The following is a 56787-nucleotide window of genomic DNA, read 5'->3' as shown; positions in this document are numbered from 1 at the left end:
CGAGGGCCGTCAACAAATTTTCCAGGCCAGTCACGTAGGCATCGCGATAGCCCTGCTGGTCGTAGCTGGAGGGCGTCAGGCAATAGAGGATGATATCGAGATCAGCAGGAAGTTTGCGGGCCAGGGTCTCAGGCCTGGTCAGATCGGCGCCAATGCCGTGAACGCCCTCGGGAACAAGCCCGGGATTTCGCCGCAGGCCAAACACGGTGGCCGAGGTTGTCAGCCGGCTGGCAATGGCGCCACCGAGTTTGCCGCAACCGGCAACGAGAATTCGGGGCGTCTTACGACGTTCAGTGATTGCCATAGACAATTTCAATCCTTATGCTTTACCTCATAAATTCGTGAAACTTCGACCCGCATCTATCTGACCGGAGCTCACCATGACTCTCACCGAGTTACGATACGTCGTTACGCTGGCCCGCGAAAGGCATTTTGGCCGGGCTGCAGAGCGTTGCCATGTCAGCCAGCCAACGCTCAGTGTTGCTGTGAAAAAGCTGGAAGACGAGCTCGGTATCCCTCTATTCGAGCGAAGCAAAAGCAGCATCCGCGTGACCGAAACCGGTCTGCGCATCATCGAGCAGGCCCAGCGGGTGCTCGATCAGGTCGGCCTAATCAAAGACATGGCTCAGGATGGCAAGAACCAGCTCAATTCGCCTCTGAAGGTCGGTGCGATCTACACCATCGGTCCCTATCTGTTCCCGCACCTGCTCCCCGAATTGAGGCGGGCGGCCCCGGAAATGCCGCTCTATATCGAAGAGAACTATACCGCCAACCTGAGGCAGAAACTCCGGCAGTCTGAGCTGGATGCCATTATTATTGCCCTGCCGTTCGAGGAGCCGGAAGTGGTTACCCTGCCGCTCTATGACGAACCGTTCGTTGTGTTGCTGCCCGCGGGACATCCGCTGGCCAGCAAGGAGCAGTTGACTGCCGACGAGCTGGCCAAGGAGCAATTGCTATTGCTCGGGCCCGGACACTGTTTCCGGGATCAGGTTCTGGAATCCTGCCCCCCCCTGGTAGAAGCCGTAACCCACCGGGCAAACAACGGCTCACCGGCGCTGGTGACCGAAGGCAGTTCTCTGGAAACCATTCGCCATATGGTCGCTTCCGGCCTGGGCATCACAGTTTTACCACTCTCGGCGGCCACCGCCATGCAGTACCACGAGGACATTCTGGCCGTTCGACCGTTTGCGTCCCCGGTGCCGTTCCGCACGGTGGCTCTGGCCTGGCGGGTCACGTTCCCGCGGCCCAAGGCTATTGATGTGCTCTCCCTGGCTGCCAGCCAGTGCCGGGTAATCGAAAAGGCGAAAACAGACACACCGGTTGTGGCCGAAAGCGCCTGAGCCTGACTATGACGTCACTGGATGACATACCGGTCACCCAGCTCAAGGGCGTAGGAAACGCCCTGGCAGAAAAGCTCGCCAAGCTGGGTATTACCTCCCTGCAGGACCTGCTGTTTCACCTGCCTCACCGATACGAAGACAGAACCCGGGTAATACCCATGGGAAGTCTTCGCATCGGTGACGTGGCCGTGGTGGAAGGGGAGGTTATGAAAGCGGACCTGATCATGGGTCGCAGACGCAGTTTGCAAGTAACCCTCCGGGATAACAGCGGGTTTCTGGTGATGCGCTTTTTTCATTTCAACGCGGCCCAGAAAAACCAGTTTAGCGAGGGCGCCAGGGTTCGCTGCTTTGGCGAAGTCCGGCCCGGGCGCGCAGGTTATGAGTTCTACCACCCGGAGTACCAGACCAATCCGCCGCCCATGCCGGCGGAAGGTGATGCGACCCTGACCCCGGTTTACCCGCTGACAGAGGGCATCCAGCAGCCACGCGTTCGCTCGCTCTGCCAGCAGGCTCTGGGCTATCTTGACCGGTTCCCGATCCGTGACTGGTTGCCCGGAAACCTGCTGGCCGAGTATCAGCTGCCTGGAATCACCGAAGCTGTCCAGCTGGTGCATTCCCCGCCAGCCAGCGCGCCGGTCAACCTGCTTATGGAAGGGCGCCATCCGGCGCAACAGCGCCTGGTGATGGAAGAACTGCTGGCCCATCAGCTGAGCTTGCTCCAGGTGCGTGAACAGATTCAGGCCCGTGAAGCGCTCCCGCTCCTGCCCACGGGGGATTTGCCCGAGCGTTTCCTCGGTTCCCTGCCCTTTGCACTCACCGGTGCCCAGCGCCATGTGCTGGCCGACATCCGTCAGGACCTGAGCCAGCCACTGCCGATGCTCCGGCTTGTTCAGGGCGATGTTGGCTCGGGCAAGACCGTCGTCGCGGCATTGGCGGCGTTGCAGGCTATTGGCGCCGGTGCACAAGTAGCCCTGATGGCGCCCACCGAAATCCTTGCCGAACAGCATTTTCAGAATTTCCGGGCATGGCTGGAGCCTCTGGGCATCCGTCTCGCGTGGCTATCCGGGAAGGTAAAAGGAAAGACCCGGACGGAAACGCTGGAAGCGGTCCAGTCAGGGGATGCCGCCGTGGTGATCGGCACCCATGCCCTGTTTCAGGACGACGTCAGGTTCCATCGTCTTGCCCTGGTCATCGTCGATGAACAGCATCGTTTCGGCGTACACCAGAGGCTGGCCTTGCGGGAAAAGGGTGTCGGTGGCTCACTGGCACCTCACCAGTTGATCATGACCGCAACACCCATTCCCCGTACGCTTGCCATGAGCGCCTATGCCGATCTCGATACCTCGGTGATTGATGAACTGCCTCCAGGACGGAAGCCGATCGAAACCATCGTGATTCCCGACAGCCGCAGGGAAGATGTGATTGAACGGGTTCGGGGCGCCTGCAGGGAAGGTCGACAGGCCTATTGGGTGTGCACTCTGATCGAGGAGTCCGAGGCTCTGCAGTGTCAAGCCGCGGAGGTGACTGCCCAGGAGCTTGCCGAGCGATTGCCGGACCTGAAAGTGGGGCTGGTGCATGGCCGGCTAAAGGCTCAGGAAAAGGCGGCGGTGATGGAGCAGTTCAAAGTTGGCGAGCTGGACCTGCTGGTCGCGACCACGGTGATTGAGGTTGGGGTGGACGTCCCCAACGCGTCGCTGATCATCATTGAAAACCCGGAACGCCTGGGGCTGGCCCAGTTGCATCAACTCCGTGGTCGTGTTGGCCGGGGCGAGCAGGCAAGTTTCTGTGTCCTGATGTACCACCCGCCTTTGTCCGCCAATGGCAAGGCCCGGCTGCAGGCGCTCAGGGACAGCCAGGATGGCTTCTTTATTGCCGAGAAAGACCTGGAGATTCGGGGGCCGGGCGAAGTATTGGGTACCCGGCAGACCGGTATGATGCAGTTTCGTCTGGCGGACTTCGAACGCGACAAGGGCTGGATTGAGCCAGTTCGGAAAATGGCGCCGGGATTGATGGTTCATCCGGAGACTGTCCGCGCTCTGGTGCGACGATGGCTCGGTGAGAGAACGCGTTACGGCGATGTGTAAAGGCGTCCGTTTATTCACTGAAAGCGTATGAAAACGCTCTGGAAATAGAGTTCAGTCAACGTCAGAGTCATTTCTTTGCCCTATACTGGGTTTAGTATGATTTTCGGGTTCGGGTTATCCGGCGGGAAACAGCAATATTCGGGAGAAATTTATGGAATTACCTGTCGCAGTTCAGCAGGCTCTGGGTGAGACCGCAGCGGGTGTATCCTTGAGGGATGTCAGCACCGCCAGCCGAAAAGAACTGTTACGCATGGTCTTGCTGACTGATGAGCAAGGTAACCTTCAGGTGATTTGTCGCAAGGACGATCTGATTGATTTAGAACAGATGAACAAGGAACTCGGGCGTGATCTGCGTCTGATGAAGCGCCGCGAGCAAGTGCGGGTGAGAGAGCGGGCTGGCCTTAAAGCGCTTCCAGCACTGCCTTCATTGACCGGCTGGCCGACGCTTGTTGATGAGCGTGTGGATCAACTTTCTGCGGTTGCGTTGGAGCTTGGCGAACAGAATCTCGCGATGGTCATGCCTGCAGAGGACTTTCAGGCTCTGACAGCCAACGCCGATCGACACTCTCTTGCAGTCGCCCTGGAATCCATTTCGGTTAATTATGATGACCACGACAGAGATCGGGATCAATTCCATTCGGCCATCAAAAAATTCACCGGTTTAAGAATACAGCAGAGACTTGAAGATACGCTTGAGTTACCACCACTGCCTGAAACCGCGCAGAGAATCATCCATTTACGAGTAAATCCCAATGCTGTGATGGGGGACCTCGTTGATATCGTCGAGAGCGATCCAAGCTTGGCAGCGCAGGTGGTCAGTTGGGCGTCGTCTTCGTTCTATGCCGCCGCCGGCCGGGTAAAATCAGTCCATGATGCGGTGTCCCGAGTTCTCGGATTCGACCTTGTCATGAACCTGGCCATGGGCCTTTCGTTGGGGCGGGCATTAAAGCAGCCTCAGGATCATCCCGAAGGTTATGTGGATTACTGGCAGCAGGCTATCTGGCAAGCCCAGTCCGCCGGTATTTTGGCCAGCATGATGCCCCGCGGAGAGCGTCCTGTCTTTGGTCTTGCCTATCTGGGAGGCCTTCTCCACAACTTTGGCCACCTGGTTCTGGCGCAAGTGTTTCCGCCACATTTCAAGCTGGTATGCCGTTCGCTGGAAGTGAATCCTGATATTGATTCCTCCGTTACTGAACACTATTTACTTGGCATTACCCGAGAGCAGATTGCAGCCCAGCTCATGGAAAACTGGGGCATGCCCGACGAGGTCACACTGGCAATCCGTTATCAAAAGAATCGCTTCTACAGTGGATCGAACAGCGTTTACGCCCGTTTGCTCTGGCTCGGCCGGCAGTTGCTAACGGCACGAGGTGTAGCTCTCGGCGCCGGTGAAGAGGTTGATCAGGCAGTCTTCGATGAGTTGGGTCTTGATCGAGGGCAGGTTGAGGAACAGTTCGATGAACTGGTTCACAATAAAGATAGCGTTATGGCAATGGCCGGTATGATGAGCCAGTAAGGTCTACATCCCCATATTTTGATTCAAAAAAAGCCGGCTCAGAGGCCGGCAAGCTCACCCGCTTTATTGCAGAGTCGTCCAAACTTATCAGGAGAAAACAACGTTAGGTGGCACCTGCCGCAGATGGTCGGTGCCCCCTTGCTTATAATTTAGACCCTGATGGAAAAAAGAAAAGTCAACAGTTGTAACCTGGAAGGAATGATCGTCGTGTCAGTTTTTCACCGCGTCAGAACCTTTTGATTTGATGAGCTAAATTATTCTTTTTGTCGACCGAATAGTTACAAAATGTTACAAAAATAAGGTCTGACCAGTTCCTGGATGCTTGTATAGCTGACTCTAACCTGAAAAGGAGTGGTGTCGGATAGCGGTTGCGGCCCGGCGAATCGCATCGGCATGCTTCTGTTCCACTTCGAAACGTTCCTTGTCCATCTTGTCCACGAACTTTGTCTCCGTTGCTTGCCGTGCCCGGTGCGTGGGCATGTGCTGCAACTGGTCATGCACTTCCTGGAATACACTGAAAGGTGATTGCTCCAGCAACTCCGGAGCAATGTGATCGAGCAGGCCCTTGAGTCTCAGGCAGGCTTCCGAGTATTCGATCTGATCCTCTTCAACCGCCATCGCAATAACATGAACACTGCGGATCATGTCTTGTCTGCGGTTGGTCTGGAACGCCTCGGCTTTGGCCTGCCGTTTGCGATTTTCCGAAAGCAACCCCATCTGACGCCGGATGAAGACCGCCAGCAGAACGATGGCGATGAGACCAGCAATAATCAGACTCCACTGCAGCCACTGGGGCATTTTCAGCTCCTTTTATGAATCAGGCCCGTTTGCGTTGGCGCTCCGGGCGCCAGACTTTGACAGCAACGGGCTGTCCATTCAATACGGAAGTGCCAGAGAGCGGATCAATTCGACCGTCGCTGAGCAAGTCGTTGATGCTGGCACCGGCATGGGCAGCCGCCACTGACTGGCCAGTGCCGTCGCGGTCATGGCCCCAGCCATGGGGAATGGATACCACGCCGGGCATGACATCCTCGGTAATTTCAACCGGCAAGACTATCTGCCTGGATTCCGAAGATATTTCTGCAGAGTCAGCGGCCTGCAAACCCAGGCGGCTGGCGTCTTTGGGATGAATCATCAGGGTGCACCGGTCCTTGCCCTTAACCAGCCGCTGACTGTTGTGCATCCACGAGTTGTTGCTCCGAACGTGGCGCCGGCCAATCAGTTGCAGAGACTCGCCGGCCGGTGCAGCCAGGGCCTCATGCAGCCTGCCAAGGTCGTCCAGGTAGCGCCTTGGCGCAAGGTTGATCTTGCCATCGCGGGTAAACAGGCGTTCAGGCAGGGACGGCTGGAGAGGGCCCAGATCGACGCCGTTCGGGTTGTCCTTCAGGGCACTCAGGGAAAGCCCTTTCGGTAGCTCCTGCCAGTGGCGGTTCAGGGGGCTGAGCTTGGCCAGTCCACGAAGCGGATGTCGTTTCGGCAGGATATCCATCACCAGATCGACCGCAGGCTGCAGCAAGCCCCGCGCACGCCCGGCATCAGCGCCATAGGGGCCGGATCGCAAGAGCAGATCAAGAATCGGGTCTGGCCCAATCTGCTTGAAGGCGCGCCAGCCGAGTTCCGCCCGCAGGGCCAGTTGCCCACCTTTCCGGAGCTTTTCCAACCGGTGGGCCAGCTCCAGTAGAATCTGCCAGTCATGGCGGGCTCCCGGGCCGGCATCGAACAGTGCTTCGCTGTATTTGGCGAAATTGCGCACCGCAAACATGCTGAAAATCAGATCATAGTGGCTGCGTTCCAGCGCCGCGGTCGGGGGCAGGATGATATCCGCATGCCGGGTTGTTTCGTTGAGGTAATAATCCACCGAGACCATGAAGTCGAGGCCGCCCAGGGCTTCCTCCAGACGTCGGCCGTTGGGGCTGGAGAGAACGGGATTGCCGGCAACGGTGACAAAAGCCCTGATCTGCCCATCGCCAGGGGTTAACATCTCATCGGCCATGGTGCTGGCCGGGTATTCTCCGCCGAATTCAGGCAGCCCCTTCACGCGGCTGTGGCGCTTGCCGAAGTGACCCTTCTGACCGGCCATGGCACCAAGCTCTACCAGATCAATCGCCGGCTGCGAGAACAGAACGCCGCCGGGCAGGTCCAGTTTCCCGGTCAGGATGTTGAGGCAATAGGCCAGCCAGGTTGCCACACCGCCAAAGGTCTGGGTGCTTGTCCCCATGCGCGTGTAAAGAGCCGCCTTTCGCGTGGTGGCGAGCTGTCGGGTGAGGGCGCGAATGTCCTCCGCGGAAATACCGGTGTGTGCGCTGACCACTTCCGGGGTGAAGCTGAGAGCCGCCAGGCGCAGAAGGTCTGCGTCTTTCACCAGCCTTTCCGCCGGACCGGGATCCACCAGCTTTTCTTCAAACAATGTATGCACCATGGCCATCATCAGCAGGGCATCGCTTCCGGGCCGGACGAAGTGGAATTCGTCGGCCAGCTTTGCGGTCTCGGTGCGGCGGGGGTCCACCACAACCATTCTGCCGCCGCGCTGCTTCAGGGCCTTGAGTCGCCCGCGGAAGTCCGGAACCGTCATCAGGCTGCCATTGGACGCCATGGGATTGGCGCCAATGCAGATAAACAGATCCGTGTGATCGATATCGGGAATGGGGAAAAGAACCTGGTGCCCGAACATCTCGAGACTGGCGAGCATGTGAGGCAGCTGATCATTGGACGTTGCTGAAAACCGGTTCTGGGTTCCGATGGCTCGCAGCAATGGCATGGTGGCAACCAGGGAACCATGGTTGTGTACGTTTGGGTTGCCCAGGTAAACGCCGATGCTGTTGTGGCCGTGGTCCTGGCGGGTCTGGTGGAGCTTTTCGGCGACCAGGTCAAACGCCTCCGCCCACTCCATTTCCTGCCAGCCGGTCCCGGTTTTGCGTATCGGCTTTTTCAGGCGGTCCGGATCTTCGTGCAGATCCTGAAGCGCAACCGCCTTCGGACAGATATGCCCCTGGCTGAGCGGATCATTCTCATCGCCCTTTATGGAAGCAATCCGGCCGTCCTTCATTTCGATCGCGACACCGCACATGGCCTCGCAAAGGTGACAGGTACGATAGTGGGTGCCGTTTTCCATGAAGGGGCTCTCCTGAAAGGTTGTTGTCTTGCTATAGAAGTTTCAATCTGCAACCAGATTAGCAGCAAATGGCTTGGATGGGGAAATAACCACCGTTTGTACCCTGTGCAAAAAGGGCCAACCCGAAGGCTGGCCCTTTGCAGTGGTTTCAGAGCTTTTAATACTCTGCCGGGATCTCTTTGACCGGGTTGGAGATGAAGTTGAGGTAAACGCCCTGTTCGGGGATTTGTAGCGGCAGATCAATCGTCACGATTTCGCCGCCAGGCACCCCAAGCGCCCGCGCCCGGACATTAATGTCGACCAGGTTTGAATTGCGTTGCTCAATCTGCATCCGGCCGTCATCGAAGAAGGTAATATTGCCCTCCAGTTCAAGCACAAACTCCCTACCGTACAGGTCGTGGCGGCCCCCCAGCGGGATTTCCATATCGGGCGCATCGAGCATCAATTCGGCCCGGGTCTTGAAGACCGGCTGGCCATTTTCACCCTCTGTTATAACCCCGGGTATCAGGCCAGAGCGGCTGCAGCCCGGGCCGGAACACGCCGGGTCGTCCTTGGCATAGCGCATGCGGAGGACCTGGGTATTGGTAATGGACTCCTCCTGGAGTGGGATAAATCCAAAAACCCTAAGCTCTGTGAACACACTGATCGATGTGGTCGCCAACTGTGTGGGATACAGGTTCACCAGAATCCCCTCATCGCCGGTTGGCTCATAAATGCCAGGGCCAATAACTTCCGTGTTGAGGGCGTAGGTCTGGTAGATGAACTTATCTTTGGGGCAACGCTCGCCGGTCTCGCAGCCAACCCGCGCATCGGCGGTACTGGCCACAATCACGGGCGGAGAGGCTGATGCTTCGTTATTGCGGACCCTCAGTTTCGTTGAATTGGCTGAAGCGGCCCAGCCATCAGCGTCGCTGCCCTGATGGTCAAACGGCTCAAGACAGTCCGGGTTGGTGTTGGAGTCACAGTCCACAATGAAGTTGGCATTGGTGTCGCGAACTGGCAGGTTTCGCAGAGGCGTGAAAACGCTGTCCAGAGGCTCGGTTCCGGTGAAATAGATCACCATGTCGTCCGGTCCGTTGTTGCCACCTCCGTCATCAAGCCCTTCAAGCAGGTCGGTTTTCAGCGCAAGGCCATCGGAATCGCAAATCGAGGTGTAGCTTCCAGTCGAGCAGCTTCCTGCATCCTCCGATGACTTCAGGGTGTACCGATAGTGTGCGTCGGCTTCCCAGGGCTGGTCCGGGTAGAACCGGATCCGCTGGAGATTCTTTTCAAGCCGTCCAGGTACGTTGCTTTCCACAACCGTGACCGAACCATTGGGTTCCTGCCTCACTTTCTCAACGATGAATGTGTCTCCCTGAATAATGGAATTCAGGTCCATGGACTTGGAGAAGACAACGGTAATGGGACGATCTGACGGCATGGTGCTGACCGGTAGAGTGTCACCCACACCTCCATCGGAATAGCACTGTCCCAGTACGCCGGCGGAGAGATCCAGCAGACTATGATCGGTTTCGCACGGGTAGCCTGGATACGTGGTCAGGGCCAGGGCAGGGCGCCGGGTTACAGTGGAGCCGCCAATATCATCCAGTGAAAACTGTAACGGTGCCACGGTGGCTGGGTTGCCGGCCAGATCGGTCAAACCATCGATGACGACTTCGTAGTCAACGCCATGTCGCAGACCATCGCCCGGATTCAGGATAACGGCAGTTCCGTCCAGTTGTGTCTCAAGTGTCTCAACAGGAACACCATCCGCGAACAGTGAAATTCCGGTATCAATGGAGTCCGCGGCAAGCGGCTCATCAAAGAACAGAATGACCGGATCCCCGGGGCGCTGCATGGACTGGCGCGTATCCGGAATGGCGTTGTCCGGTCCGGGCATCCAGCTGACCAGGCTGGGCGAAGTGCTGTCCAGCTCGCGGAGTAGCTCGGCGTCGAGAACCGAATCGGCATCGGTGGCCGCCTGAAGATGGAACGCGATGGTCGAGTCTGTGTACTCCTGGCCGAGAAGGTTTGGTTCCACCATTCCGATGGCATCGATGGTCAATACGCCATCCTGGACCAGCGCGATGCCGCGCAACTCGACCCCCATCAGATCCTGGGAGAGCGCTGCGTTGGGCTGGGCATTTTCGGTGTTCATGGAGACATCCATAAACAGCGTGATATGTCTGGGCGCGTTGATGTTATCGGTGTAGGGGTTGGGGCTCAGGTAGCCGGATGCGTCTGACAACATGGTGACCTTGATGTTGCCGGTGGTCTGAAGTTGGCCGGTAGCGGCGTCCAGCACAGGAACCTCGCCGCCCACCAGAACATCCAGACTGGTACTGTTCAGCACGCTGCCCCGGGCGATACGCAACGGGAGCGCCTCATCAGCCTCGAATGCTGGCGCATAAGCCAGCTCTGCAAACAGATCGCCGGTCTGTTGGGAGGGGCCTGCTTCTCCCTGGAGCACCGAGTTGAGCGTGACGCCGTTAATGACCTGGCCATTCAGGACGGATCGGGTGACGTCCTGTTCCGCAGTATCTGCGGCCAGCCCGGAATCAACAGCAGACTGCTGAAGTACGACCGTCGGGCCTGTCTCGCGGGGCGTGAATGCGATCTCCTCACTGAACCGGCCCGCTTCGGGCGAGGTCAGGCTGGCCAGGTTTTCCAGACGCAGGGTATAGGTCTGGCTGGTGTCCAGGACATCGTCCTTGCTGCCACAGTCCCTGGGATCCTCGACCAGACAAGGGTCCACCGTTATCCGGTTGCCTTTCACCAGAACCATCGCTGGAACAACCTCTCCGCTGCCATCCAGCAGTTGGATGGAACCGCCCAGAGCCTTCCAGTCAGGATGGATCGGGTGGGTCATGGCCAGGCGGAATGTGGAGAAGTTCATGGCCTCGAACGGGCTGTTGTTTGCCGGAACCTGCCAGGCGATATCAAAATCCGCGGCTGAGTTGGTTATGCTTGCGGGTCCGGAGAAACTTCCCCGAGTCTCGAACTGGATGCCGGCATCGCCGACCGCGTTGGGGGTGTCGATCTGGCGACCGCCCTCTGCAGCCAGAGGTTCGCTGAACTTCACCGTGTAGTCGCCGAGCGTGTCGAGTTCCGACGAGGGCGACAGCATGAGGCTTTTACCGCCGTCAATCCGGCTGATAGAAAAGGGCAGTGACTGTTCCTGAGATTGCAGCAGAATTTTGTTTTGGAGATCTGCATCCTCATCGGTCAACGCATGGCTGAAGCGCAGAACAATGTCGGCTTTCGGGCTGACATCTGCCTGCCCATCGGCAGGGTAGGAATACACCACCGAGCCGGGGGAGACTTTCTCATTCATGGTCTGTTCGTCGCCACCACAGGCGGCCAGTAACAGGGCGGGTATCAGTGCCAGTGTGTTGTTGTACTTCATGGCGTGCCCTCCTTAAAACTTCAGGGTGATGGAGCCGCTGACAACGTGAACGTCGCCGTCTGCAGTAACCGGCGTTTCGTTGCCGTCAAAATCCACCAGTGTGAAATCGCGCTCCTGCAGTTGCTGGTACTGGTAACCGATGTCCAGGCGGACGGGGTAGGCCAGCAGACGGGTGCGGTCATACGTGGCGCTCAGGCCGAGGCCCACGACAATCTTGTCGGTATCGAGGTAGTTGATCTCGGGGTTGCGGGTAGACTTGAGCGGTGATTCCTCATAGGCAACGCCGCCCCGCACGGAAAAGTTCTTGTTGAGGGCATACTCGGCGCCGATTCGTGGAACGAGCACGTCGTCGAATTTGATCCGGCTGCCCGGTGCAACGGACTGCTGGTCCTTGATCGTATCGGAGGAAAATTCGTTTTCCAGCTCGGACCAGTTTTGCTGCTCGACGCTGCCACCAATCCGCCAGTTTTCGCCCTTGTATTGAGCGCCAAAGCCGAAAGTTTCCGGCTGGAAGGAATCAATGGTCGATACCGCCAGGCTGAGGCCGGGATCAGGAATGGTCTGGGTAACAATGATGTTGGAGTCCACCGACGTGGAGGCTGCTGATTTGGTGCGATAGGTGAACGCGGTTTCCCAACCATTCAGGAAACAGTCGCTTTCAGGGCAAAAGGTGCTTCCAAGATCGATGTTGGTGCCAAGAATCGTTTTGAGCGAAGGTTCGGCATTGACTGCAAGGCGCTCGCGGCTGGTTTCACCACCGAGAGTAGAGACCGCATCAAGGTTCGCTTGGGCATCCAGGGTGACGCGCACCGACGCCCCGGCCGAGATTCCGCGCCAGAGTGGCGTTGCACCACCAATGTTCAGGAACAATGGCTCCTTGCCATACTTGAGAAACTGCCCGTTCTCCGAGGTCTGGGAATCGAACGCCAGCATTTCCTTGCCATATTTCTCGACCCCGGCAATGAAACCCAGATAGATCGGGTGCTTGAAACGAGTCAACGAACCCAGATTGGTTTTCATGCCGATCAGCACGTGCTGGCTGGGAGAGTTGGCAAGGATGTCGCCGTTGGCATTCGGATTCGCAGACCGCAGCTCCTGCTCGGAGTGCAGAATGCCCGCAGTCAGTTCCCCCCGCTCGTCTTTCGTGAGGTAGGCAGGGTTGTAATAGGTGGCTGACACCTGGTCATTGAACATGGACAGTGACTGGGCAGTAGCAACATCCACGGGCATTACGCCATAGGTGGTGCCGATGTTGCCCATGCTGGCATGAACGGAAACGGAGAAACCGACAGAGGCGGTGGCGATCGCAAGAGAAAGTGCCCTTGACCGGGAACGGGAGGAAAAAGCCATTGATACACTCCATTACTTCGTTGTTTTTATACTCGGGCCGCGAAAGGACGGCTGGTATTTTTGTTCAGGAGGTAGTGTATTCGGCTTGTCTTTTGTGGGCGTTGGCTTTTTTGACAAGAATTGATGTCGGTAAAACCACGTATGCTTTGGGCCGTACTCAATCGAACATTTCAATTGTTCGCTGGGCAGATAGATGAGGATTTTGTTAGAAGCGGCGATTTTATCAAGAAATAAAAAAGCTCCTCATGGAGGAGCTCAAGATAAACTGTAAAGAAATCTGACGAGTTTCTAAGCAGCTTTCTTTTTTCTACGTGCAATTGTCAAGCCCACGAGGCCAAGACCGAGCAAAGCGACTGCACCCGGTTCGGGCACTGTAAAGTCCCCTTTCTTCCCATATAAGTTCATATGGGATAAGCCACCACCTGTAGGTCTGATATCAGAACCAGTGATAAAGCTCCATTGGCCAGAACTAACGAGCGATTGAAGGGAGAAGACGAACCATTCATCCGGCTGGTTGCCAGTCCCAAACTTAAATCCAAGCGCTGCTTCAGAATAATCGTTCCAGAAGTTGGAGTCGAATTCCCAAGTATTAGGATCACTACCATAGGATAGGTTGTATGGATTACTGCTATCTGATTTGCTTGCAAGCTCGTAGTCGCTACCAGCTCCAGTCAGGAAAAGGTCGCTAGCGGGATTCCCGTTTAGGTTGCCAACCCCTGATGCAAGACATGCTGATGCCTGTGTGTCGGAAATCTGCATGTAATTGATTGTTGGATCGGTGTTACAGGAAATCAAGGCGCTATGTGCACTGACGCTGAACATCAGGCCAGCCATCGTGCTCACCGCAGCAATTTTCATTTTACTTAACTTCATAGCTTTTCACTCCCGATGCTTTCCTTGCGTTATGCTCCTTAACGTGAAAGCACTTTTTGGGCCAGCATAAGAAAAGCTTTTATTTTTAGCTGGTTGGCTTTGTGGATAGGTCCCGCTTTTATTTTTGTGTAAATAAAGTTGACGGATAGATCTGTTTTTTCGTTTGAGCAGAGGTGTAGTCGAAACCGGTAAGATATGGTGGGCCCAGCTGGACTCGAACCAGCGACCAAGGGATTATGAGTCCCCTGCTCTAACCAACTGAGCTATAGGCCCGTTCAGCGAATGCTGTTTTGAAAGGTGTTTCCTGGGGGGGAAACAAAGCGGGCGCCATTATACCGGTGAGGTGTGGCGCCCGCTACTGTTTGGGAAATTATCCCTGATTGCCCTGATCGTCGATGAAGCCACGCAGGTGATCGGAGCGTGAAGGATGGCGCAGTTTGCGCAGGGCCTTGGCTTCGATCTGACGAATCCGCTCCCGGGTTACGTCGAACTGTTTGCCGACTTCTTCCAGGGTGTGGTCGGTGTTCATCTCGATACCGAAGCGCATCCGCAGAACCTTGGACTCGCGGGCGGTGAGGCCGGCCAGTACCGAGCGGGTGGCTTCGCGCAGGCCTTCAGCGGTGGCGGAATCCACCGGAGAGAGGGCCTGGATATCTTCGATGAAGTCGCCCAGATGGCTGTCTTCGTCGTCGCCGATCGGTGTTTCCATGGAGATCGGCTCTTTGGCGATCTTCAGTACCTTGCGGATCTTGTCCTCGGGCATCTCCATGCGTTCGCCCAGCTCTTCCGGAGTGGGTTCGCGGCCCATCTCCTGCAGCATCTGGCGGGAGATGCGGTTGAGCTTGTTGATGGTCTCGATCATGTGCACCGGAATACGGATGGTGCGGGCCTGGTCCGCGATAGAGCGGGTGATGGCCTGACGAATCCACCAGGTGGCGTAGGTCGAGAACTTGTAGCCCCGACGGTACTCGAACTTGTCGACGGCCTTCATCAGGCCGATATTGCCCTCCTGGATCAGGTCCAGGAACTGCAGGCCCCGATTGGTATATTTCTTGGCAATGGAAATAACCAGACGCAGGTTGGCCTCAACCATCTCTTTCTTGGCGCGGCGGGCCTTGGCTTCACCGATGGAAACCCGACGGTTGATTTCCTTGATGTCGGCAACGTCCAGATCCACTTCAGTCTGCACGTTCTGGATGCGCTTCTGCAGGCGAACGACTTCGTCTATACGCTCGGCCAAGGGCGCTGCGTAAGGCTTCTTGCTCTTGGCAATTTTGTCGGCCCAATCCAGGTTGGTCTCGTTGCCCGGGAACGACTTGATGAAGTCCTTGCGGGGCATTTTGCACTCGCGAACACAGATCTGCATGATCGCGCGCTCGTTTTCGCGAACCAGGTCGTTGGTGGAGCGAACCACGTTCACCAGCTCGTCAAAGGCCTTGTTGGCGAGTTTGAACGGTGCGAAAACCTGACCCAGCTCGTTCAGGGCTTCCTGGGTCTTCTTGTCGGACCGACCGTGCTTGGCCAGGGCCTTGTTGGCGGCCTCCAGCTTTTCGTTGAGCAGTTCGAACCGGAGTCGGGTCTCTTCCGGATCCGGGCCGTTATCGGTTTCTTCTTCCGAGGAATCGTCGTCATCGTCTGAATCCGAGTCGGAATCATCAGAGCTTTCGGGTGTGGTGTCCTCACCCATGAACGGCTCGGCGTCGTCCGGATCCAGGAAGCCGGTTACGATGTCGCTGATACGGCCTTCGTTTTCGAGAATGCGGTCGTAGGCCTGGATAACGGTGCCAGCGGTGCCCGGGAAGTGGGCAACGGCGGCCATCACATCGCGAATGCCTTCCTCGATGCGCTTGGCAATGACGATTTCGCCCTCGCGAGTCAGCAGCTCTACGGTGCCCATTTCGCGCATGTACATGCGAACAGGATCCGTAGTGCGGCCGGCGTCGGTCTCAACAGCTGCCAGAGCGGCAGCGGCTTCAGCGGCGGCGGCTTCGTCAGCGGTGGAGTCGCCCTCGGTCATCAGCAGGGTATCGGCGTCCGGTGTTTCTTCGCACACCTGAATACCCATGTCGTTAATCATGCGAATGATGTCTTCGACCTGATCCGGATCGGCGATGTCTTCCGGGAGGTGGTCGTTTACCTCGGCGTAAGTCAGGTAACCTTGTTCCTTGCCTCGTGCAATGAGGTCTTTCAAACGTGATTTTTGCGAATTGCCTGACATAGACACCCTGTAAACTCGCTTTTAGAAGGAAAAAAGTTAAACAGCCATTATAGCTGTCGCTTAGTTGCTCTGCCACCAAGGAGCCTAGGCTCAAAGGTTAGATGGTGATCAGTGCCTCAAGTTTCAAGTGCTGCTAGTCCCCGGTGCCGCTGCTCAGGGCCCTCAGCTCCTGTCGTTCCTCGCTTGTGAGGTTCGACAGATTTCTCAATAGTGTGGCAAGCCGCTGCTGGCGGGATGCCTCTTCGTTCGGGCTCAGAAGCTCACGGGCGGCGGCCAGTGTGCTTTCCCGCGCAGGAATATGCTCGATCCCGTCAAACAGGTGGTAGAAGCGCTCACGAGCGTCCCTGTCCAGTGCCAGCGTACGCACCAGGGTTTTCCTGTCCCGGATGTCGTTTGCCAGAATCCACTCGGCAAAATTCCGGGCCTGATTGAATTGTCGGGAGCTGCGGGCCAGCTCGGTGACCTCGGTAGCCAGGTCCGGTGCTTCCAGTAGGGCAAGGCACAGAATGCTGTCCTTGCTGAGTTTCACATCAATTCGATCCTCGGACACCCGATCCCGTCGCTCGCCGTTCCAGCGCCCTTTCTGCCCCTGCTGGCGGCTCTGCCACTGGTTCCGGCCACCACAAAGGCGGAGCATTTCGTGCCACATGGCATCCCGGAGGGTGCTTCTGGGCATCTTGTTGAGCAGCGGTTCGACCCTGGCTCGCAATTCGCCCCGATGCTCTGGCAGTTGCAGGTCCAGCCCTTCACTCTGCCGATCAAACAGATAGCGGGACAGAGGCGTTGCCCCTTCAATGCGCTTCTGGAACGCTTCCGGCCCCTCCTTGCGCACGAGGGTGTCCGGGTCCTCGCCCTGGGGCAGCATCAGGAACTGGAGGTGAAGGCCATCGGCCATAAGTTCCAGTGCGTTTTCCATGGCCTTGTCCGCGGCCCGGAAGCCCGCCTGGTCGCCGTCAAAGCAGAACACGATGTGTCTGACCTGCTTCAATAACGCTGTGAGACTGTCCTGGTTCGTTGCTGTGCCCAGCGTCGCAACCGCATAGTGAATGCCGTGCTGGGCGAGGGCGATCACATCCATGTAGCCTTCAACCACCAGCAGCTTGTCCAGCTGCCGGATGGCCTGTTTGGCCTCGAAAAGCCCGTAAATCTCGCGGCTCTTGTGAAACACATCCGACTCCGGGGAGTTGATGTATTTCGCCTTGTCGTCGCCCAGGGTGCGGCCGCCGAATGCCACGGTTCTGCCCCGGCTATTGCGAATCGGGAACATCACCCGGTTGCGGAACAGGTCCCTGGGTTTGCCGTACTTGTCGGAAACCGTGCCGGTTTCAATCAGCGGACCCTGCAGGTCCTTGCTGGCAACATCAAACAGCGCCGTGCTGGTGGAGGGCGCATAGCCCACCTGGTACTGCTCGATGATGGCGTTATCCAGACCCCTTTGTTGCAGGTAGTCCCGTGCGTAGGCACCTTGCTGACCTTTGAGCGCTGATTGATAGAAGCGACTGGCAAAGTCCAGTGCATCGGTCAGCGTTCGCGCCTGCTGGATTTCCTGTTTTGCCGCCCGGTCGTAGGGCACTTCGAGACCAACCCGCTTGGCCAGTTCCTCTACCGCCTCGGTAAAACCCAGGCCTTCAAACTCCCTGACAAAGCTGATGGCATCGCCATGGGCGCCGCACCCGAAGCAATGGTAAAAGCCCTTGTCTGGCCGAACGTTGAACGAGGGTGTTTTCTCGTCGTGGAACGGGCAGCAGGCCTTGTAGTTAGCGCCGGCCTTCTTGAGCGTGATGCGTGAACCGATCAGTTCCGCCAGGTCGATACGATCCAGCAGGTTTTCAACAAACTGTTGAGGGATCAGTCCGCTCATGGGGGCTCCACATCAGGCCTTCATCGGAGTTGGCCAATAGCCAAAAATGCCGCCGAAGCCAGGCCTCGGCGGCATTTTTGAGTCGCTCTGTGCAGCCTGCGGCTGTACAGGCAATCAGTGCTTTGCAGTCAAGCGGCGTCAGATAAAACTTAGTACAGACGCTCGAACTTGCGCTGTTCCCGCTGAAGCTTCTTGAGATGACGCTTAACGGCAGCGGCTGCTTTGCGCTTACGAACAGCGGTCGGCTTCTCGTAGTGCTCACGACGACGTACTTCGGAAAGTACACCCGCTTTCTCGCAGGAACGCTTGAAGCGACGCAGTGCTACGTCAAACGGTTCATTCTCTTTCACTTTAACAGCTGGCATTCGAAAATCACCTACCTGATAGATTCGGTTTCAATTTTGTCCGTCTGGCGAGGCCAGACCGGTTCTCGATTCCTGGTCAGATTGGCTAAAACTCGACCAGTGCATATTTTAGGGCGGCAATGATAGCGCCTGCGTTATGGCAAGGTCAATGTTTGTTCGATGAATCTGCCAGTGGGTTTCGGGTTTCTGCTAAAATGCGCGTCGTTTTCATTTCTGCCAACCAATGTGGCCCGAAATTATGCTGATTCTAGGTATCGAAACCTCTTGCGACGAGACTGGTGTAGCGCTTTACGACACGGAAGCGGCCCTTCTGGGGCACGCCCTGTTCAGCCAGATCGACATGCATGCTGATTACGGGGGTGTCGTCCCTGAACTGGCGTCCCGTGACCACGTTCGCAAGCTCCTGCCCCTCTGCGATCAGGTGCTTTCGGATGCCGGTAAAGGCCGTGCCGATATAGAGGGAATTGCCTACACCGCGGGTCCGGGCCTGGTCGGCGCGCTCATGGTTGGGGGCGCGGTTGCCCATTCGCTGGGGTTTGCCCTTGGAGTGCCGGTGCTCGGTGTGCATCACATGGAGGGCCACCTTCTGGCGCCCATGCTGGAGGATAATCCACCCGCGTTTCCCTTCGTTGCACTGCTTGTTTCGGGTGGCCATACCCAGTTGGTAAGGGTTGATGGTATTGGCGAATACGAAATGCTGGGAGAATCAGTAGACGACGCCGCGGGTGAGGCCTTTGACAAGACCGCCAAGATGCTCGGTCTGGACTACCCGGGTGGCCCGCGGGTGGCAGCGCTGGCGGAAAAAGGCACAGAGGGCCGTTATCGGTTCCCGAGGCCGATGACCGACCGTCCCGGCCTGGATTTCAGCTTCAGCGGCCTGAAAACCTTCACGCTCAATACCGTGAATGCTGCTCGTGAGGCGGAGGGGCTGACGGACCAGACCCGGGCGGATATTGCCCTGGCGTTCGAGGCTGCCGTGGTCGATACGCTCACTATCAAATGCCGCCGGGCCCTGGAGCAGACAGGCTGCAAGCGGCTGGTCATAGCCGGAGGGGTGAGCGCCAATAAACGGTTACGGGCGGGCCTGGAAAAAATGGCCGACAAACTCAAAGCCCACGTTTTCTACGCCCGGCCGGAATTCTGTACGGATAACGGTGCAATGATCGCCTACGCCGGTGCCCAGCGCATGAAGGCCGGCCAGCAGGACGGCGAGCGGATTGTAGCAGTGCCCCGGTGGCCAATGAACACGCTGCCGCCCATTAACGAACCTCGTTCAACCGGTCTGGTGGACTGATCGTTAAAGTCCGGCTTCCCGTCCCTGGGCGAGCCGGATGAGGTTGTTGCGGTGGCGAACCACAATCAAAAGTGCGAGCAGGCCGAACAGTGGCAGGGTTTCCGGTTCAAGGAAGGCGCTGATCAGCGGGCCGCAGACAATGGCTATCAGTGAGGCGAGGGCGGATATTCGCCAGCGCCAGATTACCAGCATCCAGATAGCGGCCATCAGCAGCGTTGTGACCGGCGCCAGCGCAAGACCGGCCCCGAGCGCCGTCGCGACCCCTTTTCCACCCTTGAATCGATAGAAGATCGGGATCATGTGGCCGGTGACGGCGAACAGGGCAACGACAGCCTGAACCATTACGGAAAGACCGGCGGCATGGGCCAGCCAAACGGGTAACCAGCCTTTCGCGGCATCCAGCGCAAGCGTGAGTAGCGCTGGCGGCCATCCGCCGGTTCGGTAGACATTCGTGGCGCCGGGATTGCCTGAACCCTGCGCCCGTGGGTCCGGGAGTTTCCAGAGTTGGCAGACCGGCAGGGCAAACAGCACTGAACCTGCCAGGTAAGCGGCGGCGCAGAGTAAAACCGTTAAAACCGGGTCACTGGGAAACATGCTGTGGGCTCGGAAGCAAAGACGTATACAACCAATATGTGCGAAAATGCCCGCCCTGAAAACGCGGGCCATGCTCTTCACAGTATCCCCTGGTTGTGCGTTATTCAATCACCAAAGAGTGGAAGAACTCCGGAGTACCCTTGGCAGACACTGTATTGATCGAAGGCCTCGTTGTGGAAACTGTGGTCGGCGTTTATGACTGGGAGCGGGAAGTCACCCAGAACCTGGTGGTCGATCTGGAAATGGCCTGGGATAACCGGGTGCCGGGTCGAACAGACGATGTCGCCGATGCCCTGGATTATGCGGCCGTCAGTGCTCGGGTGGAGACCTGTCTGCAGGCACTCAGGCCGCAACTGCTTGAGCACGGCGCTGAGGTGCTCGCCAGAGCCTTGCAGGATGAATTTGGCATCACGTGGCTTCGGTTGGCGATACGCAAGCCGGGGGCCGTACCTACGGCACAGGCGGTGGGTGTGCAAATCGAGAGGGGAGTCCGGTGATGGCAGCGGCCGTTCGGGTTTACATCAGTATTGGCAGCAATGTCGACAGGGAACGCTACGTCAGGGCAGCGCTCGATGCGCTCTCGGCATGGTTTGGCGAGCTGATTATCTCCCCGGTCTACGACAGCGAAGCGGTCGGGTTTGATGGCTCGCCCTTCCTGAACCTCGTAGTGGGCGTGGATACGTCCCTGTCGGTTGCCGAGCTTTCGAAGCGTTTCAAACAGTTGGAGGCGGACAACGGCCGGCGTCGGGATGTGCCTAAATTCAGTGCGCGAACGCTGGACCTCGATATTCTCACCTATGGCAGTGCCGTCGGGCGCATCGATGGCGTTGAACTGCCAAGGGGTGAAATCCTGAAAAACGCTTTCGTGCTTCGGCCACTGGCCGACATAGCGCCTGAAGCAGAGCACCCGGTGTGCGGCAAAACCTATGGCCAGCTATGGCGGGAGTACGACACTGGCCAGAAGCTCTGGCCGGTGGGCTTCAGCTGGCAGGGTCGGCAGATTTCACACGCTGCCGGTTGAGCGGAACAGCTCGATGAGGTGATCGGTCGAGCTGTCGCTGGCCTGGGTGCCATCTTCCTCGCCCAATAGCCGCGGCAGGATGCCTTTACCCAGTTGCTTGCCGAGTTCCACACCCCATTGGTCAAACGAATCCACGTCCCAGATAACCCCCTGCACAAAGGTGCGGTGCTCGTAGAGCGCGATCAACGCGCCCACAGTCTCGGGTGTCACCTTCTCCATGGTCAGCGTGTTACTTGGCTTGTTGCCTGGGATCACCTTGTGTGGCGCAAGCTGTTCAATCTCGCTTTCATCCCGTCCTTCGGCTTTCAGCTCGGCCCTGGCTTCTTCCAGTGATTTTCCGGCCATCATGGCCCTGGACTGGCTGAGGCAGTTGGCAAACAGGTCGGCGTGATGGGTGGCCACCGGATTGTGGGTTTTCAGAGGTATGATGAAGTCCGCCGGAATCAGGCGGGTGCCCTGGTGGATCAGTTGGTGATAGGCGTGCTGGCCATTGGCACCGACGCCGCCCCAGATCACCGGGCCGGACTGCCAGGCGAGTGGGGTGCCCGCTTGCGTAACGCTCTTGCCGTTGCTTTCCATATCCAGCTGCTGGAGGTGGTCTGGCAGGCTGCGCAGGTAATGATCGTAGGGCAGTATCGCGTGGGTCTCGGCTGCCCAGAAATTGGTGTACCAGATGCCCAGCATGGCCATAACCACCGGCAGATTCTTTGCCAGCGGCGCTTCACGAAAGTGCTGGTCCATGGCATGGGCGCCGGCCAGCAGGGCCCGGAAGTTGGTCATGCCAACGCTAAAGGCAATGGGCAGGCCGATGGCTGACCACAGTGAATAACGGCCGCCGACCCAGTCCCACATCGGGAAGACGTTCTCCGGATCGATACCGAAGTCCTGCGCCGCCGGCACATTGGCCGTCACGGCCATGAAATGCTGCGAGACGGCCTGTTCATCCCCGCAATGATCCAGAAACCACTGTTTTGCGACTTTACTGTTCTCGAGGGTTTCCTGCGTGCGGAATGACTTGGACTGGATCAGGAACAGAGTGGTTTCCGGATTGACCTGGCGCAGAGCCTCGCAAATCTCGGTGCCATCAATGTTGGCCACGTAATGGCAGCGAATGCCGGCCTGGGCGTAAGGTTGAAGGGCTTCGCCAACCAGCTTCGGGCCCAGGTAGGAGCCGCCGATACCGATGCTTACCACATCGGTGAAAGGTTTGCCGGTGTACCCGGTGCGGTGTTGGCCCAACACCTCCTCCACCAGGGTTTCCATGCGTTGCAGGGTGCGCTGCACCTCGGCGACCACGTTTTCGCCGTCAACGGTGATGGCGTCGGTTCCCGGGTTGCGCAATGCCGTGTGCAGGGCAGGGCGATCTTCGGTAACGTTGACTCTCTTTCCGCTGAGCAAGGCCTCCCGCCGTGCTTCCAGGTTACAGCTGCTGGCCAGTGCCAGAAGCGCGTCGAGCACGTCGTCAGTGATCCGATTCTTGGAAAAATCCAGTGACAGCCCTGCGCCTTCAATGAAATAACGCTTTGCCCGCCCGGGATCCTGGTTGAACAGGTCCTTCATGAGAACGCCGTCCAGGCGTTGCCGATGTTCCTTCAGTGTCTGCCATTCGGGTTTCGAGGTCAGTACTTCAGGATGTGCGGGCATCAGAGGTTCCTTTTCTGTTGGCTTATCGGGTCAGGGACAGGTTATCGATCAAGCGGGTGGTGCCCAGGAAAGCTGCCGTCAGGATGGTAATCTCCCGATCTTCAGCCGTGGCCGGTTTGAGTGTCTGACTGTTGACGATATTGAAGTAGTCCGGCCTGAGCCCTGCGTCCCCGAGACTCTGCTCAGCTTCGCTTTCCAGGGCCTGGAAGTCTGTACGACCATCGGTGATCTTGGCCGCCGTGGCCTGCAGAGTCTGGTAGACCGCTGGCGCAATCTGCCGTTCCTCGGGCGTCAGGTAACCATTGCGCGAGCTTTTCGCCAGGCCGTCGTCCTCTCTCACCGTGGGGCCGCCCACCACATCAACAGGGATCATCAGATCCCGGACCATTTTCCGGATCACGGCCAGTTGCTGAAAATCCTTCTCGCCGAATACAGCGAAGTCCGGCTGCACCATATTGAACAGCATGGTGACCACCGTGGCTACGCCCTCAAAGTGACCCGGGCGACTGGCGCCACAGTGGCCGTCGCTGACATCCGGCACGACCACCTGGGTCTGACTTGCCAGCCCTTCCGGATAGATTTCCTCGGCGGAAGGCGCGAATACCAGTGTGTTACCGGCCGAGGCGAGCTTGTCCTGGTCTTCAGCCAGGGTTCTCGGGTAGGTCTCGAGATCTTCGCCGGCTCCGAACTGCATCGGGTTCACGAAGATGCTGGTAACCACCACATCCGCCATCTCCGCTGCTTTGCGCACGAGGGAGATATGGCCCTCGTGCAGGTTGCCCATGGTGGGTACCAGGCCGATGGTTTTGCCCTGCTGCCGGTAGCCGCGGAGGATGGTTCTCAATTCTTTCAAAGAATGTACAGTTCTCATGCCTTGAACGTATGCTCCTCAGCGGGGAATGAGCGCTCGCCTACGGCTTTCACGTAGGCCTGGAGGGCTTCCTGTACCGAATCTGTTTCAGCCAGGAAGTTCTTGACGAATCGTGGCTTACGGCCAGTGGTAATGCCCAGCATATCGTGCAATACCAGAATCTGTCCGTCGGTGTCTGGCCCGGCACCTATCCCGATGACCGGTGCTTTGACGGCTTGGGAGATGCGTGCCGCCAGCGGCGCGGGAACGCACTCCAGCAGGATGGCATCGGCGCCGGCGGCTTCCAGTTCGCAGGCGTGCTCAATCATCATCTCCGCCGCTTTCTCGTCACGGCCCTGGACCTTGTAGCCGCCAAATTTATTGACGAATTGCGGCGTGAGGCCCAGATGTGCGCACACGGGCACGGCGCGCTCGGTCAGAGCAGTAATGGTTTCTTTCATCCAGTCCGTGCCCTCGAGTTTTACCATGTGCGCGCCCGCGCGCATCAGTTCCGCTGCGTTCTCCAGGGCAGACTCGACCGTGCCGTAGCTCATGAAGGGCATGTCGGCCATGATCAGGGACCCACGGTTTCCTTTGGCCACGCAGCTGACGTGATACACCATCTGGTCCATGGTCACCGGCAGGGTGCTGTCATGCCCCTGAAGCACCATCCCGAGGGAGTCGCCGATAAGGATTACGTGAACGCCCGCTTCACTGACCACCTGGGAAAAGGTGGCGTCATAGGAGGTAAGGGCAGCGAAGGCTTCGCCCTTCTGCTTGAACTCACGCAGGGTATTGATGGTAACAGCCATAGAATCCTTGCCTTTTGGGTGGATGGGCCTGGGCGTGCCGGGGTGTCGGCATTGAAGTGTTAAGGGTAATCCGCCGGTGGAAGCTTGCGCAAGCCGTTGTCGGGGCATTGGCGACGCAGTTTGGCAATCGGTGTGCCGTCGGGCAGAGTCAGGCCGGCCTTCAGGTCCAGCAGAGGCTGGAGCGCAAAGTCCCGGTTCCGCAGTTCCCGATGAGGTACGGTGAGGCGCTCGTCGTCCAACATCTGATCGCCGAAGATCAGTATGTCCAGATCAAGCGTTCGGGGTCCCCAGTGGCGAAGTCTCTCCCGGCCATGCTGTTGTTCGACGTTCTGCAGTTCGTCAAGCAGTTGGTGTGGTAGTAGGGAGGTTCTAAGCCATACCGCGCCGTTGACGAAGTCAGGCTGGTCCTGGGGGCCGACCGGGCGGCTGGCATAAAAGGGCGATTGGGCCACCAGTACCGTCTCCGGCAGGTTGGCCAGGGCCGAGACTGCCCGGGCCAATTGGGCTGCAGGGTCTTTCAGATTGCTGCCAAGACCGATAAAGACGTCTGTCATCATTACTGGGCTGGGCGTTTGACCGGTTTGCGGCGGCGCCGCCGCTTCTTGGGGGCGTCGGTGCTCAGTTGTGAGAGCATTCGCTCCTGGCCCCGTTCATCTTCCTGCTGGAACTCGGTCCACCATTGGCCAAGCCCGGGCTCAATCTCACCAGACGCCTCGCGAACCAGCAGGAAATCGTAAGCGGCCCGGAACCGTGGATGAGTCATGGTGGCAAAGGCCCGCTTGCCCTGGCGTCGGGGCAGTCGCATCTGAAGTTCCCAGATCTCCTTCATCGGGCCAGAGAATCGTTTCGGAATCGAGGTTGCCTGCACCTGACGGCCAATCACCTTTCCAATGGCGCCGTGCAATGCGGGCTGGACCGGGTCACCGTTGTCCTGCCTGCGATGCCACTCTGCCTGAAGTGCCGGCCAAAGCATGGCGGCAAACAGGAAATAGGGCGTGACCGATTTGCCCTGGGCAATCCGGGCATCCGTGTTTCTCAGGGCCTGGCGGATCAGCTCGTCCGGCTCACCCGACTCAATGGCTCTGACCGTCTCCGGGAACAGAGGCTCCAGCAGATTGTAACGGGTCAGAAGGTCGTAAGTGGCTTCGCCATGGCCTGCGGAAAACAGTTTGAGCACTTCATCAAACAGGCGGGCCGGCGGAATATGGGTTAACAGAGGGGCCAGTTCCCCGATCGGGGCCTCGGTCTCCGGTTCAATGTCAAAGCCGAGTTTGGCGGCAAAACGGATAGCGCGAAGCATGCGCACGGGGTCTTCCCGGTACCGCGTCTCGGGATCGCCAATCAGTCGCAGCTGGCGGTTGCGCAGATCCTCGATCCCGTTGGCAAAGTCGATTACGGTAAAGTCGCGGATGCAGTAGTAAAGCGCATTGACGGTGAAGTCCCGACGCAGGGCGTCTTCTTCCTGGTTGCCGTATACGTTGTCACGCAGAAGCAGGCCGTGTTCACTGGTCCTGCGATCGTCATCATCGGTGTCGGTGTCTGCTTCGGCAGCGTTGCCCCTGAAGGTGGTCACCTCGATGACCTCGCGGCCAAACACCACGTGGACAATCCGGAATCGCCGTCCGATCAACCGGGAGTTCCGGAACAGGTCGTGCACTTCCTCGGGGGTGGCATTGGTCGCGATGTCGAAATCCTTGGGCTTGCCGCCCAGCAGGATGTCTCTTACGCCGCCGCCCACGAGGTATGCTTCATAGCCTGATTTGTTCAGGCGATGCAGAACTTTCTTGGCGGGTTCGCTGATAACCGAGCGGGAGACGTTGTGCTGGTCCCTGGGGATTTCCCGTCGCTGGTAGGTGCGGGCTTTCTTTTTTCCGTTGCCGGGCATGAAGGAACGGAGTTTGTCGACAAGTCGTTTAGGCATTGAAATCCGTGGTTGCGATGAGCAAAAACCGAGAGTTTAACGGTTTGAGCAGGATTTGCACACGTTTGCCGTGGATTACCGTTTTGGAGCCCAGATAATCAAAAGGCGGATCCGTTTTCACGAATCCGCCCTCAAAGCGTTGACGATCTGCATTGTTTTTGTTTTTGCCGGGATTTTTCTTGGTTTTTGTACCCCACTGCATATCCCCACTTCAGGGGCATCTCAGCAGTGCAAACGGAAAGCTTTGAATACACAGAGCGGTCAGAGACATCGAGCGGGCCTTGGGTAGCTGCAGCGTCACCTGGAAGGTGATTCTTCTCTACATCTACAACTCGCACGTGCCGTGGGACCACTAAAAAGCAAAGTACCCAAAACACTCAGTTCGCTTACGTTCTGTTGTTGTTTTTGTTACCGAACGCATCCTGCAGCTTTTTGTTCTTGTTGTTGGCGCTGCTTTGTCACTCTTGTTTTTGTTGTTGTGCGCCAAATAGGTTGCAGTCCATGTGCCAGTTTTTGAATTTCTTTTATTAACAGGGCCTTACGATTTTGTAGGTCATAAGTGTTACCCCGTATTCAACCTAAGTGTTACTGAGGTCACGTTACTTTCGTGAGGAGTGTTACCGACAGGAACATGGGGTAACAACTGAGCCCGGGTTCATACTATGCCGGACTCAGTTGCCAGAGGATTTTTTCCGGGGTATGCCGAGACGCTGGCGACGTTCCCAGAGCGATTTTCTGCTGATGCCCAGTTTCTGCGCCAATTCTGTCTCGCTCATGCGGTCCTGGTTCTCGAGAACAAAATGCTGGAAGTAATCTTCGAGGGAGAGATCGTTGGACGCGTCCACCTCCCGGGTATGTGTCTGCTCGTTGTTGCCGTCCACGAGAGTCTCGGGGATGTATTCGTCGCTGCCTTCGCTGTCCAGGTCCAGCAATGAGGGCGTGATCACGTCGCCGTCACACAGGATGGTTGCGCGCTCAATGGCGTTCTCCAGTTCCCGTACGTTTCCCGGCCAGCGATGGCGTTCGAGGGCGCGCATCGCCTCGGGGCTTAGATTGAGATCGGGCTTGCCCATTCTCTCGCCCTGGCGTTTCAGGAAGCGGCGGGCCAGTCCCAGAATATCGCTCTGGCGCTCACGCAGCGGCGGGATACGGATCTGCATGACGTTCAACCGGTAGTAGAGGTCTTCCCGGAATTCCCCGGTACGCGTCATGGCCTTGAGGTTTCGGTGGGTGGCGGCAATCATCCGCACGTTGACGGTACGGCTCTGGGTGGAGCCGACTTTCCGGATCTCGCTCTCTTGCAGAACCCGTAGCAGGCGTGCCTGGGCTTCGGCCGGCAGTTCGCCGATTTCGTCCAGAAACAGGCTGCCGCCATCGGCGGCCTCGATCAGGCCGGTCCTGGCCGATACCGCGCCGGTGAAAGCGCCCTTTTCATGGCCGAACAGTTCCGATTCAATCAGGCTTTCGGGGATGGCCGCGCAGTTGACCGAAATCAGCGGCTTGGCAGCGCGCGGGCTGAGCAGGTGCAGGGCGCGGGCCGCCAACTCCTTGCCGGTTCCTGATTCGCCCTGGATCAGGACAGTGGTTTCTGTCGGTGCTACTTTACGGATCAGCGTGAACACCCGCTGCATTGGCTCACACTGGCCGAACATGATGTTGGCAGGATCGCTGCTTTCCGGCGTTTCCAGGGCTGGTGCCGAGTCGTCACCCGAGTTCCGGCCGGCGGGTTTCCGGGCCAGAATGTTTTCGACCGCGGCCAGCATTTCATCGTGATCAAACGGTTTGGCGATGTACTCAACGGCGCCCATTTTCATGGAGTCCACCGCTGATCTCAGGCTGGCATAGCTGGTCATGATCAGCACCGGCGTGTTGGGTGCGCGATTGATCAGTTCGGTGCCCGCAGCGCCTGGCAGACGCAGGTCGGAAATGATCAGATCGAACTGATCGGGTTCGTGGTTCTGTTCGGCTTCCTCAACGGAGGCCGCATCGGCGACCTCATAGCCGGCATGCAACAACAGTTTGCGCACTGCCGAGCGAATAATGTCTTCGTCTTCCACGATCAGAATGCGAGGCATAACAGTCTCAAGACCTTTGGTTCTGGCTGATGGCAATAGTGCCGGTTTCCGGTTCGTAGGCTGGCAATCTCAGCCTCACGCAGGTTCCGCGGCCGGTGTCGGCATTAGCCGGGCTTTCCACCTGAACGTTGCCATAGTGCTCTTCAATAATGCTGTACACCAGCGACAGGCCAAGACCGGTTCCCTTGTTGGGGGCCTTGGTGGTGTAAAACGGCTCGAAGATATGATCGAGTTGATCCCCGGGAATACCGGAGCCCTCATCAACCACCTCGATGATAGCGGAGTAGCCATCGCCCTTTCCACTGACCCGGATGGTACCGCCTTCCGGTGAGGCATCGCGGGCGTTCGCCAGCAGGTTGACGAATACCTGGACCAGACGCTGCTCATCTCCCAGCACCTGCAAAGAGGGCGGGCAGTCGTTGACATAGTGAATGCCCAGGCCCTTGTCGCTGAGCGACAGCAGGTTGATTGATTCTTCCACACAGCGATGAATCGCTACCGGCTCGTACCGGTTGGCCTGGGCATGATTGCCGGTGCGGGCAAAGTTCATCAGCGACTGCAAAATGGTAGAGATGCGCCGGGTCTGCTGCTGGATCTGGTCAGCGGTGTCCAGGATGTCCGGGTTGTCGGTTTCCAGTTTCAGGTTCTGGGCCAGGGATGAGATACCGGTGACCGGGTTCCCGATCTCGTGGGCGACACCGGCGGCGAGTCTTCCCACCGATGCCAGCCGTTCGCTGTGCATCAGTTCGTCCTCAAGCAGCCGCGTTTCGGTCTGGTCCTCGACCAGGATAATGCTGCCACCTTCGGTGTGGTCCGGTCCGCTCAGGGCCGCTTTGTGGAGGTTCAGCCAGTGGGGTTTGCCACGCAGGTCCAGGCGATGCTTGTAGCGATGCAGGTCCGGGCCACGGTTGAAGTCATCAAGCAGCAGGTGCCAGTGCTCGGGCAGTGCCATCAGCCTGGCACCGACCACGTCATCGGCGGTGATGCCGGTGAGCGCCTCCATGGCGTGGTTCCACATCAGGATTTCACCGTCCTCGCCCACGGAGCAGGCAGGAATCGGCAGGTTCTGAAGGGTCTGGCGGTAATGCCGGCGCAGGTTGTCCAGCTCGCCGGCCAGGCCGGTCAATCGGTTCTGGTAGTCGCCGAGGGCGCGTTCTACATAGCGGATGTCCTGGGCAGTGCCGCCCTGGGCCATGGGCTTGAAGCCGAGATGGCGCTTGACCATGTCCCGGGCCACGGAGGGGCCGAGCAGGCCAGACAGGTTTATTTCCACCTGGTCGCGCAGTCGCCTGAGCTGGTACGGCCGATACTCCACATTGGGCAGTTTCAACTGGCCCAGTGCCCGCTCCACTTCTCGCCGCGCCACACCGTAGCCCAGCGGCTCCGCTAACTGTCTCACAAAGTCACTGGAGGACGTGGCCAGCAATTCACGGCGTTGCGGACGGGACAGTGCGCCCAGTGAGCAGGCCTGGGCTGCGCTGTTCTCCTCACTGGTGCTGGTGCTGAGGATGGAAATCAGCGCAAACACGGTAATGTTGGCAGTCAGGCTTACGAACGTGAAGATATGCCAGTTGCTGTAGTCCGGTATCAGTGGCGCATCCAGCCAGGCCAGCAGATTGGCCGTGTGCGAGAATGGCAGCACGAGCGTCACCACCCAGATGGCCAGCCCGACAACAAGGCCGGCGATCAGGCCGCGGCGATTGCCCTCGGGCCAGTAAATCACGCCCAGGGCGCCGGGCAGCAGTTGCAAAGTGCCGGAGAGGGAAATGGCGCCGAGAATGGACAGGTCGAGGTTTTTGCCGACAACTTCATGAAACAGCAGCGCCAGGAAAATGATCACGGCGATGAGCAGGCGCTTGATCCACTGCAGCCACCGGTAGATATCGCCCTGGTCTTTCGGGGTTTTCAGGGGCAACACCACGTGGTTCAACGCCATGCCCGCCAGTGCCAGGGTGCTGACGATCATCAGGCCGCTGGCCGCTGACAGGCCGGCAATGTACATCAGCAGTGTCAGTGCCGGGCTTTCCATGGCCTGGGCTGCCCCGATGGCAAAGAATCCGGGCCCTGTGGTCACCGCCAGCTCCTGGCCTCCCCAGAGAATCAGGGGCACCGGCAGGCCGAGCAGCAACAGATAGAGTGGCAGGCCCCAGCTGGCTTTTGCCAGGGCCTTGGGCGAGGGGTTTTCGCTGAAGGTCATGTGGTACATGTGTGGCAGTACCAGAGCAGCAGCAAAGGACATCAGCATCAGTGCCCGCCAACTGCCGTCGTCAATGCTCAGGGTCATGGTTGTGGCTGGCGACGTCCGGTTGTCCAGCCAGCTTTCCAGTCCGCTCATGCCGTCAAAGACCCCGAAGAGAATGACGCCCCCGAGCACCAGCAATGCCACAAGTTTCACCAGCGAATCAAAAGCAATGGCCAGCACCAGCCCCTGATGGTTTTCCGAGTTCTGGTCGCGCCTTGCCCCGAATAGCATGGCGAAAAGCACCACGATCAAGCTGAACATCACGCTGATTACCGCAGGCGATGTGTCCGGCGCAAGAATGCTGGCAGAGGTGGCGACGGCCTGTATCTGCATGCTCAGCAAGGCCAGAATGGCCCCGCCGGAGCAGAGGGTGACCAGGGTGCCAGCCCACTGGCTTCGGTAGCGGTAGGCAAACAGATCGGCGAGGGACGTGAGCTGATAGGCGCGTCCGATCCTCATGACCGGGTTCAGAAGCACAGGCGCCAGCAGGAAAGCGCCGCTGATGCCGAGATAGTAAGCCAGAAAGCCGTAGCCGGATTCGGCGGCCATACCAACCGCGCCGTAGACCGCCCATATGCCGGCATAGACACCCAGACTGAGCACATAAACCAGGGGGTGGCGAACCCAGCGCCGGGGGACCATGCCTTTTTCGGTAAACCAGGCGATGCCGAACAGCAGAATCAGATACAGGAGGCTGGCGAGCAGCAGGCCGGAGGGACTAAAACTCATTGGGGTCCCGCCGCCATTCAAGCCAGAAACCGATGGCGATCAGCCCGGCCCAGATAAGGTAGGGGCTATACCAGACGTTTCCCGGCGAAGTCCACCAGTCAAGGATGTTGGGAGAAAAGATATAGATGGCCAGTACCAACAGGAAGACCAGACGGTAGATATACATCAGGCATGCTATCCGCGCTGAGGTGTGAGAAGGGCTTTATACCATGTCCCTCACCGGGATGTCAGGTGGATGGCGCCCCGTCGCCAGTTACTCCGGCCCCACTCCAGCAGCGAATCCAGCGAACCGCTGGCAAGGTTGGCAGGCGGGTTCTGACCAAGAGCAACGAGCGCCATGAACAGGTTGTCGACAGGCTTGTCATCATCAAGAGCTGGCGCATGGGTCTGCTTGCTCAGCTTCTGACCCTGCGCGTTGAGTATGACCGGGATGTGAAGCCAGCGTGGAGGAAGAGCACCCAGGGCACGATAAATCTGTTGCTGCTGCGCCGTCATGTCCAGCAGATCCGAACCACGCACCACGTCCGTGATGCCCTGATCAATGTCATCGACCACCACCGCCATTTGATAGGCGTAGAACCCCTCCTTGCGGAGGATGACCGGATCGTCAAGCTCTGCTTGCACCGTCTGGTGCTGGGGTCCCAGCAGCTGGTCCTGCCAGTGGCAGTCTTCGTCTTCGAGGGCAAAGCGGATTGCGAATGGCCGGTCACCGTCGATTTCTGTGCGAGTGCGGCACTGGTTCGGGTGGCGCCCCTCATTGGCCTGCAATTCCTTGCGCGAGCACTGGCAACGATACGCGTAGCCGCTTTCAAGCAGCCGGTTAACGGCGTGCTGATAGGCGTCGTGACGTCTGGATTGAAAGCGTACCGGCTCGTCGGGAAACAGCCCGTGGGCGTCAAGGCTGGCAATGATCTGGCCGGTCGCCTCCGGCGGCTCTCTCAGAGGATCCAGGTCTTCAATGCGGATAAACCACTGGCCGCCCTGGCTGCGGGCTTCCAGAAAGCTGGCAAGTGCGGTAACGAGGGAGCCAAAGTGCAGCGGGCCTGTCGGAGAGGGCGCAAACCGGCCCCGGTAGTGAGGGTTGTTCATGGCGGTCAGTCAGCCGGCGGGGCTGGGAAGAGCCCCAACCGGCAGCTGTTGCGTAGTAGGCTCAGATGCCGGTCTGGCGTTCGCGAATCTCGGCCAGTGTCTTGCAGTCGATGCACAGGGTGGCTGTTGGTCGAGCTTCCAGACGGCGGATACCGATTTCCACGCCACACTGATCGCAGAAGCCATAGTCGTCTTTGTCGATGCGGTCGATGGTCTGGTCAATCTTCTTGATCAGCTTCCGCTCGCGGTCGCGGGTACGCAGCTCCAGGCTGAATTCTTCCTCCTGGGTTGCGCGATCGCTGGGATCCGCGTAATTTGCGGCGTCTTCCTGCATGTGGTGCATGGTGCGGTCGACTTCTTCCATCAGCTCCTGCTTCCATTGCAGCAGCAGATCTTTGAAGTGCTGGAGCATTTCCGCACTCATGTACTCTTCACCCTTCTTCATTTCATAGGGGGTGAAGTTGGTAAAACGTTCGCGTGGTTGTTCTGCAGTAGTTGCCATTGAACCCGGCCTCTTGTTTGTACTTCACAAGAACGGTTTGCTTCCCTCCGCGTGAGCCCCCGTGGCTGCGCGGTTGTACCCTGGATGAAGCATTCGTCCTGAAACGGGAATTTGCGGAAAATAGCAGATTAGTCACGGGGGTGCCAGCCTTGTGACATCGACTTTTGTACGGAGATCACATGAAGTTTCCAGAACCGCTGGTTGAAGGCCGGCTTATCCGCCGCTACAAACGCTTTCTGGCAGACGTGCGTCTGCCGGATGGTTCAGAAATTACGGCCCATTGTCCGAACACCGGCTCCATGCTGGGCTGTCAGCCGGAGGACGCGCGAGTCTGGCTTAGCCATAGCGATAACCCCAAGCGCAAACTCCAGTACACCTGGGAGTTGGTGGAAACCTCGCCCGGGCAACTGGCCTGCGTGAACACCGCCCGGCCGAACAGCCAGGCCCGGGCGGCCGTGCAGGCCGGCACCGTGGTGGAGCTGGCCGGCTATTCCGAGTGCCGCGCCGAGGTTAAGTACGGTTCGGAGAAAAGCCGGATCGACCTGCTGCTTTCCGGCCATGACACCGCGGCCGATGCCTGGGTGGAGGTCAAGAATGTCACGCTGGCGGAAGATGCTCAGGGTTTTTTCCCCGATGCGGTGACCGAGCGCGGCCAGAAGCATCTGCGGGAGCTGATTGCCCAGGTTGAGCAGGGCGATCGCGCGGTGCTGTTTTTCGTGGTGAATCACACCGGTATTCAAACCGTTCGCCCGGCGGACCATATTGATCGAAAATACGGTGAGTTACTGCGGGAGGCCTGCGATTCTGGCGTGGAAGTGATCGCCTATCGTGCCGATCTGAGCGAGAGCGACGGCACGCCAACAGGTGTGTTGACCCTGACCGAATCGGTGCCCGTTATTCTGGAAGTCTGACCTCAATCTGGCCGTCCCGCTCCCGCAGGTCCAGCTGGGTGAGCGCATCGCCCTGGCAGGGCCCGGCAATGCATTCGCCGTCTGAGGGCTTGAACAGGGCGCCGTGGGTGGAACACTGGATAAACAGGTTGTCGGAATCCATGAACCGGCCGGGCATCCAGTTCAGTTCAACGCCCAGATGCGGGCAGATGTTCAGGTAGGCGCGGGGCGTGCCACCGTCGAGAAACAGGAACCCGGTCAGCGGCATGCCTGCCGGCTCCCGGGCCTTTTCCCGGAGCCGGAATTCCACGAATTGGCCCGGTGTCAGCTCGGAGGCCGGACAGACGGGCTGCCAGGTATGCGGGACGCTGCTCATTTCGGCAAGATCGTGTATCGCATGCGGGTCCCGTGATTCAGGGACATGACGATCTCATCGGCGTCCAGACGATGCGGAAAATAGCAGCCGGAAATCTTGGCGCTGGCAATACTGGAGCCTTCCATTCGGGATTTCGAGAAGTCGACACCTCGCAGGTCGGCGCCCCGGAAGTAGGCGTGGCGGAAATCCAGCCCCTTGGCATCCATTCCCCTGAGATCCAGACCCCGGAAATCGCCATGGGCGAAACTGGGTAACTCTGCAAGCTTTGCCTTTTCAGCATTGAACGCCTGCATGTCTTCGCTACGAAGAATATCGTAGAGCGGGTGACTGATCTGATGTACTTCGTGTTCGCTTTTATCGTCCATATCGAACCTCGCGCTCGCCAGTGGGAGCCAGTTGTTGTTCTTAGTCGGCCTTGCCGCCGGGGATACCCAGATGTTGGCGGATCCGGTCGGCCACCGCCTCTGCCACATGCTCCTGGTCAGTGTGAAGGTGGATGGTGTGGCTCTTCTCCTCCGCGGTTAACGGTTCAAACCAGGTTTGCTGGGCGTCCAGCAATTCCTCGGTTGCCTCGGAGGCATCGCCCTTGCGATTGCGGATCCACTCCCGGCGCAGGTCTTCCGGTGCCTCGCAATGGATCAGAGTAAAGGGCACACCCTGGGCCTCGGCTACGGATGCCAACAAGGACCGTTCCTTCTGTTTCAGGCTGGCGGCGTCCACAATCACCGGGAACCCGGCTGCCAGAACGTGGCCGGCGAGCTCGGCCAGCCGCTGATAGGTTTTCTCTGTTGCTTCCTCCGTGTACAGGTTGCCACCGGTCGGTGAGCGGGAACTCTCCAGTGGCGCCAACCCGTGCAGGCGCTTGCGCTCGACATCGGAACGCAGGCGGATCAGCCCCAGCTCGGTTGCCATGGCGGCGCTGACGCAGGTCTTGCCGCTGGCGGACAGGCCGGTTGTAGCCAACAGGTAGTGGTTGGGGATGGTGCCGTAATCCTCTGCCAGTTGGGCATAGTCGCGATAACGTTGCATCAGATCGGCTTTCTCGGCGTCCGTGATTCCCGGGTTGCCCATGGTGAACAGTGCGATCTTGGCGCGGACCATGGCGCGGTACGCCTTGTAGAGTGGCAGCAACGGCAGAGCCTCGAAGTCGTCCCGGTATTCCAGGTAAGTATTCAGCACCTGGTTGGCGAGGGCACTTTCCCCGCGGGACTCCAGATCCATCAGCAGGAACGCGAGATCGTTGATGACATCAATCCAGCGGAACGGCTCGCTGAATTCGATGCAGTCGAAAACGGTGACCTCACCCTCGAAGCGGGTGATATTCGCCAGATGGAGGTCGCCGTGGCATTCCCGCACCATACCGCTGGCGCGGCGTTCGGCGATCAGCTCCCGGTGCCGCTCGAAGGTGGATTCGGTCCAGGCCTGGAGGTTATCCAGCTGCAGAAGCAGATCCGAGTCGTCAATCATCGGACGGATCTGGTCGAAGTTCTCCTGCATGGCGGCAAACACAGCCTCCGGGGTTCCAAGCGGCTTTTCATCAGGCACGGGCGGCAACTGTTCGTGGAAGGCGGCGACCTGACGGGCAAGATCGGTCAACAATTCGGGCGCCAGTTTCCCTTGTTCCTGCAGGCGATCGAAAAGCTGGTCCTGGCCGAACTGCCGCATCTTGATGGCGTATTCGAAAGCCTCGCCCTCGCCGCCAAGGATAGGAGCTTCCGGTGTCCCGGTGATGGGCACCACCTCCAGATACAGGTTTTCCGCGAGCCTCCGGTTGAGTCGCAGCTCCTCCTCGCAGAAATGTTTTCTGCGATCGAGAGTGGAGAAGTTCAGGAAGCCGAAATCCATGGGCTTCTTGATCTTGTAGGCGTAGTCACCGGTCAGGATCACCTGTGAGATGTGAGTTTCGATAACCTGAAAGCCATCGACAGGATGGTCGTACAGGTCCGGATTCTGCATCGACAGAATCAGATTGCCTGGGGATGTCTCACTCACCATGTTCTCCTCGCGTTCCCTGAACCTATTGATTTTTCTTGCTCTATCATAACGGGCAGATTACAGAAATAACACACGGATGGCCTGCCTTCCTCACCGTTCCCTTCGTTATAATCGCGCCATGAAAAAATCCAAAGCATCCTCCAGCCCCAGGCGAAAGCCCACCAGACGCTCTTCAAAAAACGGTCGTCGGCCGTGGTTCTGGCGTTTCATGTTCCGGTTATGTGCCATCGGTCTCGTTTTGCTGGCCGGATGGATGGTTTACCTCGATGCCGTGGTGACCTCCCGTTTCGAGGGCCGGCGTTTCGAGGTTCCGTCCCGGGTTTACGCGCGCCCTCTGGAGCTTTTCGATGGCGCCAGCGTCAGTGCCGGTGCCCTGGAGAGGGAACTGAGCCTCTCCGGTTTCCGTAAGGGTGACGGCAGGAAATCCGGCAGTTACCAGCGCACGGGCAATCGCTTTGTGATCAGTACCCGGGGCTTTTCCTTCCCGGACGGCGATGAACCCAGGCGCAGGATCTCACTGATGATATCTGGCGATCGGGTTCAGGGCTTTTCGGTGATTGAAGGCGATAATGCCCCGATTGTGCGGCTTGAGCCGGCGCAGATTGGCGGCATCTACCCGGCGCACAAGGAGGACCGGGTGCTGGTTCAGCTGGATGAAGTGCCGGCCCTGTTGCCCACCACTCTGATGGCGGTGGAGGATCGTAACTTCTACGACCATTTCGGCATCGCGCCACTTTCTATTGGCCGGGCCATGCTTGCCAACATCCAGGCCGGGCGCATCGTTCAGGGTGGCAGCACGCTGACTCAACAATTGGTGAAAAACTTCTTTCTGACTCGAGAGCAGACGCTGGTGAGAAAGGCCAACGAAGCCCTGATGTCGGTGCTCCTGGAGTTGCACTATGAAAAAGACGATATCCTCGAAACCTATCTGAACGAGGTCTACCTCGGACAAGCCGGTACGCGCAGCATTCATGGTTTCGGTCTTGCCAGCCAGTTCTATTTTGGCGAATCCCTCAAGGATCTGGATGTGCACCAGATCGCTTTGCTGGTGGGCATGGTCAAAGGCCCCAGTTACTACAATCCGCGCCGCCACCCGGAGCGCGCAACCGAGCGGCGGAATCTGGTGATTTCTGAAATGGAACAGGCCGGCCTCATTGAGCCGGGGCGCGCGTCCAGGGCTCGTGGATTGCCGCTGGGCGTCAGTGAGCGCCCGTCGTATTCGGAAAATCGGTACCCGGCCTATATCGATCTGGTTCGGCGACACCTTGCCCGCGATTACAAGGAAGAGGATCTGCGCAGTGAAGGTTTGCGGATTTTCACGACCCTGAACCCGGCGATCCAGTACGCGGCAGAGTATGCGGTAACCGATACCCTCCCGAGGCTGGGCGGTGGGCAGAATGCCGAGGCGCTGGAAGCGACTCTGGTAGTCACTGCGAAGGATTCCGGGGAAGTGCTGGCACTTGTGGGTGGCCGCGACCCGCAATTTGCCGGGTTCAACCGGGCACTGGATGCCAACCGTCCCATCGGATCGTTGATCAAGCCGTTTATCTATCTGTCGGCGTTGCAGGAGCCGGAGAGGTATACCCTGACCACACCGGTGCTGGATAAGAGCTTTACCCTGGAATTCGACGATGGCAAACGCTGGCAGCCCAAGAACTATGATGGCGAGGAGCGGGGCGAAGTACCCCTGCACAAGGCCCTGTCCCACTCTTACAACCTGCCTGCCGTGCGTGTCGGGCTGGATATCGGAGTGGATCGGGTGCAGGAGACGCTGACAGCGTTCGGCGTCGATACCCCGATTTCACGTTACCCGTCGATGCTTCTGGGCTCGGTTTCCATGAGCCCGGTGACCGTGGCGCAGATCTATCAGGGGCTGGCGACATCCGGCTTCAATACGCCGCTGCGCACGATCCGTGAAGTCACGGACGCCGGCGGTGAGGCGCTATCCCGTTACAGTCTTGAAGTTGAGCAAGTGGCCGATCCCGCCGCCGTGCACCTGGTGCAATACGCAATGCAGGAAACCATGCAGGAGGGGACAGGACGCTCTGCCTATTACACCGTGCCTGAAGAGCTCAGTCTTGCCGGCAAGACCGGCACCACCGATGATGGTAGGGACTCCTGGTTTGCCGGGTTCAGTGGCGACCTGCTTGCGGTGGCCTGGGTTGGGCGGGATGATAACGGGCCAACTTCACTGACCGGGGCCAGTGGCGCTCTGCCGGTGTGGTCGAGGTTTATGGCGCAGGTTCCCCAGCACGGCTTCTCGCCGGTGGTACCCGACGGGGTCAGTTATCACTGGGTGAATTCGGAGCGGCAGGCACTCACAGACGAATACTGCGACAATGCCCGCCTGCTGCCCTACATTGCTGGCAGTGAACCCACGCAGACAATTTCATGCTCCGGAACTCTGGAACGTCGAATCCGGGGTTGGTTTGAAGGACTGTTTCAATGATTGACCGACTTTCGTTAAGGACTGCCCTGATCGCCACGCTGCTATCCGTGGCTGGTTGTGCTTCCGGGCCAGGAGGCGGAATCTACGTGCCGATCGGCAGTGAGCCGGCCAAGGCGCCCGAACCACCCAGAACCAGTACTGATAGCGAAGAAAGCGAAGCCCCCGTGTGGCGCAAGAGCGAACAGCCAGAGGCGGCTTCGGAAACCCGGGAACCGGCCCGGTCCAGCTCCCCTAGCTATCGGGAAACCGGGGATGGGCTCTCACCGGCGGCGCTCAGCCTGGTACGTGAGGCCGATCAGCTGTTGGCCCAAGGTAACATCTCTGGCGCTATCGCACGCCTCGAGCGCGCACAGCGGATCGCCCCCCGATCTGCGGAGGTGTATTTCAAATTGTCCGAGGCCTATGTGGCGGGTAATCAGTTGGGCTCAGCGGAGCAGTTCACCCTGAAGGGGTTGTCCCTGGCGGGAAGTGATATTCGGCTGCAGAGAGCCGGCTGGCTGTTGCTGGCGGATATTCGCCGGGCTCGAGGTAATGTGGCGGGTGCGGATCAGGCGGAGGAAAGGGCGGCCTCTTTATAATGAAAGCCCCTGTGAAAACAGGGGCTTTTCAATCTACCTACTCATTCAGCTATTACTGAGGCAGGGGAATTGGATCTGCCTCCGTTTGGGTATCAGCGACAACACTCACATTTTGAGTGCCTTCAAAGTCGAGATCATCATCAGTTTCGTTGTTGTCGAGCTGACAGCTATAGCTGATGGTGTAGTCGCCTGCCACAAGAAATGCTGCTGTGTAGTTGTAGATGCCGTCGAGGTCTTCGTCGTTTACAGGAACGGCCATGATCGGCTGAATTCCATCGCTATCCACGTTCAGGTCGGTCGGTGTTACGTCTGTACCTTGATAGACGTAAACTGCGCCTGCGTAGTCTTCGGAACAGTTTGCGAGTTCGTCATTACTAAGCCGGGTAGAGTTAATAGTGGCGTAGTCGACTTCGCCCGTAATCGAACCCACCTCAAGGTTGTTTACCAAGCGCAGGGATGGTTTCAAGAGATAATCTGCCAGCGACTGCCCCTGAGGGTTTACGATGGATTTTCTGACATCAAAATCGATGGTGAAATCAGTTTGGGTGTCTGCTGCAACCACGAAATCACCGTTCAGCTTGAGGCCACTCTGAGTGCCGGAGGGAACGGCTAGCGATTTTTTAACATCTGGTTGATCTTTGAGCACCACGTAAGATGCTAGTTCCTCAGTGTTAACCAGCAGCCGAAGTTGCGAGTAGTCGCCTGCGGGCACTTCCTCTTCCGTGATTAGCGGTTCACTTATGCCACCTTGAAGTTCTAGCAGGTTCCACGTCTTTGGTTCATCAAAGCTGAACTTGACCCATTCTCCGTCGACTGGCTTCAGGGAAATACCGGTAAATGAGACGGTGACGTCAGAGAACTCCATTGCAGGAGCATCAGTCACGTCAAATGAAACGGTGCCTGTTGAACCAGTACTACTGCCATCGCCACTACCGCCACACGCAGCAATGCCTGCAGCCAGAGCGGATACGGTGAAAAGGCGGATCGAACGTTTCATATAAACCTCCAAGGTTTATTCGATAGATTTGTAGCGAGTTGAAACGCCACGTAACACCACTATCACGAGGACTTGGGCAGCATAGTTCCCGACTTTTTGTTAACGTGTCTTAATGAGGTCGGGCCAACTGGCAGAACATTCTGAGACACTGGCAAATGCATCAGTCCGGCCATTTGATATAGACTGCGCCGCTGGCACAAACCCACTCAGGTAAACAACGGCTTTGGCACTCTCTTTTTTCAAGCCTTCCAAGTCCCGGCGTTTTGACGCTCTGGTGCGGCCCCATCTGGATGCGATGTACCGGTTTGCTTACCGTCTGGCGGGTCAGCAACAGGATGCTGAGGATCTGGTTCAGGATGTCGTGGTCAAACTGTTCCCAAAGCTTGATGAGCTGGAAAGCGTTGACCAGCTAAGGCCCTGGCTGAATCGGGTGCTCTACAGGCAGTTTATTGATCAGGTTCGGCGTAAGAACCGACAGAGTGACCGCCCGTTGACGGAGCTGGTTGGCAGTGAAAGCCAGGCCGATTGGCTGGACAGCCTCGAGTCCGACAGTGTTGGCCCGGATCTGCAACTGGAGCAGTCGCGCCTTGGACCGGCGTTGGATCGGGTCATGATGACTCTGACGCCCGATCAGCGAACTCTTTTGTTGCTTCATGATGTGGACGGCTGGCGCCAGGAAGACATCGCGGAGGTGCTGGACATCCCGTTGGGAACCGTGAAATCGCGATTGCACAGGTGTCGGGCCGCCCTGCGAAAGAAATTGCAGCGGGAGCTGGAACCAACCGAGCCGGCCGGACGTGTGGGGGAGTGAGGTGAAGACAATGTCCTGCAATGAAATCCGGGTGGATCTACCCGCCTACATCAACAATGAGCTTTCCGCCCCCGCCCGTGACCGGGTGCAGGAGCACGTTGCTGCCTGCACGTCGTGCAGAGAGAGGCTTGCCTCGGAGCGGTCTCTGAACCGGGCGTTGCAGGAGCAATTCAGAGTCCCTGGGCCTTCCCCTGATTTTCACAGCCGTGTTTTGTCCTCTGCCCGAGGCGAAGCCAGACCGGAGTCCGGATGGAGTCACGGGGCACTGGGTGGCGCCATTGCGGCGGCTCTTGCCCTGGGTATCGGCCTGGGCTTTCTGTTCCAGCCCGATGATGTGACTGACAGCGCCCAGCCTGTTGTCGCGTCCTCGGCGTCCTCGGAGAGTGCCGCTGAAGAGTCGGCAAACGGGATTGCCGAACCTGTTGAGAAAACCGTGCGCCTTGCCTTCCGTTCGGGTGAGGCTCTGGAAAACGTTACGCTTACCCTTGAGCTGCCACCGAATGTGGAACTGGCTTCCTGGCCGGGGCATCGGGAGCTTAGCTGGCAGGTGAGCCTGAATGCTGGGGAGAACGTCCTGTCGCTGCCCCTGAAGCTCCTCTTTCCCGGTGCCGGGGAGTTGGTGGCCCGACTGGACACCGGAGATCGCCAGAAAACCTTTCGGGCCCCGATTCCCGAATATCAACAACGCCCGGTCGAGGATCCCGAATCATGACAGGTTGCAGGTTCGAATTGAGTGCCAGGCTGGTCGGATTGCTGATGTTGGGGTTTTGGGTCCCGGCGACAACACTGGCTAATGATGATCTGGATGTTACCATGCGCATGGTGACTGACGACGCAGAACTCACCGATTCGGTCGTGCGGGAAATCGAGTTGCCCCGCGCTATCGAAAAACCCGAGAATCCGGGTGAGTCTGGCTCTCGAGGGCTGGATGCGGCGAGTGAAGCCCGAGAAAGGGGGCGCGAGTTTGGTGAGTCCATGTCCGAAAAAGCCAGGCAATCCCGGGAGCTGATCAAGGGTAAGCCTGAGTTACCGGAGCGCCCGGAACGCCCAGAGCTGCCGGATGCACCAGGGCTGGATCGCTGAAACCGGATATATAACCGGTCCTGCCCCGCGTGGATTAATCCGGAGAAACCTGTTTGCTGGTATTTTGGCGCGCCCTGTCCCTGATCCTGTTGTTAATGCCCACGATGATTCTTCAGGCGGCTGAAACGGAAGCCGGCATGGAGGATTTCCGTGCCGGCGTTGAAGCCTTTGAAGCTGGAGACCTGAACGCCGCGAAACAGCGCTTCCAGAGGGCCGTTGATGCTGGCCTGAGATCTCCCTCGCTTTTCTATAACCTCGGTGTTGTCTGCTACCAGCTGGGCGATTATGGCGCCGCTGAATCTGCCTTCCGTTCCTTGCTCGACGGCTCCAATGGCGCCCTGGCGCGTTATAACCTCGGTCTGGTCGCGCTTGCCACGGAGGAGTCTGCCGAAGCCCGTCGCTGGTTCGAGCAGGCCTCGGCCGAGAGCGCTCCGGATAAAATCCGGGCACTGGCCCGGGCGCAACTGAATAAACTGGATGGTGGATCGCCCCGGTTGGCCCGCCAGCCCTCTATTCGCGGCTATCTGGGTATCTCTGGCGGTTATGATTCCAATATTGCCGGCCTGCCCGAGGATACGGCGTCGAGTGAAGGTGGGGTGTTCCTCGAAGCGCTGGCTGCCGGAACCTACGAGCGGCCAGTCGGTACCCGCTCACGGCTTGCCCTCGATGCTGCCGCCTATACCCGGGAACATCCGTCCGATGACGAGTACGACACTCAGGTGTTGCAGGGACGACTGGCCTGGTCTGAGACCCTCGCTGCAGGTGAACGCGGCGCTCTGGTGTCGTTGGTGAAGTCCTGGTTTGGCAGCGAATCCCTTGAAACCCGATACGGCATCGAGGGGTTTTATCGTTGGCGTGAGTGTTCGCTACCCGTAGCCCCGGATCAGTGCGGAATCGCCCTGGCGGCGGCTACCGTGAATGGTGGTTCAGGCTTCGAGGCCTATGACGGACAGTGGTATCGGGCACGCGTTCATGCGCGGAAGTACCTGGGACCCTTGCGATTGGACGGCGACTACTCACTGGAAATCAATGACCGGCGGGATCTGCAAACAACCAGTGAGTTTATCAGTGTCTCACCTACCCACCACACACTGGAATTTGCCGGTCGCTACCGCTGGCGGCCAGATATCGTATTGGGAACAACCAGCTCTGTACGCTACAGTCGATACCGGGACGCCCATCAGTTGGTGTCCGGGGAAGGCGAGAGCGGTCGCAGAACAGATAACCGTCTGGAGATCGGATTGCTTGCGGAGAAGTCTCTGGACAGCCTTTGGCTGGTCCGGGGGGAGTGGCTGGTTCGGGATAACAGAAGCAGTCTGTCGCAGTATGACTATCAGCGCCAGACGCTGATATTCACCCTGGAAGGGGCCTTCTAGCTCTGCAAGGCAAAGCCAGAAGGCCGGCTACCCGTTACAGTCCTGCGTTTCTCAGGCGGTTGGCGTGTTGCTTGAAAACCGCTTTTGGATCAGTTTCGAAGAGGCTATGCAGGCCCAACGCCTGATTCACTTCATCCAGATGGTTCATGAAGTAATTATCCCGGATAACCTTGCCAAACCGGCTGCTGCAGCGGCCTACCAGACCGTCGTTCTGGCTGAAGCCGAAGGCGAGGCTGGTGGTGCCCAACAACGCGTCGGACGGATCCAGTACGTTGGTCAGAACACCGGTGCCACCCCAGGAGTAGAAGCGGACGCCGTTTGCCGAGTAGGCACCTTCACCGCAAGAAGTGGTTGGAATCCCGGCAGGGGCGAAGTTGTTGAATTCGGCGCTGCCCTGGGTGGTGAGGGATTCCAGGCTTGACCGCAGGTCCTGGTTATAACCGCCACCGGACAGCAGATCGATAAGCCCACCCAATGCATTCCCCAGACTGGCCGCCAGGCTTTCGGCGGGGGATCCGTAGATAAGGTCGGCGACCGGCGAGCCTTTATGGGGCGAGCCGACGGACGTCACTGAGGCGACCAGATCCGGCCGCACCCTGGCGATGTAACGGGCCGTGGGGCCCCCGTGGCTGTGGCCAATCAGATTGACCTTGCCGTGCACCGCGGCGATCGCCTGTACCTGCGGCAGAAGCGCTTCACCGCGAGCAATGGTGCTGTCCAGGGCGGGCACCTGAGTGGTGTAGACATCAGCGCCATATTTGCGGAGATCCTCGGCGACGCCGTACCAGTAGTCCACGCCGGCAATGGAATCAAAGCCGAACATGCCATGCACCAGCACAACCGGGTAGCGAGTATCCGTATAGTTTGAAGGGGTAGAGTCCCACCACCACGCGGCGGAGGGGGCCGACCAGGCCACAGTCAGGGCCAGGGCCATTGCTTGGATCCAGAGTTTCATTGTCGTTCCTACAGTTTGATGTTGTGTTTGTTATTCAAACTGCGGCTCAACCTAACGGGTTGCTCCAGAGACTTCCTGCTCGTACTGCATCTGCCTGTAGGCAGACCGAGTGCTTCCGTGCGCTGACTTGATTTTTGTGTTTGTTAGATTGGTGCCGTCAGAGCATCTCGGTAGAGATTAGATCAACATTTGATCAGGCGGGATGGTAAGTCAACGGCACAAGAGGCCAGGCAGGTGTGTTCGCCGTGGAACTGTGATGCCCATCACATCGGTGGCCCCGCAGGACATGTTCCGACCTGCGGGGCAGCGATGGGGACAGCGGAAATATCAGAGCGTGGCCATGACCTTTTTGGCCGCCGCTACCGTATCGGCGATGTCCTGTTCGGACAATGCCGCTGTCGTAAAACCAGCCTCAAAGGCGGATGGTGCCAGGTATACGCCTTCTTTAAGCATGCCCTGGAAGAACTTCTTGAACCGTTCGACATCACAGCCCATCACCTGGTCAAAGCGGGTAACAGAGCTTTCCTCGGTGAAGAAGAATCCGAACATGGCCCCGGCACTCTGGACCGTCAAAGGGATGCCAGTGGCGTCAGCGGCTTCTTTCAGGCCGTCGCGAACCGCATTGGTTTTCTCGGTCAGCCGGTCGTGGAAACCGGGCTCGGAGATTGCGTTCAGTGTCGTCAGGCCGGCGCACATGGCCAGGGGGTTACCGCTCAGGGTGCCTGCCTGGTAAACCGGTCCCAATGGTGAGATGTGTTCCATGATTTCCCGTTTGCCGCCAAAGGCGCCGACCGGAAGTCCGCCACCAATCACCTTGCCCAGTGCGGTGAGGTCCGGGGTTACGCCATACAGCCCCTGCGCGCCGCCAAGGGAAACCCGGAACCCGGTCATTACTTCGTCGAAGATCAGCACGGTGCCGTGCTCGTCGCACACTTCCCGCAACCCCTCGAGGAAGCCGGGGACCGGTGGAATGCAGTTCATATTGCCAGCGACCGGCTCTACGATAATCGCGGCGATTTGGTCGCCCATCTCCCGGAAGCATTCGCGAACGCTGTCCATGTCGTTGTAGGTCAGCGTGATGGTGTGCTCAGCCAGGCTGGCGGGGATGCCCGGGGAATTCGGCACGCCCAGGGTGAGGGCGCCGGAGCCTGCTTTGACCAGCAGTGAATCCACGTGGCCGTGGTAGCAGCCCTCGAACTTCACGATCTTGTCGCGACCGGTGTAGCCCCTCGCCAGGCGGACAGTGCTCATGGTGGCCTCGGTACCCGAATTCACCATGCGGACCAGTTCGATGGATGGCACCAGTTCGCACACTTTCTTGGCCATCTCGGTTTCGAGGGCGGTCGGCGCACCATAGCCAACGCCCAGATCAACCTGCGCATGCAGGGCGTCTTTGATGCGTTGGTCACCGTGGCCAAGAATCATGGGGCCCCAGGAGCCGATGTAATCGATGTAGCGCTGATCGTCTTCGTCGTAAAGATAGGCGCCCTGGGCGTGCTTGAAGAAAATCGGCGTGCCGCCAACGCCTCGAAAGGCCCGGACCGGAGAATTCACGCCACCGGGGATGTATTTCTGGGCCTGCTCGAACAGGGTTTCGGAGTGCGTCATGGATCTGGGCTCCTGTTATTCCGGAAGTGAAAAAAGTGGATGATGGCTTGCGAACAGGCGCTTAAACGCTTTGGCTCGCATCTCAATGTCAGTTGTGTCGCCGCCAAAAAGGCCGCCTACCACGGCGAGCATGTCGGCCCCGGCACGGATAAGAGGTTCGCCGTTGTCTGTGGTTACCCCGCCGATGGCGGTGATCGGGAGGCCGAAACGCTTCGCGTCGGTCAGGACACCGGGAGGCGCTGCCGGGGCGCCGGGTTTGGTCGACGACGTATAAAATCGCCCGAACGCCAGATAGTCCGCGCCCGCCCCCAGAGCAGCCTGTGCAAGTGCGAGATCGGCGTGACAGGTTATGCCGATTATGGCCTCATCACCGAGAAGGCGGCGGGCCGCTGCCACTGAGCCGTCCGTCTGACCCATGTGTACCCCGGCAGCCCCGACCCGTTTCGCGAGATCAGGATCGTCGTTGATCAGCAACGGAACGCCCGCATTTCGGCATACAGCCTGCAAACTGACCGCCTGGGAAATCCGTTCAGCCATCGGCGCGCTCTTTTCGCGATATTGTACCATGACCGCGCCGCCCCGAAGCGCAGCCTCAACCGATTCGATCAGTGTTTCGGGTGGTGTCAGTACGCTGTCGGTAATGGCGTAGAGCCCCGGGCGCAGCCCTTTACTCATCGCTCCCACAGAATACCTCGATCCGGCACCGGCTGGCCTTTACCGACTTCCAGGGCGTGGAGTATGGCGCGATGAACGTAGTTCTGGGCCTGGGAAATGGCGGCTCGGGGCGACAGCCCGGAGGCCCTGCCGGCAGAAATGGCCGCTGCCAGGGTGCAGCCGGTGCCATGGTACTCACCACCGATTCGTTCAATTTCCCAGCGCATGGGCTCCGGGGCGTGGTTATAGAGCGTGTTGATAATGTGAATGCCGGTGCCGTGTCCACCAGTGGCCAGCACGGATTCGCAGCCGCCCTTCAGCAGATTGTCGGCGGCCTGATCGGCGTCTTCACTGTTGCCGAGCATGGCCAGTTCGACGCCATTGGGCGTGATCATTTCGGCCACGGGAAAGAGCTTCTCCTTCATCGCGCTGACCAGTTCGTCGTCGGCTAGATCACCGCCCCCTGCGGCTTTGATCACCGGGTCGGTAATCACGGGAATGCCCGGATGTTCACGGATGAAATCCACGAGCACATCCACCACCGCAGCATTGCCCAGGGCACCGGTTTTGATGGCATGAATCGGGGAATCATCGGCGAGACACTGGAGTTGTTTTCGGATCAGGTCTGCCGATACGGGCTCGGCGCCATACACGTTACGGGTGTCCTGCACGGTGAGGCAGGTAAGAACCGGCAAGGGATGGCAGCCAAGGGAGGTGACGGCCTGGATGTCGGCCTGAATGCCGGCGCCGCCGGACGGATCAAGGCCGGAAAGAATCAGAACCTGTGGTCGGGTGTAGCGTTTGATGACTCAGCTCCTCAAAACGGTTTGACAACAGCCAGGATAACAACGGCCAGAAGAATCAGCACCGGCAGTTCGTTGAACCATCGGTAGAACACGTGGCTTCTGGTGTTCCGGTCGTCCCGGAAGACCTTTACAAGGTGCCCGCAATAAAAATGGTAAACGATCAGAATGGCCACCAGAAACAGCTTGGCATGCATCCAGCCCTGGCTGAAATAGCCGGAGGCATTGTAACTGATCAGCCAGACACCGAAGACGACGGTGGCGACCATTGAAGGGGTGGTAATGCCCCGGTAAAGCTTGCGTTCCATGATCTTGAAGCGCTCACGACCGGGCTCGTCCTCGCAGGCCGCGTGGTAGACGAACAGTCTGGGCAGATAGAAAATGCCGGCGAACCAGCACACCAGTGAAATAATATGGAAGGCTTTCACCCACAGCATTCGTCAGCTCCGTCGGTATTGGTAGTAACTCTCGATATCGGCTTTCAGCACCACGCCGTATACCCGCTGGATCATTGGCGCGACGTGACGTTGTACGTAAAGGGCCTCGGCATTGGTTGCATCGAACTCGTTTAATGCCTCCTCGAGGGTGGCCTGATATTGCACGGGGGCCACGTCGCGACGGTTCGCAGGTATGTCCATCAGGTCAATGGACTCGGGCGGTTCGATCTCTTCCTCGGACACCAGCTTTTCGGTGTCCTCCAGATATCGGGCGAGATCCACCGCCGGCAACAGGGCGGTCGGCCCGCTGCTGCCCTCAACCACCAGCCACTTCGGCTCGGATTTCAGTACTTTCCGCGCTTCTTCTACTGTCAGGTGCCGTTCGGTGCGCAATATACTGCGATCCATGATTGCGCCAACCGATACCCGCCGCAGCGCCTGAATCACCGGGGAATTCTGATAGCTAAGCCCCTGGTTCTTGAGAATGGTCAGGAACAGTGACCTCTTTCCGAACGCCTCGCTGGTCACCAGGCTCGAGGTGGTGATGATCAGCATGCCCGGGAGGATGATGTTGGGGTTACGCGTGAGCTCCATCAATGCCATCAGGGCCGCGAGTGGCGCCTGCAGTACGGCGCCCATCATGGCTCCCATGCCGAGCATGGCGTAGAAGCCAACAGAGGAAGCCTGCTCCGGCATGATCTGGGCGCCAATCAGCCCCATGGCGCCGCCCAGGGTTGCCCCCATAAACAGGGTGGGGCCGATCACGCCACTTGGCATGCCCAGCCCGATGGAGAGCGATGTAATCACCAGTTTGGCGGCGCCGGCTCCGAGCAGGAGCCAGAACCCGAGTTCGCCGTTGATGGTTTCGTTGACGGTGTCGTAACCGATACCCATGGTTTCCGGAATAAAAATGGCGAATGGCACCATCAGAAGACCCGCAAACGTGATGCGCAACAGAACGGGGCGATGGTGATGCTTGCCCATAGTGTCAACCAGCTGGATAAACAGCGCGGCCGAAATGCCGATAATCACCGCTATGGCGAGTATCCAGGGGATTTCCGTTAGCGAGTTCATGGTCAGCGCCGGCACGTTAAAGGCCGGCTCTGTGCCATAGACCGCCTGGGTAACGATGGCAGCACTGACAGAGGCCAGGATGATCGGTGTAAAACCCGCAATGGTGTATTCCATCATCACCACTTCCATGGCGAAGATGACGCCGGAGATCGGCGTGTTGAAAGAGGCTGAAATGGCGGCCGCACAACCGCAGGCCACCAGTGTCCGGATGCTGTTGTTCGGAAGCCGCATCCACTGGCCCATCAGGCTGGAAAAAGCCGCTCCCAGGTGCACGGCAGGCCCCTCACGACCCGCCGACTGACCACTGACCACGGTGGCAACGCCCGAGATGAACTGCACGATCGCGCTGCGCATGGAAATGTAGCCCTGGTGGTAGTTCAGGCGCTCCATCACATGCACAATCCCGACCTTGCGGTCATGGGTGGCCAGACGATGCATCAAAAGCCCCAGACTGAGGGCGCCAGCCAGGGGCAGGAGCCCGCGGGTAATCAGGTCCAGTTGTTCGAAGGATTCGGAGCCATCCCCGGGCAGGAAATGCTCAAGCGGCCATTCGATAGCCAGCCGAAAAAGCAGGATCACGCCCCCGGTTATCAAACCGGACAGCAGGCCAAGCACGGCCAGTTGCGGCAAAGCATCAACACCGGAGAGTCGGCGCCGGAAAACAGGAATCAGATGCTCGGTAATCTGGTGCCAGATTTTCTGCATGAGGCCAGAGTTCCGGTGGATTTGAATGGACTGCCAGAAGGATTCTGACAACATTGTAACGGTCGCCCTGAGGGCTGCAATAAGTCATTGGTTTATCATGGTAGACTACGACGTTAAAGCTCTTAATTCTGATACGACGTCGCTGGAGAAAATGGTGATTAAAGTAGGCATCGTTGGTGGCACCGGCTACACCGGTGTGGAACTGCTGAGAATTCTTGCGGTTCACCCTGAAGTTTCGGTCAGTTGCATTACCTCCCGTTCCGAGGCGGGTATGCCGGTTGCGGAGATGTACCCCAATTTGCGAGGCCATTATGACCTCGCGTTCTCAGAGCCGGACGTCAATGTGCTTGGGGCCTGCGATCTGGTGTTCTTCGCCACGCCCCATGGCGTGGCCATGAGGATGGTGCCGGAACTGATGTCCGCCGGCGTGCGTGTAGTGGATCTGTCCGCCGATTTCCGTCTTAAAGATCTGGATGTCTGGGCCAACTGGTATGGCATGGCCCATGAGAGCCCGGAGTGGGCGGAGAAGGCGGTTTACGGTTTGCCGGAAGTGGTGCGTGATGAAATCCGCACTGCTCAACTGGTGGCCAATCCGGGTTGCTATCCGACTGCAGTTCAGCTGGGATTCCTCCCGTTGCTGGAGCAGGGACTGGTGGATCCAAAGCGCCTGATCGCCGATGCCAAATCCGGCGCCAGCGGCGCGGGCAGGCAGGGCAAGATCGGCATGCTCCACGGGGAGATCGGTGAAAGCTTCAAGGCCTACGGCGCCTCGGGGCACCGTCATCTGCCGGAAATCCGCCAGGGTTTGTGCGGTGCTGCTGGCGGGGATGTGGGTGTGACGTTCGTGCCCCACCTGATTCCGATGATCCGCGGCATCGAGGCGACGCTCTACGCCGAGCTGAGGAATCCGGCGGACTTTGATCGGCTCCAGGCCCTGTTCGAGCAGCGTTTTGATGACGAGCCTTTTGTCGATGTGATGCCTTTCGGCAGCCATCCGGAAACCCGGAGCGTGCGCGGGGCGAACCAGTGTCGCATGGCACTGCACAGGCAGGAACAGAGCAACATTGTTATTGTTTCTTCCGTCATTGATAACCTGGTGAAGGGTGCGGCCGGGCAGGCGATCCAGAATATGAACATCATGTTTGGCCTGAAAGAAACCATGGGGCTTGAGGCCCCGGCGCTTTTGCCTTGATACCCAAGGGAAGATTGTGAGCGAACAGCGAAAGCCGGCTGAAGAGTATGTGGTCATCCGGCATCGACCGGGTTATCGCCTGCGCAGAACCGCCATCCTTCTGGTTTTTACCGTGGTAGCTGCGGTCGTGGGGTATGCCGCCGGGCTCGCCCAGGGCGGGTTCCGTTTTTCCAGTGCCGAGGAGTCGAACCAGGTGCTGGAAAACGAGGTCGAGAAGCTCCGGGATGATTATCGCAAGGCCCGGCAACAGCTGATCAACCTTGAGCGTGGGCAGGCGATAGACGAGCAGGCCCTGAACCAGGCGCGAAAAACCATTGTGGATCTGGAAACCCGCATTGTGTCACTGCAATCGGACCTGACTTTCTATAAAAACATCATGGCTCCGTCGGAAACCAGCAAGGGGCTTCAGGTAGACAGCTTTTCACTGGTTCGGGCTCGCAATCAGGACAGTTATGACTTCAAGTTGGTGCTGACCCAGGTCGGCAACAACAAGAGCTACATTTCCGGTGTAGTGGCAGTCAATGTCATTGGTTTGCGGGATGAGGAAAAAGAGGTCATCGCCTTGCGTGATCTCTCGGAGGACATAGCCGATCTCGGTGTGAAATTCCGTTTCCGGTACTTTCAGGATGTCGAAGGCTCCCTGAAACTGCCGGAACAATTTGAGCCGCTTGAGATCCAGGTGGTTGCCCAGGCAGAGGGAAAAAAATCCTCGCAAGCCGAGCGCACCTTTAACTGGGACGATTTAACGGAGAACTGACATGCTTGGCAAGAAAAAGCAGAAGCCGCGCCGGCCCACGGGCCATTTTGACACCCTGATCTCTTCCCGTACGACGGTTGAAGGCGATGTGCATTTCAGCGGTGGGCTTCACGTGGATGGCCGGATTCGAGGTAAGGTCGTTGCCGATGAGGGCACCGACGCGGTACTGAGGATTTCAGAAGTTGGCGAAGTGACGGGTGATATCAATGCGCCGCACGTCATTATCAACGGAACCGTGAATGGTGATGTCTACGCCTCGGCACATCTTGAACTGGCGGAAAAAGCCTCTATCAATGGAAGCGTTTACTACAACCTCATTGAAATGGCGATGGGGGCGTCTGTAAACGGAAATCTGGTGCATCAGCGGGAGCCGGTAGGGTTGCTCTCTCAGGATTCCAAAGCCGCCGTGTCCGGTGAAAAGCAGGCTTCCGCTGGCGATTCGGCAGGGGAGCCCAGCGGTTCGGACGATGGTGGAAAGTCCGAATAGTTGATTGTTTTAGTCAGGAATACCATAATCGCCTGAGTTGTTCATAATTATCCGGAGGCGAACTTGAGCGCAGTTCAGCAACAAATAGCTACACCGCTGTTCTTCAGTGACAGTGCCGTTGCCAAAGTACGTGAGTTGATCGAGGAAGAAGAAAATCCCGAGCTCAAACTCCGCGTCTTTGTGACGGGCGGGGGCTGCTCCGGATTTCAGTACGGCTTCTCGTTTGATGAAAGCCAGGATGAGGAAGACACCGTGATCGAGCGTGATGGCGTTTCTCTTCTGGTGGATCCGATGAGTTACCAGTATCTGGTGGGCGCTACCATTGATTATCAGGAAGGCCTGCAGGGCTCACAGTTCGTGGTTCAGAACCCCAATGCCAGCTCCACTTGCGGGTGTGGTAGCTCCTTCTCTATCTGATTGGCAGTGGTTTTCAGGCCGGGTAAATGGCACCCAGAATACGAGGGCCAGCTGCTCCGGTCACGTCCGGCAGGTTGCCGGGCTTTCCTTCCAGTGCCTGCTTTGCCAGCCAGGCAAAGGCGACAGGCTCCACCAGTTGAGGGTCTAATCCCAGCTCCGTTGTAAGTGAAAGCGAAACGCCGGGAAGTGCTTTGGCGAACGCCTCCATCAGCAGCGGATTGCGTGCCCCGCCACCACACACGTAAATCCTGAGATCCGAAATCTCGGGCAGTTGCTGCACGACGCTTTTGACGGTTAATTCGAGCAGGGTCCTCTGAATATCTTCGGCTGGAATGTCCCGGTGGCGGCTTACCAGTGTTTTTACCCAATCAAGATTGAACCGCTCTTTGCCCGTGCTTTTCGGGGGTGCCTTCGAGAAATAGGCATCGGAGAGCATGTCATCAAGAAGTTCCTGGTTAATCGAACCCTCCATGGCCCAATGACCGTCGCTGTCGAAAGGCAGCCCGGTCTGGTCGAGGCACCAGGCATCCATCAGCGCATTGGCAGGGCCCGTGTCAAAACCGGTTGCCGGTATCTCGTCACTGGCGGGGAGCCAGGTAATGTTGGCGATTCCCCCGAGGTTGAGAATGCACCGGTTCTCCTCATCTGAGCTGAAAAAGGCCTTGTGGAAGGCCGGGACCAGCGGTGCGCCCTGGCCTCCGGCGGCCATGTCCCGTCGTCGGAAGTCCGCAACTGTTGTGATGTTGGTGGCTTCGGACAGCACGCAAGGGTTGCCGATCTGTATGGAGAAAGGTGCGGTGCCAGAAGGCTGGTGTCGAATGGTTTGTCCATGGCTGCCAATGCCCCGAATCTTCGCCCGATCGAATTCCGATCTTTGGATGACCGCGTCCGCGGCCTGGGCAAACAGATGACCGACCAGAGTATCCAGTTCGCCGATTTCGTCGGGTTCGGCCTGGTTCTGGCTGGCGGCAATGAGTCGGTGGCGAATCTGATCGGGATAGGGGATCGTGTGCGATGCGTGGATCTTTACGGCGCTGTGATTGAAAGACACCAGCACGGCATCAATGCCATCCATGCTGGTGCCTGACATCAATCCAATCCAGGCTTCCATTTGTTTCTCAGTCGTCTGAAGCCAGTGCGAGTTGCTGATAGCTCTCGCGGAACACGTCAAACTGCGCGATTCGCTGTTCGGTGAATTGTTTGAATCGGGCCATCTCGGAAGATGGAATGGGCTTGGCGTCCGGCAACTTGACCGTGCGGGAGTTGCGCGGCGACCCGTTCAGCCTGAACTCGTAGTGCAGGTGAGGTCCGGTAACCATGCCCGATGAACCAACATGCCCGATGGTTTGGCCCTGCTTGACTCGGGTACCATTCTTGATGCCTTTACCCAGGCGGCTCATGTGTGCATACAGCGTGGTGATGTTGTCGCCGTGCTGGAGGATGACAGTTCGTCCGTAACCACCTTTCCAGCCGGCGAATTTCACCCGACCGGAACCTGCCGCCTTGATGGGAGTTCCGGGAGGCGCTGCGTAATCGGTGCCTTCATGCGGACGTACTACGTCCAGAACGGGATGGCGGCGCTGAAGGTTGAACGGAGAAGAAATCCGGGCATTGATGGGGGTTCGCAGGAATGCCTTGCGCATGCTTTTGCCATCGGGAGCGTAGTAATCGCTGTCGCCATTGCTGTCGGTATAAAGCAGTGCGAGGTTTTCTTCGCCGCGGTTAACGAATCGTGCAGACAGGATCCGGCCCGTGTCGAACTTTTCGCCGTCAAGGTAGAGTTCTTCGTAAACCACTTCGAACTGGTCGCCCTTCCGGACGTCGTAGACAAAGTCGATATCCCAGCCGAAGATGCCTGCCAGCTCCATGGTCAGGCTGTCGTTAAGGCCCGCTTCGCGCGCAGCCAGATAGAGGGAGCCGTCAATGGTGCCTGATGCAAAGGCTGGCCGCGCTTCCGGTTTGCGAACTTCGGTTTCGCCGGTAAAGCTTTCGCCTTCTTTGGTAATCTTCAGGGTTTCCAGGCGGTTTCTCTGCAAGTCGATGGCAGCAAGCCCACCGTCTTCGGTTGTCGCAAAACGAATGGTTTCGCCGGCGTACAGGCGCTGGAGTTTTTCGGCCTCACCGTCGCCATGAATAACCGAGAGCATGATGCCGTCATTAAAGCCAGCTTTCTTGAACAGAGAGGACAGCGTGTCACCAGACTTGATCGCGAAGGTTTGCCATTCAAGTTCCGGCAACTTCGGAGCGACAGGTTGCTCGGGAGCGGAAACGCTTGCCTGCTGCGTGCCTTCTGCCGCGACATCGGATTCAGGCGCTTTCGGCTGGGTGTCCGCAACGGGAGCCTCTGTAGGCATTGCTTGCTCAGGCGCTGCGCCGGTTTCGGAAACGGTGCCTTGCTCCAGGTCCAGGGCGTAGGACATCCGTTTGGCTTCAACGTTGCTGCTGGGGCTCATGAGAATGGCAGCGGTAACAACAACGGTAGCCGCGGCAGCAATGGTAATGTGAGTTTTAGGAAACATTTTCAGCACGTATCGCACCCGTTTTAATCGGTATTACGGCAGCTTGTACTACCTAATTAAAGCTGTTGTTCAAGTATAGTCCAACAGATTACCGTATAAAATGCATGCGGGACAGCGTGGAACATTACGGTTGCTGCTCCATCCTCCGGATTTCTTTTGACAGCGTTGTTATAATACGCCGCCCTGCAAAGTCGGTGTTGGTCAAAATCTGGTCAGCATACTGTAGCAGGGGAACAGGTAACTCACAGATTTCTTTTGTTGAACTCTGTAACTGACAGAATCTTTCCAAGATCAAAGCGGGGACGTGTTGTTCATGGCATCCATTGATGAAGCGTTGGCGATAATCAAGCGAGGCGTAGACGAACTCATTCCGGAAGATGAGCTCATCGAAAAATTGAAGGAAGGTCGTCCGCTGCGGATTAAGGCGGGTTTCGACCCCACTGCGCCGGACCTTCATCTTGGTCACACCGTTCTTATTAACAAGCTGCGGCAGTTTCAGGATCTTGGTCACGAGGTGATGTTTCTGATTGGAGATTTCACCGGAATGATCGGTGACCCCACCGGTAAAAGCGCCACACGTCCTCCTCTAACAGAGCAGCAGGTCGCCGAGAACGCAGTCAGCTATAAAGAGCAGGTGTTCAAGATTCTTGATCCCGCGAAAACGCGCGTCATGTTCAATTCCGACTGGATGGGTAAGATGAGTGCCGCCGATATGATCAAGCTGGCGGGACAATACACCGTCGCGCGCATGCTGGAGCGGGATGACTTCACCAAGCGCTACCGTGCCGAGCAGGCGATTGCGATTCACGAGTTTCTCTACCCTCTGGTCCAGGGGTATGACTCCGTGGCCATGGAGGCGGATGTTGAGCTGGGCGGTACCGACCAGAAGTTCAATCTCCTGATGGGGCGTATTCTGCAGAAGCATTACGGCCAGTCGCCCCAGGTGATCCTCACCATGCCAATTCTGGAAGGGCTCGATGGTGTCCAGAAGATGTCCAAGTCTCTGGGGAACTATGTCGGCGTCAACGACTCGCCTGGCGCAATGTACACCAAGCTGCTCTCCATGCCGGATGATCTCCTCTGGCGTTACTTTGAACTGCTGAGCTTCCGGCCGCTTGCCGAGGTAGACGAGTTCCGTAAGGCGGTTGCTGGTGGTGCAAACCCCCAGGATTATAAAAAGCTGCTCGCGGAAGAGATTATTACCCGCTTCCATGATGAAGAGGCGGCCCGGACCGCTCACAAGTCCGCGGGTAACCGGGTGGCGCTCGGCGAGATCCCGGACAATGTGCCAACTGTTGAGGTGCCTTTGGAAGGCCAGTCCGAGATTCCGATGGCGGCGGTGCTTCGCCTGGCCGGTTTGGTAAAGAACGGCGCGGCAGCCCGGGATGTCCTGGGGCGTGGTGCGGTCTTTGTTGATGGCCAGAAATTCGAGGGCGACCGGATGTTTGTGGAAGGCGATGATTGCGTCATCCAAGCTGGCAAGAAGAAGATCGCCCGGGTTCTGATTACTGTCTGATCGATTTTGGGCGATTTTGAGTTTTTTTCAGAATCGCCGTTGACACCCACGGGCAGGTCTGTAGAATGCGCATCTCTTTCGAGGGGAGCACCGCTGAGGCGGCTCAGAAATCGAAAGATAACTGTTTGAAAGCGCTGAAGAAAATGAGTTTCAAAATTCTTCAGAAAGCAGTTGACAGGCAAGCGATTCACTGTAGAATGCGCGCCTCGAAACAAGCAGTAAGCCGGGTCA

General features: G+C 58.2%; 51 protein-coding genes and 1 tRNA gene (1 of these 52 only partly in view). 18 read left to right on the top strand and 34 right to left on the bottom strand.

From position 1 onward, the window contains the following. Nucleotides 1-304, bottom strand: partial view of an NAD-dependent epimerase/dehydratase family protein gene (locus tag MDHKLMBL_RS16615; RefSeq protein ID WP_104271527.1) — the 5' end (the start) only. The gene continues 563 nt to the left of window position 1, outside the view; 304 of the gene's 867 nt are visible here — the first part of the coding sequence; it begins with the start codon at nucleotides 302-304; its stop codon lies off the left edge, out of view. Nucleotides 305-380: 76 nt separating this feature from the next. Between MDHKLMBL_RS16615 and MDHKLMBL_RS16610 the strand changes: the two genes are divergently transcribed. From MDHKLMBL_RS16610 to MDHKLMBL_RS16600, 3 genes are all read left to right on the top strand, one after another. Next, nucleotides 381-1340 (top strand): hydrogen peroxide-inducible genes activator, encoded by a 960-nt coding sequence (locus tag MDHKLMBL_RS16610; protein ID WP_008169585.1) that lies wholly within the window; start codon nucleotides 381-383, stop codon nucleotides 1338-1340. A gap of 8 nt (nucleotides 1341-1348) precedes the next feature. Next, a complete protein-coding gene (gene recG / locus MDHKLMBL_RS16605) occupies nucleotides 1349-3424 on the top strand; it encodes an ATP-dependent DNA helicase RecG (RefSeq protein ID WP_104271525.1) in 2076 nt (691 codons plus the stop codon). A gap of 151 nt (nucleotides 3425-3575) precedes the next feature. Beyond that, on the top strand, nucleotides 3576-4940 hold the full coding sequence (locus MDHKLMBL_RS16600; protein ID WP_008169582.1) for an HDOD domain-containing protein: 1365 nt from the start codon (nucleotides 3576-3578) through the stop codon (nucleotides 4938-4940). Between the two features lie 336 nt (nucleotides 4941-5276). Here the strand turns inward: MDHKLMBL_RS16600 and MDHKLMBL_RS16595 are convergent, their stop codons facing one another. The 9 genes from MDHKLMBL_RS16595 to rpsU form a co-directional block, all read right to left on the bottom strand. Beyond that, on the bottom strand, nucleotides 5277-5738 hold the full coding sequence (locus MDHKLMBL_RS16595; RefSeq protein WP_053114227.1) for a DUF2489 domain-containing protein: 462 nt from the start codon (nucleotides 5736-5738) through the stop codon (nucleotides 5277-5279). 19 nt (nucleotides 5739-5757) lie between these two features. After that, a complete protein-coding gene (locus tag MDHKLMBL_RS16590; RefSeq protein WP_104271523.1) occupies nucleotides 5758-8052 on the bottom strand; it encodes a molybdopterin-dependent oxidoreductase in 2295 nt (764 codons plus the stop codon). Between the two features lie 157 nt (nucleotides 8053-8209). Further along, nucleotides 8210-11437: an Ig-like domain-containing domain gene (locus MDHKLMBL_RS16585; protein WP_104271521.1), complete on the bottom strand. Its 3228-nt coding sequence runs from the start codon at nucleotides 11435-11437 to the stop codon at nucleotides 8210-8212. A gap of 12 nt (nucleotides 11438-11449) precedes the next feature. Next, nucleotides 11450-12787, bottom strand: a complete 1338-nt coding sequence (aupA, locus tag MDHKLMBL_RS16580) for an alkane uptake protein AupA (RefSeq protein WP_104271519.1) — start codon at nucleotides 12785-12787, stop codon at nucleotides 11450-11452. Between the two features lie 288 nt (nucleotides 12788-13075). After that, nucleotides 13076-13660, bottom strand: a complete 585-nt coding sequence (locus MDHKLMBL_RS16575) for a PEP-CTERM sorting domain-containing protein (RefSeq protein ID WP_104271517.1) — start codon at nucleotides 13658-13660, stop codon at nucleotides 13076-13078. 196 nt (nucleotides 13661-13856) lie between these two features. Beyond that, a tRNA-Ile gene (locus MDHKLMBL_RS16570) sits at nucleotides 13857-13933 on the bottom strand. 97 nt (nucleotides 13934-14030) lie between these two features. Beyond that, the gene (rpoD, locus tag MDHKLMBL_RS16565) at nucleotides 14031-15878 is read right to left on the bottom strand and encodes an RNA polymerase sigma factor RpoD (protein WP_008169681.1); all 1848 of its coding nucleotides are present in this window, start codon (nucleotides 15876-15878) and stop codon (nucleotides 14031-14033) included. A gap of 133 nt (nucleotides 15879-16011) precedes the next feature. Next, on the bottom strand, nucleotides 16012-17739 hold the full coding sequence (gene dnaG / locus MDHKLMBL_RS16560; RefSeq protein ID WP_104271515.1) for a DNA primase: 1728 nt from the start codon (nucleotides 17737-17739) through the stop codon (nucleotides 16012-16014). Between the two features lie 149 nt (nucleotides 17740-17888). Next, nucleotides 17889-18104, bottom strand: a complete 216-nt coding sequence (gene rpsU, locus MDHKLMBL_RS16555; RefSeq protein WP_007153483.1) for a 30S ribosomal protein S21 — start codon at nucleotides 18102-18104, stop codon at nucleotides 17889-17891. 238 nt (nucleotides 18105-18342) lie between these two features. Between rpsU and tsaD the strand changes: the two genes are divergently transcribed. Next, nucleotides 18343-19398, top strand: a complete 1056-nt coding sequence (gene tsaD, locus MDHKLMBL_RS16550) for a tRNA (adenosine(37)-N6)-threonylcarbamoyltransferase complex transferase subunit TsaD (protein WP_104271583.1) — start codon at nucleotides 18343-18345, stop codon at nucleotides 19396-19398. A gap of 3 nt (nucleotides 19399-19401) precedes the next feature. Here the strand turns inward: tsaD and plsY are convergent, their stop codons facing one another. After that, nucleotides 19402-19992: a glycerol-3-phosphate 1-O-acyltransferase PlsY gene (gene plsY, locus MDHKLMBL_RS16545; RefSeq protein ID WP_104271581.1), complete on the bottom strand. Its 591-nt coding sequence runs from the start codon at nucleotides 19990-19992 to the stop codon at nucleotides 19402-19404. Nucleotides 19993-20132: 140 nt separating this feature from the next. On the opposite strand from plsY, the gene folB reads away from it, so the two are divergent. Together folB and folK (MDHKLMBL_RS16535) are read left to right on the top strand one after the other, a co-directional pair. Then, nucleotides 20133-20489: a dihydroneopterin aldolase gene (folB, locus tag MDHKLMBL_RS16540; protein WP_008169661.1), complete on the top strand. Its 357-nt coding sequence runs from the start codon at nucleotides 20133-20135 to the stop codon at nucleotides 20487-20489. Further along, nucleotides 20489-21013 (top strand): 2-amino-4-hydroxy-6-hydroxymethyldihydropteridine diphosphokinase, encoded by a 525-nt coding sequence (gene folK / locus MDHKLMBL_RS16535; protein WP_008169659.1) that lies wholly within the window; start codon nucleotides 20489-20491, stop codon nucleotides 21011-21013. The genes folB and folK (MDHKLMBL_RS16535) overlap by 1 nt, the downstream gene beginning before the upstream one ends. On the opposite strand, the gene pgi is transcribed toward folK (MDHKLMBL_RS16535), so the two are convergent. From pgi to dksA, 11 genes are all read right to left on the bottom strand, one after another. Continuing rightward, nucleotides 20996-22657 carry a glucose-6-phosphate isomerase gene (gene pgi / locus MDHKLMBL_RS16530; RefSeq protein WP_104271513.1) on the bottom strand — a complete coding sequence of 554 codons (1662 nt, stop codon included), beginning with the start codon at nucleotides 22655-22657 and terminating at the stop codon, nucleotides 20996-20998. The two genes, folK (MDHKLMBL_RS16535) and pgi, sit on opposite strands and share 18 nt — an antisense overlap. A 22-nt stretch (nucleotides 22658-22679) precedes the next feature. Further along, nucleotides 22680-23528 (bottom strand): pantoate--beta-alanine ligase, encoded by an 849-nt coding sequence (gene panC / locus MDHKLMBL_RS16525; RefSeq protein WP_053114245.1) that lies wholly within the window; start codon nucleotides 23526-23528, stop codon nucleotides 22680-22682. Then, complete coding sequence (panB, locus tag MDHKLMBL_RS16520) at nucleotides 23525-24319, bottom strand: 3-methyl-2-oxobutanoate hydroxymethyltransferase (protein ID WP_008169652.1); 795 nt, start codon at nucleotides 24317-24319, stop codon at nucleotides 23525-23527. The genes panC and panB overlap by 4 nt, the downstream gene beginning before the upstream one ends. 59 nt (nucleotides 24320-24378) lie before the next feature. Next, nucleotides 24379-24876 carry a 2-amino-4-hydroxy-6-hydroxymethyldihydropteridine diphosphokinase gene (gene folK, locus MDHKLMBL_RS16515; RefSeq protein ID WP_008169650.1) on the bottom strand — a complete coding sequence of 166 codons (498 nt, stop codon included), beginning with the start codon at nucleotides 24874-24876 and terminating at the stop codon, nucleotides 24379-24381. Further along, entirely contained in the window at nucleotides 24876-26240 is a 1365-nt protein-coding gene (gene pcnB / locus MDHKLMBL_RS16510) for a polynucleotide adenylyltransferase PcnB (RefSeq protein WP_053114249.1), read from the bottom strand. Before pcnB ends, folK (MDHKLMBL_RS16515) begins: the two co-directional genes overlap by 1 nt. Further along, nucleotides 26233-26442 carry a hypothetical protein gene (locus MDHKLMBL_RS16505; RefSeq protein WP_062782780.1) on the bottom strand — a complete coding sequence of 70 codons (210 nt, stop codon included), beginning with the start codon at nucleotides 26440-26442 and terminating at the stop codon, nucleotides 26233-26235. Before MDHKLMBL_RS16505 ends, pcnB begins: the two co-directional genes overlap by 8 nt. 469 nt (nucleotides 26443-26911) lie before the next feature. After that, nucleotides 26912-28315, bottom strand: a complete 1404-nt coding sequence (locus MDHKLMBL_RS16500; protein ID WP_008169641.1) for a sigma-54-dependent transcriptional regulator — start codon at nucleotides 28313-28315, stop codon at nucleotides 26912-26914. Between the two features lie 7 nt (nucleotides 28316-28322). After that, the gene (locus MDHKLMBL_RS16495) at nucleotides 28323-31286 is read right to left on the bottom strand and encodes an ATP-binding protein (protein ID WP_014575918.1); all 2964 of its coding nucleotides are present in this window, start codon (nucleotides 31284-31286) and stop codon (nucleotides 28323-28325) included. Next, nucleotides 31276-31452, bottom strand: coding sequence for a hypothetical protein (locus MDHKLMBL_RS21020; protein WP_008173184.1), 177 nt, complete (start codon nucleotides 31450-31452; stop codon nucleotides 31276-31278). Before MDHKLMBL_RS21020 ends, MDHKLMBL_RS16495 begins: the two co-directional genes overlap by 11 nt. A gap of 50 nt (nucleotides 31453-31502) precedes the next feature. Next, entirely contained in the window at nucleotides 31503-32375 is an 873-nt protein-coding gene (gene gluQRS, locus MDHKLMBL_RS16490) for a tRNA glutamyl-Q(34) synthetase GluQRS (RefSeq protein ID WP_008173183.1), read from the bottom strand. 61 nt (nucleotides 32376-32436) lie between these two features. Next, complete coding sequence (gene dksA / locus MDHKLMBL_RS16485) at nucleotides 32437-32877, bottom strand: RNA polymerase-binding protein DksA (protein ID WP_008173182.1); 441 nt, start codon at nucleotides 32875-32877, stop codon at nucleotides 32437-32439. Nucleotides 32878-33056: 179 nt separating this feature from the next. Here dksA and sfsA point away from each other — a divergent pair, with 179 nt between their 5' ends. Beyond that, nucleotides 33057-33788: a DNA/RNA nuclease SfsA gene (sfsA, locus tag MDHKLMBL_RS16480; protein ID WP_053114250.1), complete on the top strand. Its 732-nt coding sequence runs from the start codon at nucleotides 33057-33059 to the stop codon at nucleotides 33786-33788. Here the strand turns inward: sfsA and MDHKLMBL_RS16475 are convergent. Genes MDHKLMBL_RS16475 through MDHKLMBL_RS16465 form a run of 3 tightly spaced genes read right to left on the bottom strand, consistent with a single transcriptional unit; the run spans nucleotide 33772 to nucleotide 36138 of the window. Then, the gene (locus tag MDHKLMBL_RS16475) at nucleotides 33772-34143 is read right to left on the bottom strand and encodes a Rieske (2Fe-2S) protein (protein ID WP_053114252.1); all 372 of its coding nucleotides are present in this window, start codon (nucleotides 34141-34143) and stop codon (nucleotides 33772-33774) included. The two genes, sfsA and MDHKLMBL_RS16475, sit on opposite strands and share 17 nt — an antisense overlap. Next, nucleotides 34140-34508, bottom strand: coding sequence for a pentapeptide repeat-containing protein (locus tag MDHKLMBL_RS16470; protein WP_014575923.1), 369 nt, complete (start codon nucleotides 34506-34508; stop codon nucleotides 34140-34142). Before MDHKLMBL_RS16470 ends, MDHKLMBL_RS16475 begins: the two co-directional genes overlap by 4 nt. A 40-nt stretch (nucleotides 34509-34548) precedes the next feature. Next, nucleotides 34549-36138, bottom strand: coding sequence for a bifunctional aminoglycoside phosphotransferase/ATP-binding protein (locus MDHKLMBL_RS16465; RefSeq protein ID WP_425269262.1), 1590 nt, complete (start codon nucleotides 36136-36138; stop codon nucleotides 34549-34551). 118 nt (nucleotides 36139-36256) lie between these two features. Here MDHKLMBL_RS16465 and mrcB point away from each other — a divergent pair, with 118 nt between their 5' ends. Both mrcB and MDHKLMBL_RS16455 read left to right on the top strand, forming a co-directional pair. Next, complete coding sequence (gene mrcB, locus MDHKLMBL_RS16460; protein WP_104271577.1) at nucleotides 36257-38587, top strand: penicillin-binding protein 1B; 2331 nt, start codon at nucleotides 36257-36259, stop codon at nucleotides 38585-38587. Continuing rightward, nucleotides 38584-39165, top strand: coding sequence for a tetratricopeptide repeat protein (locus tag MDHKLMBL_RS16455; RefSeq protein WP_104271511.1), 582 nt, complete (start codon nucleotides 38584-38586; stop codon nucleotides 39163-39165). The genes mrcB and MDHKLMBL_RS16455 overlap by 4 nt, the downstream gene beginning before the upstream one ends. 52 nt (nucleotides 39166-39217) lie before the next feature. Here MDHKLMBL_RS16455 and MDHKLMBL_RS16450 read toward each other — a convergent pair whose 3' ends face one another. Beyond that, nucleotides 39218-40162, bottom strand: a complete 945-nt coding sequence (locus MDHKLMBL_RS16450) for a DUF4382 domain-containing protein (protein WP_104271509.1) — start codon at nucleotides 40160-40162, stop codon at nucleotides 39218-39220. A gap of 223 nt (nucleotides 40163-40385) precedes the next feature. Here MDHKLMBL_RS16450 and MDHKLMBL_RS16445 point away from each other — a divergent pair, with 223 nt between their 5' ends. The 4 genes from MDHKLMBL_RS16445 to MDHKLMBL_RS16430 are packed head-to-tail and all read left to right on the top strand — an operon-like array spanning nucleotide 40386 to nucleotide 43432. After that, a complete protein-coding gene (locus MDHKLMBL_RS16445) occupies nucleotides 40386-40973 on the top strand; it encodes an RNA polymerase sigma factor (RefSeq protein WP_075267649.1) in 588 nt (195 codons plus the stop codon). Nucleotides 40974-40983: 10 nt separating this feature from the next. Beyond that, nucleotides 40984-41685, top strand: coding sequence for an anti-sigma factor family protein (locus MDHKLMBL_RS16440; RefSeq protein WP_104271508.1), 702 nt, complete (start codon nucleotides 40984-40986; stop codon nucleotides 41683-41685). Further along, a complete protein-coding gene (locus tag MDHKLMBL_RS16435) occupies nucleotides 41682-42056 on the top strand; it encodes a hypothetical protein (RefSeq protein ID WP_104271506.1) in 375 nt (124 codons plus the stop codon). Before MDHKLMBL_RS16440 ends, MDHKLMBL_RS16435 begins: the two co-directional genes overlap by 4 nt. 53 nt (nucleotides 42057-42109) lie before the next feature. Beyond that, entirely contained in the window at nucleotides 42110-43432 is a 1323-nt protein-coding gene (locus tag MDHKLMBL_RS16430; protein ID WP_104271504.1) for a tetratricopeptide repeat protein, read from the top strand. Between the two features lie 34 nt (nucleotides 43433-43466). Here the strand turns inward: MDHKLMBL_RS16430 and MDHKLMBL_RS16425 are convergent, their stop codons facing one another. From MDHKLMBL_RS16425 to MDHKLMBL_RS16400, 6 genes are all read right to left on the bottom strand, one after another. Then, on the bottom strand, nucleotides 43467-44387 hold the full coding sequence (locus MDHKLMBL_RS16425) for a lipase family alpha/beta hydrolase (protein WP_053114270.1): 921 nt from the start codon (nucleotides 44385-44387) through the stop codon (nucleotides 43467-43469). A 327-nt stretch (nucleotides 44388-44714) separates the two neighbouring features. Continuing rightward, the gene (gene hemL, locus MDHKLMBL_RS16420) at nucleotides 44715-45995 is read right to left on the bottom strand and encodes a glutamate-1-semialdehyde 2,1-aminomutase (RefSeq protein ID WP_008173155.1); all 1281 of its coding nucleotides are present in this window, start codon (nucleotides 45993-45995) and stop codon (nucleotides 44715-44717) included. A gap of 15 nt (nucleotides 45996-46010) precedes the next feature. Continuing rightward, complete coding sequence (gene thiE, locus MDHKLMBL_RS16415) at nucleotides 46011-46670, bottom strand: thiamine phosphate synthase (protein ID WP_104271502.1); 660 nt, start codon at nucleotides 46668-46670, stop codon at nucleotides 46011-46013. Next, on the bottom strand, nucleotides 46667-47425 hold the full coding sequence (thiD, locus tag MDHKLMBL_RS16410; protein ID WP_081449807.1) for a bifunctional hydroxymethylpyrimidine kinase/phosphomethylpyrimidine kinase: 759 nt from the start codon (nucleotides 47423-47425) through the stop codon (nucleotides 46667-46669). The genes thiE and thiD overlap by 4 nt, the downstream gene beginning before the upstream one ends. A gap of 41 nt (nucleotides 47426-47466) precedes the next feature. Further along, complete coding sequence (hemJ, locus tag MDHKLMBL_RS16405) at nucleotides 47467-47889, bottom strand: protoporphyrinogen oxidase HemJ (RefSeq protein WP_008173152.1); 423 nt, start codon at nucleotides 47887-47889, stop codon at nucleotides 47467-47469. Between the two features lie 3 nt (nucleotides 47890-47892). Continuing rightward, on the bottom strand, nucleotides 47893-49668 hold the full coding sequence (locus MDHKLMBL_RS16400) for a chloride channel protein (protein ID WP_053114277.1): 1776 nt from the start codon (nucleotides 49666-49668) through the stop codon (nucleotides 47893-47895). 154 nt (nucleotides 49669-49822) lie between these two features. On the opposite strand from MDHKLMBL_RS16400, the gene argC reads away from it, so the two are divergent. From argC to erpA, 4 genes are all read left to right on the top strand, one after another. After that, on the top strand, nucleotides 49823-50860 hold the full coding sequence (argC, locus tag MDHKLMBL_RS16395; protein WP_104271574.1) for an N-acetyl-gamma-glutamyl-phosphate reductase: 1038 nt from the start codon (nucleotides 49823-49825) through the stop codon (nucleotides 50858-50860). Nucleotides 50861-50876: 16 nt separating this feature from the next. Beyond that, complete coding sequence (locus MDHKLMBL_RS16390) at nucleotides 50877-51617, top strand: DUF6776 family protein (RefSeq protein WP_014575940.1); 741 nt, start codon at nucleotides 50877-50879, stop codon at nucleotides 51615-51617. 1 nt (nucleotide 51618) lies between these two features. Continuing rightward, a complete protein-coding gene (locus tag MDHKLMBL_RS16385) occupies nucleotides 51619-52104 on the top strand; it encodes a bactofilin family protein (RefSeq protein ID WP_104271500.1) in 486 nt (161 codons plus the stop codon). Between the two features lie 63 nt (nucleotides 52105-52167). Then, nucleotides 52168-52521 (top strand): iron-sulfur cluster insertion protein ErpA, encoded by a 354-nt coding sequence (gene erpA, locus MDHKLMBL_RS16380; RefSeq protein ID WP_008173146.1) that lies wholly within the window; start codon nucleotides 52168-52170, stop codon nucleotides 52519-52521. A 13-nt stretch (nucleotides 52522-52534) separates the two neighbouring features. Here the strand turns inward: erpA and MDHKLMBL_RS16375 are convergent, their stop codons facing one another. Continuing rightward, nucleotides 52535-53632, bottom strand: a complete 1098-nt coding sequence (locus MDHKLMBL_RS16375) for an anhydro-N-acetylmuramic acid kinase (protein ID WP_014575941.1) — start codon at nucleotides 53630-53632, stop codon at nucleotides 52535-52537. 7 nt (nucleotides 53633-53639) lie between these two features. Next, a complete protein-coding gene (locus MDHKLMBL_RS16370) occupies nucleotides 53640-55049 on the bottom strand; it encodes an OapA family protein (protein ID WP_104271498.1) in 1410 nt (469 codons plus the stop codon). Nucleotides 55050-55353: 304 nt separating this feature from the next. Here MDHKLMBL_RS16370 and tyrS point away from each other — a divergent pair, with 304 nt between their 5' ends. After that, entirely contained in the window at nucleotides 55354-56556 is a 1203-nt protein-coding gene (tyrS, locus tag MDHKLMBL_RS16365; RefSeq protein WP_104271496.1) for a tyrosine--tRNA ligase, read from the top strand. The last annotated feature ends 231 nt before the right edge of the window (nucleotides 56557-56787 follow it).

The organism is Marinobacter flavimaris (genome assembly GCF_002933295.1).
GTDB classification, from domain to species: Bacteria; Pseudomonadota; Gammaproteobacteria; order Pseudomonadales; family Oleiphilaceae; genus Marinobacter; species Marinobacter flavimaris.
This window is presented reverse-complemented; position numbering and strand designations above follow the sequence as displayed.

Bases quoted from the DNA above. Each gene is read 5' to 3' on its own strand.
- MDHKLMBL_RS16610 (WP_008169585.1), top strand. From the start codon at position 381: ATGACTCTCACCGAGTTACGATACGTCGTTACGCTGGCCCGCGAAAGG.
- recG (WP_104271525.1), top strand. From the start codon at position 1,349: ATGACGTCACTGGATGACATACCGGTCACCCAGCTCAAGGGCGTAGGA.
- MDHKLMBL_RS16600 (WP_008169582.1), top strand. From the start codon at position 3,576: ATGGAATTACCTGTCGCAGTTCAGCAGGCTCTGGGTGAGACCGCAGCG.
- MDHKLMBL_RS16595 (WP_053114227.1), bottom strand. From the start codon at position 5,738: ATGCCCCAGTGGCTGCAGTGGAGTCTGATTATTGCTGGTCTCATCGCC.
- MDHKLMBL_RS16590 (WP_104271523.1), bottom strand. From the start codon at position 8,052: ATGGAAAACGGCACCCACTATCGTACCTGTCACCTTTGCGAGGCCATG.
- MDHKLMBL_RS16585 (WP_104271521.1), bottom strand. From the start codon at position 11,437: ATGAAGTACAACAACACACTGGCACTGATACCCGCCCTGTTACTGGCC.
- aupA (WP_104271519.1), bottom strand. From the start codon at position 12,787: ATGGCTTTTTCCTCCCGTTCCCGGTCAAGGGCACTTTCTCTTGCGATC.
- MDHKLMBL_RS16575 (WP_104271517.1), bottom strand. From the start codon at position 13,660: ATGAAGTTAAGTAAAATGAAAATTGCTGCGGTGAGCACGATGGCTGGC.
- rpoD (WP_008169681.1), bottom strand. From the start codon at position 15,878: ATGTCAGGCAATTCGCAAAAATCACGTTTGAAAGACCTCATTGCACGA.
- dnaG (WP_104271515.1), bottom strand. From the start codon at position 17,739: ATGAGCGGACTGATCCCTCAACAGTTTGTTGAAAACCTGCTGGATCGT.
- rpsU (WP_007153483.1), bottom strand. From the start codon at position 18,104: ATGCCAGCTGTTAAAGTGAAAGAGAATGAACCGTTTGACGTAGCACTG.
- tsaD (WP_104271583.1), top strand. From the start codon at position 18,343: ATGCTGATTCTAGGTATCGAAACCTCTTGCGACGAGACTGGTGTAGCG.
- plsY (WP_104271581.1), bottom strand. From the start codon at position 19,992: ATGTTTCCCAGTGACCCGGTTTTAACGGTTTTACTCTGCGCCGCCGCT.
- folK (WP_008169659.1), top strand. From the start codon at position 20,489: ATGGCAGCGGCCGTTCGGGTTTACATCAGTATTGGCAGCAATGTCGAC.
- pgi (WP_104271513.1), bottom strand. From the start codon at position 22,657: ATGCCCGCACATCCTGAAGTACTGACCTCGAAACCCGAATGGCAGACA.
- panC (WP_053114245.1), bottom strand. From the start codon at position 23,528: ATGAGAACTGTACATTCTTTGAAAGAATTGAGAACCATCCTCCGCGGC.
- panB (WP_008169652.1), bottom strand. From the start codon at position 24,319: ATGGCTGTTACCATCAATACCCTGCGTGAGTTCAAGCAGAAGGGCGAA.
- folK (WP_008169650.1), bottom strand. From the start codon at position 24,876: ATGATGACAGACGTCTTTATCGGTCTTGGCAGCAATCTGAAAGACCCT.
- pcnB (WP_053114249.1), bottom strand. From the start codon at position 26,240: ATGCCTAAACGACTTGTCGACAAACTCCGTTCCTTCATGCCCGGCAAC.
- MDHKLMBL_RS16505 (WP_062782780.1), bottom strand. From the start codon at position 26,442: ATGCAGTGGGGTACAAAAACCAAGAAAAATCCCGGCAAAAACAAAAAC.
- MDHKLMBL_RS16500 (WP_008169641.1), bottom strand. From the start codon at position 28,315: ATGCCTCGCATTCTGATCGTGGAAGACGAAGACATTATTCGCTCGGCA.
- MDHKLMBL_RS16495 (WP_014575918.1), bottom strand. From the start codon at position 31,286: ATGAGTTTTAGTCCCTCCGGCCTGCTGCTCGCCAGCCTCCTGTATCTG.
- MDHKLMBL_RS21020 (WP_008173184.1), bottom strand. From the start codon at position 31,452: ATGTATATCTACCGTCTGGTCTTCCTGTTGGTACTGGCCATCTATATC.
- gluQRS (WP_008173183.1), bottom strand. From the start codon at position 32,375: ATGAACAACCCTCACTACCGGGGCCGGTTTGCGCCCTCTCCGACAGGC.
- dksA (WP_008173182.1), bottom strand. From the start codon at position 32,877: ATGGCAACTACTGCAGAACAACCACGCGAACGTTTTACCAACTTCACC.
- sfsA (WP_053114250.1), top strand. From the start codon at position 33,057: ATGAAGTTTCCAGAACCGCTGGTTGAAGGCCGGCTTATCCGCCGCTAC.
- MDHKLMBL_RS16475 (WP_053114252.1), bottom strand. From the start codon at position 34,143: ATGAGCAGCGTCCCGCATACCTGGCAGCCCGTCTGTCCGGCCTCCGAG.
- MDHKLMBL_RS16470 (WP_014575923.1), bottom strand. From the start codon at position 34,508: ATGGACGATAAAAGCGAACACGAAGTACATCAGATCAGTCACCCGCTC.
- MDHKLMBL_RS16465 (WP_425269262.1), bottom strand. From the start codon at position 36,138: ATGGTGAGTGAGACATCCCCAGGCAATCTGATTCTGTCGATGCAGAAT.
- mrcB (WP_104271577.1), top strand. From the start codon at position 36,257: ATGAAAAAATCCAAAGCATCCTCCAGCCCCAGGCGAAAGCCCACCAGA.
- MDHKLMBL_RS16455 (WP_104271511.1), top strand. From the start codon at position 38,584: ATGATTGACCGACTTTCGTTAAGGACTGCCCTGATCGCCACGCTGCTA.
- MDHKLMBL_RS16450 (WP_104271509.1), bottom strand. From the start codon at position 40,162: ATGAAACGTTCGATCCGCCTTTTCACCGTATCCGCTCTGGCTGCAGGC.
- MDHKLMBL_RS16440 (WP_104271508.1), top strand. From the start codon at position 40,984: ATGTCCTGCAATGAAATCCGGGTGGATCTACCCGCCTACATCAACAAT.
- MDHKLMBL_RS16435 (WP_104271506.1), top strand. From the start codon at position 41,682: ATGACAGGTTGCAGGTTCGAATTGAGTGCCAGGCTGGTCGGATTGCTG.
- MDHKLMBL_RS16425 (WP_053114270.1), bottom strand. From the start codon at position 44,387: ATGAAACTCTGGATCCAAGCAATGGCCCTGGCCCTGACTGTGGCCTGG.
- hemL (WP_008173155.1), bottom strand. From the start codon at position 45,995: ATGACGCACTCCGAAACCCTGTTCGAGCAGGCCCAGAAATACATCCCC.
- thiE (WP_104271502.1), bottom strand. From the start codon at position 46,670: ATGAGTAAAGGGCTGCGCCCGGGGCTCTACGCCATTACCGACAGCGTA.
- hemJ (WP_008173152.1), bottom strand. From the start codon at position 47,889: ATGCTGTGGGTGAAAGCCTTCCATATTATTTCACTGGTGTGCTGGTTC.
- MDHKLMBL_RS16400 (WP_053114277.1), bottom strand. From the start codon at position 49,668: ATGCAGAAAATCTGGCACCAGATTACCGAGCATCTGATTCCTGTTTTC.
- MDHKLMBL_RS16385 (WP_104271500.1), top strand. From the start codon at position 51,619: ATGCTTGGCAAGAAAAAGCAGAAGCCGCGCCGGCCCACGGGCCATTTT.
- MDHKLMBL_RS16375 (WP_014575941.1), bottom strand. From the start codon at position 53,632: ATGGAAGCCTGGATTGGATTGATGTCAGGCACCAGCATGGATGGCATT.
- tyrS (WP_104271496.1), top strand. From the start codon at position 55,354: ATGGCATCCATTGATGAAGCGTTGGCGATAATCAAGCGAGGCGTAGAC.